Source organism: Campylobacter sp. RM16189 (assembly GCF_012978815.1).
Lineage (GTDB): Bacteria > Campylobacterota > Campylobacteria > Campylobacterales > Campylobacteraceae > Campylobacter_A.
This window is the reverse complement of sequence record NZ_LIWR01000008.1, coordinates 1-57,671: the sequence shown is the minus strand read 5'-3', so window position 1 is coordinate 57,671 and position 57,671 is coordinate 1. Positions and strand designations below refer to the sequence as shown.

General features: G+C 33.7%; 52 protein-coding genes (1 of these 52 running past the window's edge). 23 read left to right on the top strand and 29 right to left on the bottom strand.

Annotated features, from left to right (window positions below; translation table 11 throughout):
- The 17 genes from tupC to CDOM16189_RS06945 all read left to right on the top strand — a co-directional run.
- Nucleotides 1–455 carry the final stretch of a tungstate ABC transporter ATP-binding protein TupC gene (gene tupC, locus CDOM16189_RS07025; protein ID WP_169973199.1) on the top strand. 511 nt of this gene lie to the left of the window's left edge, so only the last 455 of its 966 coding nucleotides appear in the window; its start codon lies beyond the left edge, outside the window; the stop codon is at nucleotides 453–455.
- Between the two features lie 66 nt (nucleotides 456–521).
- Nucleotides 522–2,102, top strand: coding sequence for a cyclic peptide export ABC transporter (locus tag CDOM16189_RS07020; protein ID WP_169973197.1), 1,581 nt, complete (start codon nucleotides 522–524; stop codon nucleotides 2,100–2,102).
- Nucleotides 2,103–2,175: 73 nt separating this feature from the next.
- Nucleotides 2,176–2,949: a HugZ family heme oxygenase gene (locus tag CDOM16189_RS07015; protein ID WP_169973195.1), complete on the top strand. Its 774-nt coding sequence runs from the start codon at nucleotides 2,176–2,178 to the stop codon at nucleotides 2,947–2,949.
- A gap of 249 nt (nucleotides 2,950–3,198) precedes the next feature.
- Nucleotides 3,199–5,220: a TonB-dependent receptor gene (locus CDOM16189_RS07010; protein WP_169973193.1), complete on the top strand. Its 2,022-nt coding sequence runs from the start codon at nucleotides 3,199–3,201 to the stop codon at nucleotides 5,218–5,220.
- Between the two features lie 237 nt (nucleotides 5,221–5,457).
- Nucleotides 5,458–7,425 (top strand): TonB-dependent receptor, encoded by a 1,968-nt coding sequence (locus CDOM16189_RS10025; protein ID WP_349304341.1) that lies wholly within the window; start codon nucleotides 5,458–5,460, stop codon nucleotides 7,423–7,425.
- A gap of 136 nt (nucleotides 7,426–7,561) precedes the next feature.
- Nucleotides 7,562–8,194 (top strand): MotA/TolQ/ExbB proton channel family protein, encoded by a 633-nt coding sequence (locus CDOM16189_RS07000; protein WP_169973191.1) that lies wholly within the window; start codon nucleotides 7,562–7,564, stop codon nucleotides 8,192–8,194.
- Nucleotides 8,175–8,588, top strand: a complete 414-nt coding sequence (locus CDOM16189_RS06995) for an ExbD/TolR family protein (protein ID WP_169973189.1) — start codon at nucleotides 8,175–8,177, stop codon at nucleotides 8,586–8,588. The genes CDOM16189_RS07000 and CDOM16189_RS06995 overlap by 20 nt, the downstream gene beginning before the upstream one ends.
- Nucleotides 8,589–8,616: 28 nt before the next feature.
- Complete coding sequence (locus CDOM16189_RS06990; RefSeq protein ID WP_169973187.1) at nucleotides 8,617–10,602, top strand: TonB-dependent receptor; 1,986 nt, start codon at nucleotides 8,617–8,619, stop codon at nucleotides 10,600–10,602.
- On the top strand, nucleotides 10,592–11,575 hold the full coding sequence (locus tag CDOM16189_RS06985; RefSeq protein WP_169973185.1) for a FecCD family ABC transporter permease: 984 nt from the start codon (nucleotides 10,592–10,594) through the stop codon (nucleotides 11,573–11,575). The genes CDOM16189_RS06990 and CDOM16189_RS06985 overlap by 11 nt, the downstream gene beginning before the upstream one ends.
- A complete protein-coding gene (locus tag CDOM16189_RS06980; protein ID WP_169973183.1) occupies nucleotides 11,575–12,348 on the top strand; it encodes an ABC transporter ATP-binding protein in 774 nt (257 codons plus the stop codon). The genes CDOM16189_RS06985 and CDOM16189_RS06980 overlap by 1 nt, the downstream gene beginning before the upstream one ends.
- A 1-nt stretch (nucleotide 12,349) precedes the next feature.
- The gene (locus tag CDOM16189_RS06975) at nucleotides 12,350–13,150 is read left to right on the top strand and encodes an ABC transporter substrate-binding protein (protein WP_169973181.1); all 801 of its coding nucleotides are present in this window, start codon (nucleotides 12,350–12,352) and stop codon (nucleotides 13,148–13,150) included.
- Between the two features lie 19 nt (nucleotides 13,151–13,169).
- Entirely contained in the window at nucleotides 13,170–13,868 is a 699-nt protein-coding gene (locus CDOM16189_RS06970; RefSeq protein WP_169973179.1) for an energy transducer TonB, read from the top strand.
- Between the two features lie 2 nt (nucleotides 13,869–13,870).
- A complete protein-coding gene (locus tag CDOM16189_RS06965) occupies nucleotides 13,871–15,091 on the top strand; it encodes a radical SAM protein (protein WP_169973177.1) in 1,221 nt (406 codons plus the stop codon).
- Nucleotides 15,088–15,600 (top strand): flavodoxin family protein, encoded by a 513-nt coding sequence (locus tag CDOM16189_RS06960; protein ID WP_169973175.1) that lies wholly within the window; start codon nucleotides 15,088–15,090, stop codon nucleotides 15,598–15,600. The genes CDOM16189_RS06965 and CDOM16189_RS06960 overlap by 4 nt, the downstream gene beginning before the upstream one ends.
- A 114-nt stretch (nucleotides 15,601–15,714) precedes the next feature.
- Nucleotides 15,715–16,548, top strand: coding sequence for a UTP--glucose-1-phosphate uridylyltransferase GalU (gene galU, locus CDOM16189_RS06955; protein ID WP_170000886.1), 834 nt, complete (start codon nucleotides 15,715–15,717; stop codon nucleotides 16,546–16,548).
- Nucleotides 16,535–17,758, top strand: coding sequence for a glucose-6-phosphate isomerase (locus CDOM16189_RS06950; protein ID WP_170000885.1), 1,224 nt, complete (start codon nucleotides 16,535–16,537; stop codon nucleotides 17,756–17,758). Before galU ends, CDOM16189_RS06950 begins: the two co-directional genes overlap by 14 nt.
- A 182-nt stretch (nucleotides 17,759–17,940) precedes the next feature.
- Nucleotides 17,941–18,372, top strand: a complete 432-nt coding sequence (locus CDOM16189_RS06945; protein WP_170000884.1) for a Dps family protein — start codon at nucleotides 17,941–17,943, stop codon at nucleotides 18,370–18,372.
- Between the two features lie 134 nt (nucleotides 18,373–18,506).
- On the opposite strand, the gene CDOM16189_RS06940 is transcribed toward CDOM16189_RS06945, so the two are convergent.
- The 18 genes from CDOM16189_RS06940 to CDOM16189_RS06855 form a co-directional block, all read right to left on the bottom strand.
- Nucleotides 18,507–19,664, bottom strand: a complete 1,158-nt coding sequence (locus tag CDOM16189_RS06940) for a major outer membrane protein (RefSeq protein WP_170000883.1) — start codon at nucleotides 19,662–19,664, stop codon at nucleotides 18,507–18,509.
- Nucleotides 19,665–19,856: 192 nt separating this feature from the next.
- A complete protein-coding gene (locus CDOM16189_RS06935; RefSeq protein ID WP_249321612.1) occupies nucleotides 19,857–20,420 on the bottom strand; it encodes a cytochrome c4 in 564 nt (187 codons plus the stop codon).
- Between the two features lie 85 nt (nucleotides 20,421–20,505).
- On the bottom strand, nucleotides 20,506–21,693 hold the full coding sequence (locus CDOM16189_RS06930) for a major outer membrane protein (RefSeq protein ID WP_170000882.1): 1,188 nt from the start codon (nucleotides 21,691–21,693) through the stop codon (nucleotides 20,506–20,508).
- A gap of 403 nt (nucleotides 21,694–22,096) precedes the next feature.
- Nucleotides 22,097–22,555: a hypothetical protein gene (locus tag CDOM16189_RS06925; protein ID WP_170000881.1), complete on the bottom strand. Its 459-nt coding sequence runs from the start codon at nucleotides 22,553–22,555 to the stop codon at nucleotides 22,097–22,099.
- Nucleotides 22,542–23,117, bottom strand: coding sequence for a hydrogenase-4 component G (locus CDOM16189_RS06920; protein WP_170000880.1), 576 nt, complete (start codon nucleotides 23,115–23,117; stop codon nucleotides 22,542–22,544). Before CDOM16189_RS06920 ends, CDOM16189_RS06925 begins: the two co-directional genes overlap by 14 nt.
- Nucleotides 23,118–23,166: 49 nt before the next feature.
- Nucleotides 23,167–24,405, bottom strand: a complete 1,239-nt coding sequence (locus CDOM16189_RS06915) for a Zn-dependent hydrolase (protein ID WP_170000879.1) — start codon at nucleotides 24,403–24,405, stop codon at nucleotides 23,167–23,169.
- 111 nt (nucleotides 24,406–24,516) lie between these two features.
- Nucleotides 24,517–24,864: a chaperone NapD gene (locus CDOM16189_RS06910; protein WP_169973156.1), complete on the bottom strand. Its 348-nt coding sequence runs from the start codon at nucleotides 24,862–24,864 to the stop codon at nucleotides 24,517–24,519.
- On the bottom strand, nucleotides 24,861–25,811 hold the full coding sequence (locus tag CDOM16189_RS06905) for a WD40 repeat domain-containing protein (protein ID WP_170000878.1): 951 nt from the start codon (nucleotides 25,809–25,811) through the stop codon (nucleotides 24,861–24,863). Before CDOM16189_RS06905 ends, CDOM16189_RS06910 begins: the two co-directional genes overlap by 4 nt.
- Nucleotides 25,808–26,293: a 4Fe-4S dicluster domain-containing protein gene (locus tag CDOM16189_RS06900; RefSeq protein ID WP_169973152.1), complete on the bottom strand. Its 486-nt coding sequence runs from the start codon at nucleotides 26,291–26,293 to the stop codon at nucleotides 25,808–25,810. Before CDOM16189_RS06900 ends, CDOM16189_RS06905 begins: the two co-directional genes overlap by 4 nt.
- Nucleotides 26,294–26,295: 2 nt before the next feature.
- Nucleotides 26,296–26,829: a nitrate reductase cytochrome c-type subunit gene (locus tag CDOM16189_RS06895; protein ID WP_169973150.1), complete on the bottom strand. Its 534-nt coding sequence runs from the start codon at nucleotides 26,827–26,829 to the stop codon at nucleotides 26,296–26,298.
- On the bottom strand, nucleotides 26,830–27,621 hold the full coding sequence (gene napH / locus CDOM16189_RS06890; RefSeq protein ID WP_169973281.1) for a quinol dehydrogenase ferredoxin subunit NapH: 792 nt from the start codon (nucleotides 27,619–27,621) through the stop codon (nucleotides 26,830–26,832).
- On the bottom strand, nucleotides 27,621–28,376 hold the full coding sequence (napG, locus tag CDOM16189_RS06885) for a ferredoxin-type protein NapG (RefSeq protein ID WP_169973148.1): 756 nt from the start codon (nucleotides 28,374–28,376) through the stop codon (nucleotides 27,621–27,623). Before napG ends, napH begins: the two co-directional genes overlap by 1 nt.
- 2 nt (nucleotides 28,377–28,378) lie before the next feature.
- The gene (napA, locus tag CDOM16189_RS06880) at nucleotides 28,379–31,159 is read right to left on the bottom strand and encodes a nitrate reductase catalytic subunit NapA (RefSeq protein ID WP_169973146.1); all 2,781 of its coding nucleotides are present in this window, start codon (nucleotides 31,157–31,159) and stop codon (nucleotides 28,379–28,381) included.
- Between the two features lie 469 nt (nucleotides 31,160–31,628).
- Nucleotides 31,629–32,825: an LPP20 family lipoprotein gene (locus CDOM16189_RS06875; protein WP_249321610.1), complete on the bottom strand. Its 1,197-nt coding sequence runs from the start codon at nucleotides 32,823–32,825 to the stop codon at nucleotides 31,629–31,631.
- A gap of 9 nt (nucleotides 32,826–32,834) precedes the next feature.
- Nucleotides 32,835–34,166, bottom strand: a complete 1,332-nt coding sequence (locus tag CDOM16189_RS06870) for a DUF6844 domain-containing protein (RefSeq protein ID WP_169973144.1) — start codon at nucleotides 34,164–34,166, stop codon at nucleotides 32,835–32,837.
- 47 nt (nucleotides 34,167–34,213) lie between these two features.
- Nucleotides 34,214–34,840 (bottom strand): penicillin-binding protein activator LpoB, encoded by a 627-nt coding sequence (gene lpoB / locus CDOM16189_RS06865; RefSeq protein ID WP_170000877.1) that lies wholly within the window; start codon nucleotides 34,838–34,840, stop codon nucleotides 34,214–34,216.
- The gene (locus CDOM16189_RS06860; RefSeq protein ID WP_169973139.1) at nucleotides 34,837–35,226 is read right to left on the bottom strand and encodes a DUF1425 domain-containing protein; all 390 of its coding nucleotides are present in this window, start codon (nucleotides 35,224–35,226) and stop codon (nucleotides 34,837–34,839) included. Before CDOM16189_RS06860 ends, lpoB begins: the two co-directional genes overlap by 4 nt.
- 6 nt (nucleotides 35,227–35,232) lie before the next feature.
- Nucleotides 35,233–36,594 (bottom strand): COG3014 family protein, encoded by a 1,362-nt coding sequence (locus CDOM16189_RS06855; protein WP_169973136.1) that lies wholly within the window; start codon nucleotides 36,592–36,594, stop codon nucleotides 35,233–35,235.
- A gap of 1,001 nt (nucleotides 36,595–37,595) precedes the next feature.
- Here CDOM16189_RS06855 and CDOM16189_RS06850 point away from each other — a divergent pair.
- The gene (locus tag CDOM16189_RS06850; RefSeq protein WP_169973134.1) at nucleotides 37,596–38,312 is read left to right on the top strand and encodes a hypothetical protein; all 717 of its coding nucleotides are present in this window, start codon (nucleotides 37,596–37,598) and stop codon (nucleotides 38,310–38,312) included.
- Between the two features lie 387 nt (nucleotides 38,313–38,699).
- Nucleotides 38,700–39,797, top strand: a complete 1,098-nt coding sequence (locus CDOM16189_RS06845; protein ID WP_169973132.1) for an HP0729 family protein — start codon at nucleotides 38,700–38,702, stop codon at nucleotides 39,795–39,797.
- 49 nt (nucleotides 39,798–39,846) lie between these two features.
- Here the strand turns inward: CDOM16189_RS06845 and CDOM16189_RS06840 are convergent, their stop codons facing one another.
- The 5 genes from CDOM16189_RS06840 to CDOM16189_RS06820 all read right to left on the bottom strand — a co-directional run bounded on the left by CDOM16189_RS06840 (nucleotide 39,847) and on the right by CDOM16189_RS06820 (nucleotide 44,887).
- A complete protein-coding gene (locus CDOM16189_RS06840) occupies nucleotides 39,847–41,205 on the bottom strand; it encodes a vWA domain-containing protein (protein WP_169973130.1) in 1,359 nt (452 codons plus the stop codon).
- A complete protein-coding gene (locus tag CDOM16189_RS06835; protein WP_169973128.1) occupies nucleotides 41,195–42,697 on the bottom strand; it encodes an AAA family ATPase in 1,503 nt (500 codons plus the stop codon). Before CDOM16189_RS06835 ends, CDOM16189_RS06840 begins: the two co-directional genes overlap by 11 nt.
- Before the next feature lie 69 nt (nucleotides 42,698–42,766).
- The gene (locus CDOM16189_RS06830; RefSeq protein WP_169973126.1) at nucleotides 42,767–43,450 is read right to left on the bottom strand and encodes a sce7726 family protein; all 684 of its coding nucleotides are present in this window, start codon (nucleotides 43,448–43,450) and stop codon (nucleotides 42,767–42,769) included.
- A 317-nt stretch (nucleotides 43,451–43,767) separates the two neighbouring features.
- The gene (locus CDOM16189_RS06825) at nucleotides 43,768–44,172 is read right to left on the bottom strand and encodes a hypothetical protein (protein ID WP_169973124.1); all 405 of its coding nucleotides are present in this window, start codon (nucleotides 44,170–44,172) and stop codon (nucleotides 43,768–43,770) included.
- A gap of 73 nt (nucleotides 44,173–44,245) precedes the next feature.
- Nucleotides 44,246–44,887 carry a hypothetical protein gene (locus CDOM16189_RS06820; RefSeq protein ID WP_170000876.1) on the bottom strand — a complete coding sequence of 214 codons (642 nt, stop codon included), beginning with the start codon at nucleotides 44,885–44,887 and terminating at the stop codon, nucleotides 44,246–44,248.
- Between the two features lie 108 nt (nucleotides 44,888–44,995).
- Here CDOM16189_RS06820 and CDOM16189_RS06815 point away from each other — a divergent pair, with 108 nt between their 5' ends.
- The 4 genes from CDOM16189_RS06815 (at nucleotide 44,996) to CDOM16189_RS06800 (ending at nucleotide 46,825) form a co-directional block, all read left to right on the top strand.
- Complete coding sequence (locus CDOM16189_RS06815) at nucleotides 44,996–45,865, top strand: helix-turn-helix transcriptional regulator (protein WP_249321608.1); 870 nt, start codon at nucleotides 44,996–44,998, stop codon at nucleotides 45,863–45,865.
- Between the two features lie 60 nt (nucleotides 45,866–45,925).
- Entirely contained in the window at nucleotides 45,926–46,093 is a 168-nt protein-coding gene (locus CDOM16189_RS06810; RefSeq protein WP_169973120.1) for a hypothetical protein, read from the top strand.
- Nucleotides 46,093–46,548: a hypothetical protein gene (locus CDOM16189_RS06805; RefSeq protein WP_169973118.1), complete on the top strand. Its 456-nt coding sequence runs from the start codon at nucleotides 46,093–46,095 to the stop codon at nucleotides 46,546–46,548. Before CDOM16189_RS06810 ends, CDOM16189_RS06805 begins: the two co-directional genes overlap by 1 nt.
- A 76-nt stretch (nucleotides 46,549–46,624) precedes the next feature.
- Nucleotides 46,625–46,825 (top strand): hypothetical protein, encoded by a 201-nt coding sequence (locus tag CDOM16189_RS06800; RefSeq protein WP_169973116.1) that lies wholly within the window; start codon nucleotides 46,625–46,627, stop codon nucleotides 46,823–46,825.
- A gap of 269 nt (nucleotides 46,826–47,094) precedes the next feature.
- Here CDOM16189_RS06800 and CDOM16189_RS06795 read toward each other — a convergent pair whose 3' ends face one another.
- From CDOM16189_RS06795 to CDOM16189_RS06770, 6 genes are read right to left on the bottom strand one after another with little or no spacing between them, the layout of a single operon-like run.
- Complete coding sequence (locus CDOM16189_RS06795) at nucleotides 47,095–47,532, bottom strand: hypothetical protein (RefSeq protein WP_169973114.1); 438 nt, start codon at nucleotides 47,530–47,532, stop codon at nucleotides 47,095–47,097.
- Complete coding sequence (locus CDOM16189_RS06790; protein WP_170000875.1) at nucleotides 47,532–48,191, bottom strand: hypothetical protein; 660 nt, start codon at nucleotides 48,189–48,191, stop codon at nucleotides 47,532–47,534. Before CDOM16189_RS06790 ends, CDOM16189_RS06795 begins: the two co-directional genes overlap by 1 nt.
- A gap of 17 nt (nucleotides 48,192–48,208) precedes the next feature.
- On the bottom strand, nucleotides 48,209–51,142 hold the full coding sequence (locus CDOM16189_RS06785; RefSeq protein ID WP_169973110.1) for an ATP-binding protein: 2,934 nt from the start codon (nucleotides 51,140–51,142) through the stop codon (nucleotides 48,209–48,211).
- Entirely contained in the window at nucleotides 51,142–53,871 is a 2,730-nt protein-coding gene (locus CDOM16189_RS09880; RefSeq protein WP_249321606.1) for an acetate and sugar kinases/Hsc70/actin family protein, read from the bottom strand. Before CDOM16189_RS09880 ends, CDOM16189_RS06785 begins: the two co-directional genes overlap by 1 nt.
- The gene (locus CDOM16189_RS06775; protein WP_249321603.1) at nucleotides 53,868–56,480 is read right to left on the bottom strand and encodes an acetate and sugar kinases/Hsc70/actin family protein; all 2,613 of its coding nucleotides are present in this window, start codon (nucleotides 56,478–56,480) and stop codon (nucleotides 53,868–53,870) included. The genes CDOM16189_RS09880 and CDOM16189_RS06775 overlap by 4 nt, the downstream gene beginning before the upstream one ends.
- 3 nt (nucleotides 56,481–56,483) lie before the next feature.
- Complete coding sequence (locus CDOM16189_RS06770; RefSeq protein ID WP_169973108.1) at nucleotides 56,484–57,347, bottom strand: hypothetical protein; 864 nt, start codon at nucleotides 57,345–57,347, stop codon at nucleotides 56,484–56,486.
- Between the last annotated feature and the right edge of the window lie 324 nt (nucleotides 57,348–57,671).

Genomic DNA, 57,671 nt, shown 5'->3' with positions numbered 1-57,671 from the left:
CGGTAGAGTATCAACGCGAGCAGTATAAAAGCGGCTTTATAATCGCAAGCCACGACGAAAAATGGCTAAGCGCAATCGCGCAAGATAGTGTGTTTTTGCATAGAGGTAAGGTGAGTGAATTTGAGATAAAAAATATATTTGAAAATCAAAACGGCTTTTTAAATTTTGGCTCCGAAGTTAAATTTGCATTGCCGCAAGCTCTAAAAAACGCAAACAAAATCGCAATCAATCCAAACAAGATAATATTAAGCAAAGAGCCTTTTATCGGTAGTTTTAGCGGACTTTTGCACTCCGTTTCCATTATCTACGGCACATCTCTTTTGGTTAAAGTTAAAATCGGAGATTTCCTTATAAAAGCTGTCGTTAGTAGCCAAAATTTTATAGGAAATAAACTAACAACAGGCGAAAATGTATATTTTGGCTTTAGCGATGAGGCATTTTTGGATATAGAATAAATTAAAAATTTATAAATTTCTTGATATGATAATGATTTTTAAATCAAAAAAGGTTAAAAATCGAAAATGAATCCAAAAATTTCCCTTAGTTTTGCTATGAAAATAATCGCAATGATAGTTTTAGGTGCCATATCAAGCGGCTCAAGTATGCTCATACTATTTTTTATAAACAAATACCTTCTTACTCTAACGGAAAAAAACTCTCTTGTTTTAGTCGCTTTCTTCGGGCTGTTAATAGCATTTTTGGCCTCATCTATACTATCTAGAATAGCGCTTTCCACAATAGGCAATAACTTTGTTTTTGATATGCGAATGAAAATAGTAAAGCGCATCCTAGACACTCCAAATCAAAAAATAGCCGCCATAGGCAAGTCGAATTTATTAGCCTCTCTATCAAGCGATATCACAAGCCTTACAAACGGTTTTACAAGGATTCCTGATATCATCCAAGGCTGTCTTGTGATTTTTTTTGCAAGTTTTTATATAGCCTATCTGTCGTATGAAATTTTTATATTTTTACTTATCTGGATGAGCGTTACTATCTTTATCAGCAATACCTCTATGAAAAACATCTACAAATACTACGGGCTTCATAGGCAAAACGAAGATACGCTATACAAGGATTATCAAACCAGTATCGAAGGTCATAGAGAGCTAAGTTTAAATTTAGAGCGTTCAAAAAAGCTTTATAACGATAGATTTATACCAAACGCAAAAAATCTTCGTTCAAATATCATAAAAACCGAAATTTTTTCATCGTTTGCCAGCAATTGGATTAGCTCTATGATGCTTGGCGCTATCGGTGTAATTATATATGTCTGCCTTGCTTATGGAGTTACAACCCTGCAAGATGCTATCACTATAGCCATAACAATACTCTTTTTAAGAGCTCCGATTATGATGGTTGTTTCAAGTATTCCTAGTATATTTAAGTCAAAAATAGCCTACGAGAAGCTAAAAAAGCTTGATCTGAGCGAGTATGAAGCCGAATTTAACATGAGTGAAAATTTCCCGCAAAGCTGGGATAGGCTAACTTTAAAAAATATAAATTTTAGATATAGCCCAGATGATGGATTTGGACTTAGCGATATAAATTTTGAGATAAATAGAGGCGAAGTTGTATTTCTAGTGGGTAAAAACGGAAGCGGTAAATCGACTCTTTTTATGATACTAGCAGGACTGCTTGAGCCAAATGGCGGCGAGATGTATGTGGATGACGTTCGTATCACAAAAGAGAATTTAAGAGCTTATGCGAACACTATAAGCGCCGTATTTAGCGACTTTTATCTATTTGACGAAGTCTTAAGCGATGATGATAAATTTATAGACGAGCTGCTTAAAAAGATGTTTTTAGATAAAAAAGTAAGCGTAAAAGATGATAAATTTAGTACCCTAAACCTCTCTCAAGGGCAAAGAAAACGCCTTGCCATGGTTGCAGCACTACTTGAAAAACGCAAATTTATCATACTTGACGAGTGGGCTGCCGATCAAGATCCGCAGTTTAGAAAGATGTTTTACAAAGAAATTTTAAACGAACTAAAACAAGACGGTTACACTGTTTTTGCCATCAGTCATGACGATGCTTATTTTGAATGTGCGGACAAAATTTACAGCATAGAAAACGGAAATTTAAGTCAAATAAAATAATTTTTGATTTTAATTATTAATTAAAATCTATTTTGTTACTATTGAGTAATTTTTTAAATTTTAAGGAGTGTTAATGAAAGAAAGAGCGATCGAGCATATGAACTCAGATCACATGGAAACCGTTATTGCGTTTTGTAAGAAATTTGGTTCTTTTAAAGATGTAAGCAACGTAAAACTAACTGATATGAACGAAGACGGACTTATCATCACATGTGATCAGGGCGAGGTTTTTGCACCGTTTTTAAACAAGGTAGTTAACGGCAACTACAAAGATGAGATAATGGCTCTATATAGAAGCATCGACGTAGGCAATGGACTTGAAAAGATCGAAAAAGGCGTTATCGAACTTATCGATTCTCTAAAAACGGTTATCATTTCAAGCGTGCATAGCAACATGCAATGTGTCGGCTCATATACACCGTTTGTAAGAATTAATGAAGATATATACATCTGCCTAAGCTCGGTTGCCGAGCACTACCACTCGATAAAGGCAAACCCTGATAAAATTTCTTTGCTTTTCATAGAAGATGAAAGTGCTACTAAGACTATATTTGCAAGAAACCGTTTAAGCATAAAAGGTGAAGCTAAATTTGTAGAAGACGAGGCACTTAGAAACGAAATTTTTGATAAACTTGCAGAGAAAAATCCAAAAGAATCAGCTATAAAACAGCTTAGAAATATGTCTGACTTTTATATAATTAAACTTGAGTTAAAAGACGGCAGATATGTAAAAGGGTTTGGTGCGGCATACAACTCAAAAGGACTTAAACTAAGCCAAGCTGCAGGAGAGAGCAACCCTCACAGAAAAAATCCTCACGGACATAACCCTCACCAAAAACAACACTAAAATATTTTTTAACAAGATAATAAAGTCGTCAAATTTTGACGACTTATTCAACATTAAATTCCATATAAAAATTAAATTTTAAAAACTATACAGCCCAAAAAACAATCTATTTTTATTTATATAATATTGATTTTAATTATCGATTAAGTAATAAAGTTATATTATTTTACTCAATAAACCAACAGAAATATAAAATTTGTATCAAAAAATCAAAATATATAAATCTAAATTACAATAAAGGAGTTAGAAATGACCAAGGGTTCAAAGGTTGGCAAAATAGCCATAATCGTATCTTTAGCTGCAGCTATGAATTTATACGCTACAGAAGATAAAACTGCAAAGCTTGAAAAAACAATAGTAACATCAACAGGCTTTGAAACACAATTAAAAGACGAGGTAAAAAACGCTTACATCATAACTTCAGAAGAGATTAAAGATAGAGGCTATAAAAGCGTCTCCGAGGTGCTTGAAAAGGCTCCGGGAGTTTATATATCAAACGCTGGTGTGTTTGGCGATGAAGAGATAGATATGAGAGGTCAAGGCGCATATGCTAGAACTAACGTTAAAACTTTAATCAATGGTGTAAGTCTAAACGTACTAAAAGCGGGACATGGAACGATAGCTACACCATTAAATTTAATAGCAGTTGAAGACATAGAAAAGATTGAAATCATACCAGGAGGCGGAGCGGTATTATACGGAGGTGGAACTGCAGGTGGTGTTATAAATATAATCACAAAGAAAAAGCCTAGAGATTTTTATGCGAATTTATCATCTAAAATCGCTTCATATAACTATAAAGATGCAGTTATCGGCATAGGCGGACTAGCAAATGAGGATTTGTTTTTAAAATTTAGCGCAAAAGGATTTGATTCAAAAGGCTATAAAAGAGGCGAAGAGACAAGTGGATACTATTTAAACGGTAGCATAAACTATCAGATAAGCGATAAGCAAAGTATCGCCATAGCTCCTAGCTTTTACTCTCAAAAATACAAAAATCAAAGTAATGCTCTTACAAAAAAACAAGTTGACCAAGATAGGCGCCAGTCAAATAAACCCGAAGATCCTCAAATATATAAAAAATTTGACATAACGCTTGATTACTCTTTAAAGCTTAGCGATAATTATGAAATCAACTTTATGCCTTACTATCTATATACAAAATTTAAGCAAGAAAGTAAAGCAGAGAAAGTATTTTCGGACAAAAAAATCGGTGCAAATTTAAAAAATAGATTTACTTATGATAATGGAGAGTTAATATTCGGATATAATTATGAAGATATCTACGATAAATTATCACAAAAAGATGAGCTGGGTAAGGAAATTCACTCTGTATATTTCTTTGAAAAGCATAATTTTACAGATCTGCTATCTTTTAACTTTGGAGGAAGATACGAAAGAGCCTCTTATGATGTAAAAAGACCTGCTAGTCCAATACATAAGAGACCTGCATTTAATAGCAGCAAAAATACAAACTCTCACGCATTTGAGATAACTCCGAATTTTAAATACTCGGACACCGGCAATATATATTTGAAATTTGAAAAAGGCTTTGTGTCTCCATCCCCTCAAGAGCTAGTTGACAACATTAAGGTTGGTCCAAAGCAGTATGAGTATTTCTTTAACGATTTAAATCCGGAAACATTTTATGCCTATGAAATCGGTTTTAAGGATATGATTTTTGATCAATTCTTGAGTGCTGCCATATTTTATACCGATACCAAAGATATGATATTTGCAAAGTGGACTGAGCCTCACGGCAATCCTATGAATCCAAACGTCAACTGGGAGAGAAAATACATAAATCTTGACAAAGCAAAAAGATATGGATTTGAAATTTATGCAGAACAATATCTTTTAGATAACAAGTTAAAACTCACCGAGTCATTTAGTCATGTAAATGCAAAAGCTACATTTGAGAGAGAAGATACCAAAACCAAGAAGACGAAAACGGTAAAAATGGAGCTTCCTCATGTTGCGAAACAAAAATTTATATTAGGAGTTGATTATTCACCTATTAAAAATCTCAATTTATACGCTGACTTAAAATATTATTCAAAAATTTTAAATAGCGAAAACGAAAAAATGGACTCAAAAACTCTAGTCGATATTTCTGCTAAATATAATTTTACAAAGAATCTTTCAGTTGTTGGCGGTATAAAAAACTTATTTGATAAAAAATATTTCTCATACTATTCAAGCTCGGGGAAAGGAACTTACTACCCTGCTCCGGAGCGAAATTACTACGTAGAGTTTAAATACAACTACTAATAAATTTAGGCGAGTAAACCGGCTCGCCTAAACTCTCTTTATAAAATAATTAAAATATTGATTTTAATTATCTATTAATAAATTTGATGATACAATTTTTTCCGTAAATTTCATAAAAAACAATTTAAGACAACAAAACCGCAACTATAAAGCGTGTATTTAACATATCTTGCGCGGTATTAAATATATAAAAATAAGAGCAGATAAAACCAGTTCAAAATAGACAAGGAGAGAAAGGTGTTTAAAAAAATCACAACCATTAGTATTATCGCGGTAGCCGCTCTTTACGGCTCTGATGCAAATACAAGACTTGATAAGACGGTTATCACGGCTACTGGCTTTGAGAGTCCTTTAAAGGATGAGGTAAGAAACGTATCGATAATAACCTCCCAAGAGATAGAAAACAGAGGCTATAAAAATTTAAAAGAAATTTTAGAAAAAGCTCCCGGAGTTAGCTTCAACGGCAAAACTGTAGATCTTAGAGGTCAAGGAAGCAAAGCAAACACATCTGTTAAGGTGCTTTTAAACGGTGTTGCGATGAATATGATAGATACTACCCCTACGACTATACCTATAGATCTCGTTCCGATAGAAGATATCGAACAAATCGAAATCGTACCGGGCGGTGGAGCCGTGCTATACGGAAGCGGAACCAGCGGAGGAGTTATCAATATCATAACAAAACAAAAAGCCGTAAAACCATACGCAAACATATCTACCAAAATAGCCTCATACTCATACAAAGATCTAAATTTAGGCGTTGGCGGGAACGTAACGCAAGATCTATTTTTAAAAGCTACCGCCAAGGCGTTTGATGAAAAGGGCTATAGATACGACGAGAAAAACAAAGGTCACTACGCCTCTTTTGGATTAAATTACAAAATTGCAGATAATCAAAGCATAGTTTTTAACCCAAGCTATTTTAAGGCCAAAACTTACGGAGTGCCGACTTTATCCGCAGAAGAGATGGCTATAAACAGGCGACAAGCGGGCGGAGAACCAACCCTAACCACAAGCAAAAGACTAAATTTTGACGCAGACTATGCGATTAGATTTAATGATAAATTCGATATGCACATCATGCCTTATTATCAAGACGTGAAAATTCTTCAAGACGGTTTTCATATGAAAGATAAAAAAACCGGAGCAAACGTAAAAACAAGATATAACTACAGTAGCGGCGAACTTATAACAGGTTATGATTACTTAAACAACGAAGGCTACAGGATGATAAACGTCAATGTTAAAACGCCTATGTTTTCAAGAAATCAACTTACCGTATTTGATATGCAAAAGCAAACCCACTCTTTATATCTGCTTGAGAAACATAACTTCACCGACATCTTTTCTCTAAGCGCAGGAGCGAGGTTTGAAAGAGCGGATTATGATGTAATAAGAGATGTTAGTGTAGCTATGAGTAGGGGCGGTAGAACTATAAATACAAAAGACTACTTAAAAGTAGGAGACGATAAAAACAACTACGCCTATGAGATAACGCCGAATTTTAAATATTCAGATAGCGGAAGTATTTATTTTAAATTTGAGCGCGGATATATATCTCCGGGACCAAATCAACTTATAGATAAGCTTGGTCCAAACGGACCTTATGTCTTAAACAATCTTAAATCAGAAACATATCATGGGTATGAGCTTGGACTTAAAGATCTTGTATTTGGAAATTTCTTTAGCGCGACTCTTTTTTTAACCGATACTAAAGATGAAATTTTAACAGTTTCTCTTGGAAGAAACGTTAGCGACGGATGGAATTTTAAAAATATAGACAAGACCAGAAGATATGGAACCGAAATTTATTCAGAGCAAGAATTTGGAAAATTTAAGCTAAAAGAGAGCTTTTCGTATGTAAATGCAAAGATTAAAACAGGCAAAAATTCAGGACGCAAAGTTCCTTTAGTGGAAAGAAGCAAATTTGTAATAGGGGCTGAGTATGAGCCTATTAAAAACTTAAATTTTTCAACCGACTTTAAATATCTATCAAGCTCCCTTGATGCAAACTATGACAAGATAGACAGTAGAAAAATTGTTGACGTGGGTTTAAGCTATAAATTTACAAAGGGAATTTTAGTGTCTGCGGGTATAAAAAATTTATTTAATGAAAAATATAATTATACTCAAAGCAAACAAAACAACTCTTACGACCCTGCTCCGGAGCGAAATTACTACGTAGAATTTAAATACAACTACTAACGAATTAAGCGAGCAAGGCAAGCTCGCTTAAATTTTACTATATATCTATAACATATTGATTTTAATTATCGCTTAATTAAAATAATGCTACAATCATCACTTGGATTTAATAAGCACATAATAAAAGAGGAAACGCATGTATGAATATTTACAAACAGGCGGCATATTTATGTGGCCTATATTTTTCTTATGTATTTTAGCCGTTGCGGTATTACTTGAAAAGGCTTTTTATTTTACATTTATTGAAATAGACGCTACAAGCTCATTTAAAATGAAGCTTGGCAACCTCATACTAGAAGGTGATACGGATAAAATAAGAGAATTTTGTAAAAAATACAAGAACTCTCTAGCAAAAACAACTATTTTTGTTCTTGACAATACAGAGAATTTAAACTCCATAAACAAAACACAAATTGAATATACTATAGAAGAAGCTATTACTGTAGAGCTTGCAAATTTAGAAAGAAGAAGCTGGATATTAGGACTTTGTGCAAGCGCAAGCCCTCAGCTTGGACTACTAGGAACGGTTGTAGGTATGATAAAGGCCTTTGAAGGACTTAGCTCAAGCGTAAATGCTCCACTTGTAGCCATAGGCATATCAGAAGCGCTTTATACGACTGCGGCGGGACTTATAGTAGGAATTCCTTCGCTAATCTTTCATCTAATGATAAATAAAAAGATTGATTTTATACTAAATGATTTAAACAGGCTCATAAGCTTATTTGGTAGATGCTGCGAGAGGAGATGTTGTGAAGTTTGTCCGTCGTAGCAGGCACAAAAGCGCCAGCATTTCGATGCTAAATTTGATTGACGTCATATTTGTCTTGCTTTTGTTTTTTATGGTAACGACTACTTTTAACAAATTTGCACATATAGATATAGCGCTTCCTGAAACTAAATCGAATTTAGAAGACAATGAAAACGATGTAGTCCAATTATTTTATCTAATAGACGGAGGCTTAATACTAAAGATAAACGAGACTGAAAAAATATTAAATAGCGAAATTTTAAAAGATGAAATTTCAAATTTAAGCCCTGCTCATAAAAAAAATATCACTCTAAATGCAGATGAGGCCATAAACTACGGAAAAGTAGTTGATGTGATATCGGTTTTAAAAGATGCAAATGTGCAAAACGTTGAATTAAACATCAAGAAAAAATAACACAACTAAAAAAAGGAGAAAATAAAAAATGTTTAGAAAGATAGCGTGTATTAGCATTGCTGCAGCATTAGGTCTATTTGCAGCAGAGGCTCCAACAAAGCTTGACAAGACAGTCATCACAGCCACAGGATTTGAAAGTCCTCTAAAAGATGAAGTTAAAAATGTCTATATCATCACATCAGAAGAGATAGAAAGTCGCGGATATAAAGATGTAGAAGAGATATTAGAAAAAGCTCCTGGAGTAAATTTTATAAACTCTGGCTTTGGAAAAACGATTGATTTAAGAGGCCAAGGAAATAAGGCAAATACATCGGTTAAAGTTTTACTAAACGGCATGGCTTTAAACATGCTTGATAGCTCGCACGCTTTCGTTCCTATAAATTTCTTAGCTATTGAAGATATCGAACAAATCGAGATCATACCTGGCGGCGGTGCTGTTTTATACGGTAACGGAACAAGCGGTGGCGTAGTAAACATAATAACAAAACAAAAACCTAGAGATTTTTATGCAAACGTCTCAACCAAGCTAGCTTCATACTCTTATAAAGACCTGAATTTAGGCTTAGGCGGAATGGCTAACGAAAATTTATTCCTAAAAGGAAATTTTAAAGCACTTGATGAAAAAGGCTATAGAGATGGCGACAAACAAAGAGGATTTTACGCAAGTCTTGGTATAAATTACCAAATTTCAGACAATCAAACACTAGCGATTAATCCGAGTTATTATAAAACTAAAGTAGATACTACAGAATCTATTACTAAAGATAAACTGGAAAAAAACAGAAGACAAGCTGGCACACCTGCAGAGCAATTAACTCATAAAAAAATAGATATTAGCGCTGAGTATGCCATAGCGCTTAGCGATAAATTTAAGTTAAATTTAATGCCTTACTATCAAGAGATAAGCATGCGAGGAGCTACGAGCGATTTTACAGATAAAAAAACAGGAGTAAATTTAAAAAGTAGATATGATTACGGAAGCGGTGAATTTATAGCAGGCTACGACTATCTTCAAAACAAAGGCATAAGAGAGCGTGATAGAAAATTTATGGGTGGACACAGCTACACTCTTGTAGATCTTAAAAAGCAAACACATACGCTTTATGCATTCGAAAAGCACAACTTTACAGACGCTTTTTCACTAACAGGCGGATATAGATTTGAAAAGGCAATCTATGATATCAACAGATACGCAAAAACAACAATGCCTGCAATGCCTCCTAGATTTCCTATGCCTATGACAATAATTGATAGTATAGATACTGATAAAAATATGAACAACCACGCATTTGAGATAACTCCTAGTTTTAAATACTCAGATACAGGTAATGTCTACCTTAAATTTGAACGCGGATATATCTCACCATCGCCTACTCAACTAACAGATAAAGTAAGTGTTGGGGGAACACCGGAATACAAACTAAATGATCTAAAATCTGAAATTTTCCATACTTACGAGCTTGGATTAAGAGATCTTATCTTAGGTCAATACTTTAGTGCCACAGCTTTTGTCACAACCACAAAAGACGAGATCGTAAACGAGATGTTAGGAGGACACTCGACATCTTGGAGATTTTATAATATAGATGAGACAAGACGCTCAGGATTTGAACTTTACTCAGAACAAAATCTATTTGACAGTCTAAAGCTAAGCCAAACATTTTCATACATAGATGCCAAAATCAAAAAAGGTAAAAAAGCCGGCAAAAGAGTTCCTTACGTATCAAAAAGCAAATTTGTATTTGGCATAAACTATGAACCAATTAAAAATTTCAACATCTTAACAGATCTTAAATACTACTCAAGCCAATTTAATAGTGCTTACGAGACAATAGATGCTAAAACAGTAGTTGATTTTGGATTAAAATATAAATTCAAAAACGGCTTTTCGGTTGCAGGCGGAGTCAAAAATCTATTTAATGAAAAATACAATGACTTCCAAAGCGAAGCGGCCAACGCATACGTTCCAGCAGCAGAAAGAAACTACTACGTAGAGTTTAAGTATGCTTACTAAAAACAAGATGAGTATCCTTTTTGGGATACTCACTATTATTCTTTGCATCATATCGCTAAGCATAGGCGGAGCTGATATAAGCTACAATGATATTACAAATTTAATCCTTGGTAAAGAGATAGATGAAATCAAGCAAGCTATCTTGTTAGAGCTTAGGCTTCCTCGACTTGTTATGGCGATTTTAATAGGTATGTTACTAGCAAGCTCGGGTGTCGTGGTTCAAAGCGTGTTTTTAAACCCGCTTGCAGATCCGTATATCATAGGAATAGCCGCAAGTGCGACATTTGGAGCTGTTATAGCATATCTTTTAAAACTACCAGACATATACTATGGAGTATTTGCATTTTTTAGCTCAGCTGTGCTATCTTTGGTAATATTTAAGCTCTCAAAAAGAGGTAAATCAATAGCAACCCTTCTTATAATAGGTATTGCCTTTTCATCATTTTTAGGCGCTTTTACATCATTTGCTACATATTTAATAGGCGAAGATAGCTTTAGAATCGTAGCTTGGATGATGGGGCATCTTAGCGGAGCGACATGGGAAAGAATTGCATATATAGTAGCTCCTCTTGCTCTTTCAATGACATATTTTTACATGAAAAGATTTGAGCTAAATGTCATTTTAAGTGGAGATGAAGAGGCTCAAAGCCTTGGCGTGGACGTAGAAAAAACTAAAAAATACTTGCTTATCGTCTCATCCTTAGCCGTTGGTTTTTCAGTCGCATTTACAGGGATGATAGGTTTTGTGGGGCTAATCATACCGCACACTCTAAGGATGATATTAAGAACTTCAAGCAACGTAGTATTAATCCCTGTTTCAGCATTTGCAGGCGGATTTTTCCTGCTAGCCTGCGATACTATAGGTAAAAGCGTGCTAAATCCGGTTGAAATTCCGATCGGAGTTGTAACTGCGTTTTTTGGAGCGCCTTTCTTTCTGTTTTTAGCTATTAAATCAAGGCAGGGCATAGTCTGATGAGCGTAATTGTTGAAAATCTAAATTTTACTTACGGAGCCAAAGAGATATTAAAAGACATAAGCCTAAATGCAAAAAATGGCGAATTTATAGGCATTTTAGGGCCAAACGGATGTGGTAAATCAACTCTTTTAAAAAACATCCTAAGAGTGCTTGCTCCAAAAAGCGGAATAGTAAAAATAATCGACAAACCGCTTAAAGACTACTCTTTAAAAGAGCTTGCTAAAACACTTGGCTTTGTGCCTCAAAAATCGGTTCTGTCTATGCCTCTTTTGGTTGAAGACATCTTACTTATGGGAAGATTTTCTCACCTTAAAAGCCAATTTTCAGGATACAGCAAGGAAGATAGACAAAAGGTCAATCAGATTATGGAGTTGCTTGACATATCTCATTTTGCAAAGCGTATCGCACACTCTCTTAGTGGAGGAGAATTTCAGCGTGTTTTACTTGCACGTGCACTTGTAAGCGAACCAAAAATTTTGCTTTTAGATGAGCCTACATCTGCGCTTGATCTAAACTACGCCATAGAAATTATGAAAATCTGCACCAAGCTTACTAAGGAGCTAAATTTACTATCTATAATGGTTTTACACGATCTAAATTTGGCATCTTTGTTTTGTAACGAAGTTTTGATGCTAAAAGATGGTAAAGTGAAATATAAAGGTAGTCCAAAAGAGCTTTATACAAAGGAAATTTTAAAAGAAATTTATGGACTAAACTGCGATGTTATCGAATATAAGGACAATCCGTTTGTGATTGCATTAAAGGATTAATATGAAAAAACTGTTTTTAATTTTAGCGATATTGGCAAGTTTTTTAAATGCCAAAAAGTTGGTCGTTCTTGACCCTGCAGTAGTTGAGATCATATATATGCTTGAGGCAGAAGATCAAATAGCGGCTATTTCAACTCTTTCTATGTCAAAAATTTGGCCTGAAGAAAAGACTTCAAAGCTAAAAAGCGTAGGCACGTACACAAAGCCAAATTTAGAAAAGATAGTCGAACTAAAACCTGATCTTGTAATAGTTAGCTTTCACTCGGTAGATGTGCAAGATAGTCTTAAAAAATTTAATCTTCCTACGCTTACTCTAAAAGCCGATAGCGTCGATGGAATCTATAGTAATATTGAAGAGATAGGCAAAATAACCGGCAAAGAGGAAAAAGCGAAAGAGGTAATAAACAATATAAAAGCTAAATTTAAAAGCTTTGAAGATCCAAGATTAAAAGGCAAAAAAGTCGTATCATTTTTCTCTTCAACCCCTATTACCACTTTTAGCTCATCGACCCTACCAGGAGATATGCTAAAAAAACTAGGATTAGTAAATATAGCTGACGGATTAGAGGGCGCAACACCTGTGGTTTCGCCTGAGTTTATACTATCTTCAAATCCTGATTTTATAATCATTATAGGCGGAATGGGAAATGGAAACGATATCTTAAAGACGAGTCCTGCGCTCTCAAAGACAAACGCAGCCAAAAATAATAAGATCATAACAGTTCCATCATCACTTCTACTTCGCGGAACTCCTCGTATAGGAGATGGAGTGGAACATCTTTATAATTTATTGATAAAGTAAAATAAAGGGGTTAAAATCTATGCGCTACTTTATTCTCTCTTTGATTATAAATATAGCAATACTATTTATACCGCTTCAGTCAGATGAAATTCTTTCAAAAAAGATAGAGGAGCAGGTTCAAACAAAGGTTGTATTAAATTTTGTCAAAGAGGTAAAAGAGGAGCCAAAAGAGCCCACTCCGCCTATTGTGCCTGAACCCATTATAGAAGAACCTATAAAGGAGCCTGAGGTAGAAGAGGTAAAGATAGAGCCTGAAATCGTAAAAGTAGAAAAGCCAAAAGAGATTAAAAAACCTAAACCAAAAAAAGTCGTGAAAACCCCTAAGAAAATTCCTGTGCAAGAGCCTGTAGTAGAGGTGCCAAAAGTGGAACCCGTAGAGGTTGCTCCTGTAAAAGAAGTCGCAGCTCCTACGATAGAGAAAAAAGAGGTTATCAACAAGGAGGGGTTTTGCAAGGAAAATGTAGGTTTCAAAGTTTTAAAAGAGCCTAGAGCGGATTATCCCAAAAAGGCTTTAATGCTTAGACTTAAAGAGACATTCTACGTGGAAGTTGATTTTAAGATAATAAATGATGAGATAAAAGTTGTCGCCGTTAGAGGAAAAAATAAAATTTTTAACGATGAGGCGGAAAGACTTACAAAAGATATGCAGATAAAGGTTCTAAAAGAACTTAGCCACTGCGTGATAACAAAACCTTATGAGTTTAAGATAAAGGATTAAAAATGTTTAAGGAACGTATAAAGGGACATCATACTGGAGGAGGCGGAAGCAAGCCTGTTCCGGCAACAGAGGAAGAGCTTTTTGAATTTTTACAAGGCACTCCTGAGCGTAAAGACGGTATTATATATTTTCATATACCGTTTTGCGATAATATCTGTTCGTTTTGCTCGATGAATAGAAGCAAACTTGAAGGAGAGCTTGATACTTATACTGAATTTTTACTAAGCGAAATTGAAAAATTCGGCAAATTTCCATATATGAAAGCCAAAAATATAGAATCTGTATATTTTGGCGGCGGAACTCCTACGGTGCTAAAGGAGAAGCATTTAGATCCGATAATAAACGCAATACATAAGAATTTTAAAATTTCTCCTACTTGCGAATTTAGCCTTGAAAGCACGTTGCACAACCTAAGTCCAAAGAAGCTCAAACTGCTTGATAAGCTCGGGGTAAATCGCTTTAGTATTGGAGTTCAAACCTTTTCAGATGATGGCAGAAAGCTTCTAAATAGGGTATTTGATAAAGAAGAAGCACTTAAGAGATTAAAGCAAATAAGAGATAATTTTGATAAATTTGTTTGTATCGATATCATATATAATTATCCTGGCGAAACGATAGAAGAGGTGCTTGAAGACGCAAGAATAGTAAAAGAGCTCAAAATAGACAGCGTTAGTTTTTACTCATTGATGTTTAGTCAAGGATCTGTTCTATCTAAAGAAATTTCGCCTGACTACTACAGCCTTGAAACCGACAAAAAGCTTCATCACGCTTTTGCAAATTCTCTTCTTGATAGCGGAGATTACGAAGTTTTAGAACACACAAAGATAAATAGAAAAAATAGAGATAAGTATAAATATATCCGTCTTGGACATAAAGGGGAAGATACTCTTCCTATAGGATTTGGAGCAGGCGGCAGGCTTGGCAATTACTCGATGTTTGCGATGAATAAAGAGCGTAGAATGATCACAAAGACAAATGAAACGCAAAGAAATTTCGGAAAATTTATGAGTCTTTTCCAATATCCAAATGTAAAATTTAGCGATATGAGTCAATATATAAAGCCTACTACTCTTGAAGAGATCAAAGATTTTCTAAAACTTTGCGAAAAACACGACTATATGAAAGTTAACGATCATGGTGCAACCTTAAATATTGAAGGAGTATTTTGGGGAAATACTATGGCGGCTGAAATATCAAAAATAGCAAGAAAGGATTTTGAATGAAAAAAGTTGTAGTTTATAGCTCACTAACTGGAAATACGCGCAAAGTGGGCGAAGCCATAGCAGAAGAGATCGGATGTAAGGCGGTTAGCTTTGAAGATGAGTGCGTTAAGGATTTGGGCGAATTTGACTTCGTAGCGGTTGGCTTTTATGTAGATAAGGGCGGTCCTGACGCCCATTTTAAACGCTACATAAAAGAAAAGATTAAAAATAAAAATGTAGGTCTTTTTATAACTCTTGGAGCCGAGCCTGAAGGCGAGCACGGAGTAAAGATGCTTGAAGTCGGTAGAGAAATTTTAGAGCAAAACGGCAATAAAATTTTGCGCGAATTTATCTGCCAAGGTGCGATCGATCCAAAACTTATCGAGCAGATGCGCGAAATGGCTGCAAAAGCAGGAGATAAAGCGCTTCATCCTATCACGCCTGAGCGCGAAGCAAGATGGGCTGCTGCTGCAAGCCATCCGGATGAAACCGATATAGCTAACGCAAAAGCTGCATTTAAGGGGGTTTAATCCCTCTCCCTCACCTTCTTTGTTTGTAAAATTTAGCAAACTACACTCAAATTTAGCTATCTTAATTTCGCATTTAGTAAGCCTTGGTTAAAATATCTTTAAAAAAGGAAATTTATGATACAAACTTGCCTTTTCCCGGCTGCGGGATACGGTACTAGATTTTTACCTGCGACCAAATCCTTGCCAAAAGAGATGCTTCCGATACTTACAAAACCGCTTATTCACTATGGAGTGGACGAGGCGCTAGAAGCAGGTATGAAAAATATGGCGTTTATCACAGGTCGTGGCAAGCGAGCGCTGGAGGATTATTTTGACATCAGCTACGAGCTTGAACACCAAATTTCAGGCACAAATAAAGAGTATTTGCTAACCGAAATTCGCGATCTGATGGCAAAATGCACATTTTCATTTACTCGCCAAGAGAGCATGCGAGGGCTTGGAAATGCGATACATACAGGCAAAACTCTTATCAGAGACGAGCCTTTCGGCGTTGTTTTAGCTGATGATCTTTGTATCAACGAGCAAGGTGTAGGAGTTCTTACTCAGATGGTAAGGATATATGAGAAGTATCGCTGCTCTATCGTAGCCGTCATGGAAATACCAAGAGATAAAGTAAGCAACTACGGTATCGTAAGCGGCAGATACATAGAAGATGACCTTATAATGGTTGATGACATGGTGGAAAAACCAAGCGTCGAAGAGGCACCTACAAATTTAGCCATCATCGGAAGATATATACTGACGCCTGATATATTTTCAATTTTGGAGCAAACAAAGCCCGGCAAAAACGGAGAAGTTCAAATAACTGATGCGCTAAAAGAGCAGGCTAAAAACGGCATGGTGCTGGCATATAAATTTAAAGGCAGACGCTTTGACTGCGGAAGTGTTGCAGGATTTGTAGAGGCCACAAATTTCTTTTACGAGCTTCATAAAGATGGTAAAAAATAATCTTTTCTTTGAAAAAACACCTATATCGGCTATAAAATCGTATGCGAAACGTATGAATGAGGAGTTTGAAAGTGGCGATATAGGGTATTATCATCTTCCTGAACTAGGAGGCGATATATTGACCTCTATAAACAAGCTTGAAAATAAATTTAAAGATATAAAAAATATAGTTTTAGTAGGCATAGGAGGGAGCTCTCTTGGAGTTAAGGCTCTAAAATGCCTTCTCAAGTCAAGAAAAAAGCCCGATAGCAAAGAGCTATATTTTTTAGATAACGTTGATCCATTTAGCTTTGAAAAGCTACTTGATAAACTAAAATTTAACGATACTCTATTTATCATAAGCTCAAAATCAGGCACCACAATAGAGACTATCACGCTTTTTAAATGTATTTTGGACAAATTTAAGCCTTCAAATTTAAGCCAAAATTTTCTTATCATCACAGATCCAAATTCACCGCTTGAAATTTATGCCAAAGAAAACGACATAGTTTATTTTAACATCCCTAAAAATGTCGGCGGGCGTTTTAGCGTACTAAGTGCGATAGGACTAGTACCTCTAAGCCTATGCGGATACGATATAAAGGCTCTACTTGAAGGTGCAAGCGAGTGCAAAAAACAGTTTTTAAATGATAAAGATGATACTTTAATGCACAAGGCGTATCATTATGCAACACATAAAAATGCAAAAATAAACGTTATTTTTAGCTATTCAGATAGATTTTTAGCCTTTAACGACTGGTATGTCCAGCTCTGGGCGGAAAGTTTGGGTAAGAAAAAAGGCTTTAAGAGATACGGACTAACACCTGTGGGGCTAATTGGCTCTCGCGATCAACACTCGTTTTTACAGCTGATCATGGATGGCGTGAAAGACAAAACTGTAACTTTTATAAAAATTTTAGATCATGACTCGACAATTACTACACCAAATATAAATTTAAACAACCTTGAAGCCTGTAATTTTGCAAATGGCCTTAGCCTATCAGACCTAATAAATGCACAATGCGATGCTACTACGCACGCTCTCATTCAAGAGGGAGTAAGCGTAGATCTAATAAGCATAGATAGGCTTGATGAGTGGCATGCAGGCTATCTCATATATTATTACGAGCTTTTAACATCTGCTACAGGGATAATGCTAGGAATTAACACATACGATCAACCCGGAGTAGAAGCAGGAAAAAGAATTTTAAAAACTATGCTTCAAAAATAATTTTTAAAATTTCATACTAAACTTTCTTAACAAATATTATATTAAATGTCTATTGATTAACAAATAAGCTGTATAATTTAATTAACTAGATATCAAATAATAATTTTTATTATTTAGAAATAATTTTTATTTAAGATTTCTTTGCTATAATTTCACTATAAAAATTAAATAAAGGAGACAATATGTCAAAAGTAATTCAACAACTAAACCAAATTCAGGCTGACGCTCATGCGTTATTTATCAAATTTCATGACTATCACTGGAATGTTAAAGGTATTCAATTTTTTAGCATTCACGAATACACAGAAAAAGCTTATAACGAATTAGCGGAACTTTTCGATGAAGTAGCAGAAAGAGCTATCCAACTAGGCGGAAAAGCTATAACAAAACCTGAAGAGTTAAACAAACTATCTCATATCAAGCCTGCAGGCAAAGACAGCTATACTCCGATAGAAGTTCTAAAGGGAATTTTAGCAGAGTATGAGCACCTTCTGGCTGAATTAAAAAAGCTTGCAGAAGTTGCAGAAGACGATAGCACTACTGTAGCTATAGCTGAAGACAATATAGCAAAATACGAAAAAGCCATATGGATGCTTAACGCAACACTTGCGTAATTTTCCTCCGATAGGGCGGAAGCTTTCGCTCTATCATTTTTAATCTTACTACTACTTGTTTAAAATTTTTATATTTTATTTGTGTGTATTAGAAATTTATTCTGAGCGAAAAATCGCCCAGAATATTAGAATCATTAGAATGAGTATTTAGCCTCAAATCTAAAGGCATCACTTTTTGTTTTACTTGAATCAACTTTAGCTTTTGCATGTGAATACCAGCTCTCAAATACTAGCTTAGAACTATAGTCATATGAGAATCTTCCCACATACTCTTCCATTTTTGTTTTTTTATCGGCATCGTCTTTTATGTCACCTTTGATATACTCAGCAGCTATACCAAAATCACCAAATCCATAGCCGGCAGTAGCAAACCAGAAATTACCTCTTCCTTCAAGATCGGTATAATCAAAAGTCTGCTCTCCGTAACTTATAAATGAACCTTGATCTTCAAGTGTTGAGAAACCTTTTGCTTTATCTTTAACTTTCCAGCCTATATATCCCAATGAAAGATCTACGCCAAAAATACTTGCAGCTGCCTCTGTCGCATAAAAGTTTGTATCTTTATACAAGGCTGATACTTTATCATCTACATCAACATTTCCATATTGAGCTTGAAGACCCAAATTGACATCATCGCTAATATCAAAGCCAAATGAAACATCGGCAGCTATAGCATTCGCAACATCAACAAGCATTGCATACCATAGTTGGAAATTTACAGGATCGTAAGAACCTATAGCAGCTACACCATAAAGGTTGTTGCTAAAAGCAACTTGTGGTATAGCAGAGTCTGTTTCACCGCTATATTCAAGTGCATCGAATGCTATAGCCGCAAGTGTTAGACCTTTAATGTCTGTGTTTATGACTTTAATACCGGTTCCAGCCTCGTCATCTGTAAAGTATGAACCGATTATCTGCTTACCAAGAGTTACTGTTGTGTTATCTCTTTTATAGCCAAGGTAGAATTCATTAACTCTAAAAGTATCGGTTGTGTCTGTCCTGTCTCCGTTTGTTGATCCAGAACCATCAGTAGTGCTATATCTCAAACCCAAAACGCCAAAGAGGTTATCATCAAGTGCTGCCTTGAAAGTTGTAAGCATTTTAAATTGATGTCCGGCATCAGTCTCTTTATCTCCTACTGCAGGAGTAGTTTTTTCATTAGTGTATCTATATCTTGCAAATCCCGAAAGATCTACATTTTTAATAGCATCTTCAAGCGGAGTTGCACTTGCAACGCTTGAGAAAGCACCTAAAGCAACCAAAGCTGCCAAGCTAATCTTTGTTAATTTCATTTAAACTCCTTTAAAATTTAAAATATGACACATATTATCATAAAAATTCATTTTAATAACTTAAATTTGATAAAAAAATTTAAAAAAATTACCAATCATTTACTAAAAACAGGTATTTTAAAATAACATTTATTTTATATGGTATTAATACCATATAAAATATTAACATTAAATGTATAATTTTAAAAGAATTTATCTTAAATAGCTACCTTGGTTAGGAGTAGTTGCGACATCTGTATTTTCATCTTGGCTATGCTTATATTTTAAAGCATCAACACCTTTTAAAAATACAATAATATCTCCAAGTTCATTATATGTAGTTGTTGCGGCAATAGACTTCATTATATCCCTAGTGCTACCACCGTAAGAAGGATCGTTTAGATAACCAGAAAACGCAACTTCTATATCATCAGCAGATAGTTTTGTAAGTTTTTCAGATCCGTAAGAGGCTCTTTTTTCTCCGTTCTCTCCGTGACATCTAGCACAATTTTTAGTATATAATTCCTTTCCCTTTTCTAGACTATATTTTTTATTGCTATCGATACCTATATTTAAAAACCTACCGCTCCTATCTTGCTCTTTAGATTTTTCATAAACATTTATACTTATATTTTCATCTTTGGAATATTTTTCAACAAGAGCTTTTAGCTCTTTCGCAAATTCGCCTTTAGCTTCAAATATATAGCTTGGCTCATCTGCATTCAGGCCAAAAATAGAAATAAAACATGCCAAAAATGAAATTTTATACCAATTCATTAAAACCCTTTGTTTTAAATTTAAAAATCCCAAGCAAGAAATTCTTACTTGGGATTATATCATATTTTAAAATATAGACTCTAAATTAGAAATTCCATCTAGTTTCAAATCTAATTCTATCTCTCTTGCTTGTTAGGTTATTTTTTTCTTCTTTAGCTGCCGCATAGAATCCTGAGAATACAAGTTTTTTGCTATATCTGTAAGCACCGCCGGCATTCCACTCTTTTCTGTCAGCATCTTTACCAAATCCTTTGGCGTGACTAAAGCCTTCGCCATCAATATAGTTCGCATACAAAGAAACTTTATCCATCTTATATCCTAGTCCTAAGAACCAATATTTGTTTTCATCTTGGATATTGTTGTAGTATTGCTTACCACTGTTCATTACAGAATTTAGAAGTTTTGCAGGATTGATTAATTTGCCATTATCCTCTATTGTTACGAAAGATACTTTATTGGCATCATCTGATTCAAAGTTTATATAACCTAAATTTACATTAAATCCAAAAAAGTCAGCATCGCCTTTTAATGCATAGAATTTACCATCAGAATATGTGTTGTCTTTTGCAGAATTTTGTACATATTGTCCTTGGAATCCTAGTTTTGCAGCCCCTAAATCAAATTTTAGACCAGCATCTGCAGCGTATAGATTAGCTATATTTTCAAGACTGGCATACCATAGTTTAAAACTAAATGGATCATAGTTGCCCATTGCTGCTAAACCATAAACATTTGGAACTTCAGGAAGTGTATTTTTTAAGTTACCATCAAAGTCTCCACCTGTCTCAATCGCATCAAATGCAACAGCAGCAAGTGTTAAACCTTGTATATCAGAGTTCATAATTTTTATACCTGTGCCAGCCAAATCGTCTGTAAAGTATGTTCCCATTACTTGCTTACCAGCTGCCACAGTAGTATTGCCAACTTTGTATCCAAGATAGAATTCCTGAACTCCAAAAGTGCTTTCTGTGTCTGTTATATCGGCAGTATTAGCATATCCTGAACTACTATCATTAGAAGCATATCTTAGGCTTAAAACACCAAAGAAATTATCGTCAAGTGCGGCTTTAAAAGAGAATATAGATTTAAACTGATGTCTTCCGTTATCATCTTTTTTGCCGTTATTGTCTGTTAAATCGTTTGTATATCTATATCTTGCATATCCTGAAAGATCTACATTTTTAATAGCATCTTCAAGTGGAGTTGCACTTGCAACGCTTGAGAAAGCACCTAAAGCAACCAAAGCCGCTAAACTAATTTTAGTCAATTTCATTTAAACCCCTTTGAATTAAAATTGTTTATAGTGGCAATATTAACATAAATGAAATGCAAAATAACTTAAACTATTTTATAAAAAAGTTGTTAATTAAGTTTTGTATTATAATGTGTATTTAATCCCTAAAATAGGCTTATGTAAAGCATTTTATTACAAAATAAAATATTAATTTTTGATAATTAATTTTATAATAATGAGTTTTGAAGACTTTTTTCTTAAAAAAACAACCTAAAAAATGGTCTAAATTTACAAAAAAATTTAAAATTTTAAAAAATAAAAACAAAAAAATTACAAAAAGTAACTGAGAATAATAAAAAAGGGAGCTTTGTCTCGCCCCCTTAAAAGGAGTTCTAACTTTGATTGCTTGAAAGAATTATAAATTACTTCGGTAAATCAATGGCTAATCAAATCTGATTTGCTCTGATTTAGGCACTTCGGTTATCTTTTTCTTGTTATAACGCTTTAGTATAGGTTTTTTCAACCCTATAGAATCCAATTTTTTATATTTAGTTTCTGCTTTTACATACTCTTTTTGTAGAAGAAACATCTTTTTTATCCTATTATCTATAATAATTGTATAAACAAGATCTCCGTAAGAGAACTCATGACTATCGCCACAAAATACACCGCTTTCAAGCTTATTATTTGAGGTATCAATACTATTTATAGTATAGCACCAGCCTGATTCGGAATATACGAGATCGCTTATGAAGCCCTTTATCATCCGCTCTTTGGTCAAAATAGGATTTTGCTTTTCTGCTTGTTTTGGCGGAATAGTTTTTGTAAAAGAAAAAAACTGTGTGCATCCTCCAAAAAATACAGGTAAAATCAGAATCGATACAAGGCTAAGCCTGGACATTAAGTACATTGCCGCCCAATTTGGCAATCTGCTGATCTATAGCAGCCAAAGTTTTTTGGATGGTTTGCTGAGAAATTTCAGGAAGTTTATCTCCCCACATACGCTCAGCTTCTTTAAAACCATTCAATACGCCTTCTTTCCCGATTTGAAGCTTTTCAAGATCTCCTCCGGAGCCATTTATCACAAAATCAGCTATTCTGTTTGCTGTATTTGTGATACCAAAAAATCCATTCTCACTCACAAGATCGCTAGCTTCATTTTGCGATAAAGAAGATATATCCTTACCAAAATAACCGATAGACTTATAGTCGATATTTTTTAAGATATTCTCTAGTCTTTGAGGGCTTTTTGCTACTTCATTGAAAAAGCCAAAATCCACTGCTGACTGTATACTGAAATTTAAGCCACTCTGTTCAAAAGCCTTGTTCTGAAAATCAGAAAAATAGCCATTTGTAATCTGTATAGCACTTAAATTTGAAACCGAATCCCTAAATTTAGATGTATTTTCGTTTTGATTAAAGCCATAAAAACTGAAATTATTTGATACGGAATTTATTTGCATAACTTCTCCTTATTCTATGTTTTATTACTATTTTAATATATTTTTTAATTTATTCAGCCTCTTTTAAGATCACGCTTTTTAAAAGATTTAGCCCGTTTTCTATATCGTCCCATTTTGAAAATTCTGCAGGATTATGGCTGATTCCGTCTTTTGAAGGGATAAATATCATCGCAGTAGGACAAATTTCAGCCATATGCATAGCGTCATGTCCTGCTCCGCTTGGCATTATCTCATAGCTTAAATTTAGCCCCTTAGCTTCCGAAGCTATCAAATTTATAAGCCTCTCGTCAAGCTTGCATGGAGTATCAAAGCCAAGTTGCTTTATCTCGCATTTTACGCCTCGTTTCTCTTCTATTTTGTTTATATGCGAGATTATCTGAGCGTAGGCATCTTCACGGGTTTGCAAATTTATACCCCTTAGATCAATAAGCAGCGTCGTTTCTCCCGGCACTACGTTCATCACGCCCGGTTTTACGGAGCAATTACCCGTAGTTGCCACTACGCTATTTTGAGAATTATCTTTTGCTATCTTTTCAACTGCTAGTATTATCTCAGCCGCCGCGCAAAGTGCGTCATTTCGGTATTTCATAGCAGTAGTTCCTGAGTGCTGAGGCTGCCCGATAACTCGCACGCTAAATCTATGAGGCGCAGCGATTGCGCTTACTACACCGATTTGAATTTTTTCATTATCAAGAAGCGGTCCTTGCTCAATATGAATTTCAAAAAAACCTTTGTAGTTAGGTTCTAAATTTTTAGCCTCTTCGATCCTTTTTATATCTATTCCAAATTCGCTAAAAATTTCGCCTATTTCACGTCCCGTAAAGTCTTTAACATCCTTTAGCTTCTCATATCCTAGCTTACCGCACATTACCTTGCTGCCAAGAGTCGCGATATTAAACCTGCTTGACTCCTCACACTCAAACACGATTAGCTCAAGAGGGTGTTTTGTTTTGATATTTTCATCATTTAGCGAGCGGATTACTTCAAGTCCACCAAGCACGCCTAAAATTCCGTCAAACTGTCCGCCGTTTATAACCGTATCAAGGTGGGACCCAAAGGCAATTGCGGGTAAATTCGGCTCGCTTCCTTCGCGCCTTGCAAAGATATTGCCTATCGCATCCACTCTTACGCTAAGCCCCGCTTCCTGACAGCGCTTTATAAACAGTTCGCGCGCGGTTTTGTCCTGAGAAGTGTAAGCAAGTCGGCTCATTCCGTCGCCGAAACTATAATCGTTTATAGAATTAATCTCTATAAAAAGATCTTTTAATCTACTCAAATTCACGCCCATTATAAGCTCCTAAAATTTTATTTTCTAATATTTTATATAGTTTGCGTTGAATTTGAGGTTAGATTTTTTGATTTTAGTATAGATTTGAATAAAAAGAAGGTTAAATTTAAGCTATTTAACCTTATGGTGAACGCTACCGCTATAAACTATATCACGAGCTTGCATATCATCGTTTGTAAGCACTTCGCTGAGTTTGCCGCTCTCTTTTAGCCTCTGTAAATCGCCCTCTAAATCCTCTTGATAGCTATACACCATCGCAACGCCTGCAACGCCATTTATACGCTCCATAACCTTAAAAGTCTCAAGCTCGTCTTCAAAATTATCTACGCTTATAAGTGCTACTATCTTTGCGTTTTCATAAGCAATAACTTCGCACTGGCTCATTTTACGAAGCGAATTTAAGATCTCGTCTATCAAATTTTCATCTTTTACATGCACTATCACACTTGAAATATTCATCTAAATCTCCAAAATTTTACTTTTTTCTCGTAAGCAACACTTATAAGAGAACTATCATCTAAAAAATGTATGCCGTTTATGGTGCTTTGCATAGTTTTTAGCCTTGCTAAAATTCTCTTGCTGTTTACTTCAAATACGTCTATATCGCTTAGATCATCACTCATAAATGCTCCAAGTTTGCCGTCATCGCTAAGACCTACCGCATAGACTAAAAAATTTGACCTCATCATGCCGATACTGCCACCACTATAAACTCCTGCATGTCTATCCACTCCGCCTGTAACGATAGCGCCGTTTTTATACTCTATATCATACATATTATCTTTATGAAAGCCAAGCTCGTTTAGCACTTTGCGCTCTTTAGCGTCAAATATATAAACTATCCCGCTCTCACATCCCACGGCGATCTTGCTTCTATCTTCGCTAAGCTCAAAGTCAGATAGCGACGCTATAGAAAATTTTTTGCTAAAGTCTATGTTGCCCGTTTCTAAATTTAAAAAATAAATTTCATTACTAAGCGAACCGATGACAGCTGTCTTTGGATCTAAAAATAGAGCCTTTTTGATTGATTCGTTATTTAAATTTATAGTTTTAGTCTCTACTCTTTTACCGTCAATCATCTCATAAACGTGCAAAAGTCTTTTGCCGTAACTCGTCTCGCTTAGCACCATCAGCACGCCGTTAAGCTCATCTATGCTAAATACTTTTGCAAACTCGTCATCCGTAAAATGCGTCTTTATCTTTGGTAAAACTATAGGCTCTAAAAACTCCTCGCTCTTCATATCATAAATATTTACCTGACCGCTGTCGGTACCAAGATAAAGTTTGTCGTTTAAAAGCGAGGAACTTATCACGTTAGAGTGCGCTTCTATGATCTTGTAAGGCTCTTTTATATCAAGAGAAAAAGCCAAATTTAAAAGCGCTAAAAAAGCGAGTAGAATTTTCATAAAGCCTCCATTTTGATAGAATTTTTAAAACACACCTCAAGACACTGCGCACATCCCGTGCAGCGTTCGTTTATAACAGGGCGAAAAACGCCAAAAAAGTCAATCGCTTTAAATTTGCATACATCTTGGCAATTATAACAAATCGTATTATTCCACGCTAAACAAGAAGATACGTCTATGCTAACCTTTGCCTCTATTTTGGCTGGGAATTTTAGACTTAAAACCTCTTTGCCCACCTCTTCGCAGGCTATGGCGCAATCCTTGCAGAAATTGCAACCTAAATTTTTAAACTCAAAAACAACTCTTTCATTCTCAAACCTCAAAAGCTCTCGCCCGCAAGCCTTCACGCAAGGAGCGTGACAACCTACGCAGTCAAATTCTCCGCAAAAATATGGAGGATTTATAAATTTGGGCGCCTCTTCTTTAGCACCCAAAATTTTTGTAAAAAGTCTTCGTCTTGAGAGATTATTCGCCTCTTGCAATCTTACCTCACACCGTCATTTAGTATGTCAAGCAAATTTGATCTTTGAGCGCCGTCCTCGGTTCTAAACTCAGGTTTAAAGTTATTTTTAAACGGCGCTGTCAAATTTGTTTGAGGAGCGTGGCACTGAGTACAGTTATACCTATCATCGCTTAGCTTATCTGCTAAGTCTTTGTTGTTTCTGATACTATAAAAGTGCGATTTAGGCAGAGGCGTAGCTCCGGCGTCTTTGGCTACATCAGGCATATGGCAGGTTACGCACATATTCATATCTTTGGTGATAGGAATAAGCCCTTCTAGATCGTGAGGGATCATCGGAGGAGCGTTTTCAAATGCGCGCTCTATGTTTTTAGCAGTTCCTGCAGGATCAGTTGAGTATTGATACTCCAGTAGCTTGACTGAATTTTCATCCATCACATCAGAACTTCTTAATCCGCCCAAATCCTTTGGCTTGTTGTCCGCGACTGACGGCGCATTGCACCCTGCAAGGATGATTGCCGCAGCCATTGCACCAAGTGCAAACCTAAAAGTTTTCATTCATTTTCTCCTTAAATTTCTTATACTAAATTTTAGTGCATCATCGCCGCACACGTCTATACAGCGTCCGCAGCTGATACATTCGCTAGAGGTTATCAAACCGCTTTGCTTTCCGATTATTCCCAGCACTTGGCTTTCAGGACATATCACTTTGCACTTCATGCATTTTGTGCAGTTTTGGCTATCGTGCTCTACGCGGATAAACGCAAATTTGCCAATCGTCGCATAAAAAGCGCCAAGAGGACAAAGCTTTGAGCATATCAGCCTATCGCCCACAAAAGCGTCTATCGCAAATACGCCAAAAGCCACAAATATCCAAAGCGTGCCGCCGTATATGATACCGCGCTGAATTATGCCGATAAAGCTTACGCCCTCAAATGCGGGCGTTTGCATAACAACGGACATAAAAAGCACAAAGGCAAGTATGTAGTAGCGAAAGCTTTTAGAAAACACGACTACTTTTTTATCTTTGTCGTAGCCAAATTTGACTCTAACAAATCTTGCAAAATCTGTTATTATATTTACAGGACATACCCAAGCGCAAAATGCACGAGGCGCGATAAGAGCGTATATCAACACAACTATCAAAGCCCCGAGCGCAGCAGAGCCGGCAAGTGTAAAACTAGCTAAAAACAGCTGCAACACTGCAAACGGATCGCTAAGCGGGATAGTGCCAAAGATCATAGACGAGCTTAAATTTCCTTGCAGAATTTTAAGTCCGTAAAGATTGCTAATCAAAAACAGAGCCAAAATCGAAATTTGAGTTATTCTTCTAAGCAGTAGGTATTTCATCATATCTCTCCGCTGTTAAGGTAGTCTTTGACTTTGTTTTGATCAAGCTTGATCTTAGTGTCTATATCTTTTAATCTCGTATCATCGCCCTCAACCCAGCCTTTTACGTAGTTATCATTAACTTCGCCAAGCCCAATCTCTCTTGGAAGCACGAAAATCGCCGCTTTTTTCGTTACGCAGGCGTTTTCGCATTTTCCGCAACCCGTGCAGTAGTTTGCATCCACCACAGGAAGTAAAAATGCGTGCTTTTCGGTTCGTTCGTTTCTTTTATACTCAAGCACAAGAGCCTTATCTATAAGCGGACAAGCCCTATAACAGGCATCGCACTGAATTCCTGCAAAGGCTATACAGCTATAAGGATCAAGCACGGCTATGCCCATGCGAGATTTGTTGATATCAAGCTTATCGTCAGTGCTAACGAGTTTCACATCAAGAGCGTCCGTCGGACAGGCTACCGTACAAGGAATATCGGTACACATGTAGCAAGGCACCTCTCTTGGCGTAAAATAAGGCGTTCCAAAGCTTATATTATCGCCAAGCTTTGCTAGACTTAGCGTATCAAAAGGACATGCCTCCACGCAAAGCCCGCATCTTATACAACTAGCCATAAAGCCCTTCTCATCCCTTGCCCCTGGCGGGCGAAGGATGAGAGTTTGAGCCTTAAGATTTGTCTGCGTGCTCCAAGTAAAGCCTCCTGCGATTACTAAGCTAATCGCCTTTAAGCCAAATTTGAGTACCTCGCGCCTATCTTTCATATCTATGCCTTATAAATTTTAACTGCGCATTTTTTGAAATCGGTCTCTTTTGATATCGGGCAAGTTGCGTCTAAGCAGACCTTGTTAATAAATACGTTCTCATCAAAGAACGGTACGTATACAAGCCCTACAGGCGGCTTGTTGCGTCCTCTTAGATCCACTCTTGCTTTGATCTTGCCGCGGCGAGACTCGATCCAGACGATCTCGTTTTGCATTACACCAAATTTCTCGGCATCTTGTTCGTGCATGTAGCAAAGCGCCTCAGGTACAGCGCGGTATAGTTCAGGAACACGCATTGTCATAGTTCCCGTATGCCAGTGCTCAAGAACACGACCCGTACATAGCCAAAGCGGATATGTGTTATCAGGCATTTCGCAAGGATCCATATAAGGGCGGAAGAAAATTTTAGCCTTGTTATGGAGTGAAAATTTCTCATCTCCGCTTGTAACTTTTAGCAGATCTCCTCTTGGAAGTTTTGCGTCTTTGTTTCCGTAGAATGCAAATTTCGCTGTCGGATCGGCTTTTTTTGCATAAGGGTCAAATTTAGTATTAAATCTCCACTGAGTCTCTTTACCGTCAACTACAGGCCATCTTAGTCCGCGAACTCTATGATATGTATCAAAATCGGCCAAATCGTGTCCGTGCCCTAGACCAAATTTGCGGTAGTCTTCCCAGAGGTATTTTTGGATGAAGAAGCCGTATCCTTCAAACACTTTGCCATCGCTTCCCACTACCTTTCTGCTATCGCCAAATACTTCTGTGTTGTCATAATCTTCCATGATAGGATCTTTTGCGCTGTAGCTTCTTGCCTCTTTGTTAGCAAATAATACGTCAAATAGCGTATCTTCTTCGCTATAACCCATCGCCTTAGCCTCTTCAAGCACGCTTGGCAAGGTCAGTTTATCATCTATCTTTTGCTCTTTCCAGACCTCTTTTAGCTTAAAGCGTTTTGAAAATTCAAGCATCTGCCATGTGTCAGTCATCGCTTCGCCCACAGGAAGAACTTGCTGTCTCCAGTGCTGAGTTCTACGCTCTGCGTTACCGTATGCACCCCATTTTTCATATATCATCGCCGTTGGAAGGATGAGGTCTGCAACCTTAGCAGAAATTCCCGGATAAGGATCTGAAACAACGATGAAGTTATCCATCTCGCGAGCCGCTTTTATCCAGTGGTTTGCGTTTGCGGTATTGTGCCATGGGTTATTTACGTGAACCCAAGCCCACTTGATCTTACCGTCTTCTAAATCACGCATGATTTGCATATAGTGAGGACCCGGCTTAGGATTTAGTGTGCCTTTTGGAAGCTTCCAAATTTTTTCTGAAATTTCGCGGTGTTTAGGATTTGCCACAACCATGTCAGCAGGCAAGCGGTGAGCGAACGTTCCAACCTCTCTTGCAGTTCCGCAAGCTGAAGGCTGACCTGTTAGCGAGAATGCTCCGGAACCCGGAAGTGCTTGCTTACCAAGCAAGAAGTGGATCATATAAGCTTGTTCGTTTACCCATGTGCCTCTTTGGTGTTGGTTCATACCCATAGTCCAGAAGCTTACGACTTTTCTTTGTTTTTCTATATATAGCTCGGCTAGAGTTTTTAGTTTTGCTTTAAACTCTTCTAGGTCTTCGTTCGGATCGCCCTTTGCAAGTTTAGCAACAAAGTCAAGCGTGTAAGGAGCAAGGGCTTTCTTAAACTCTTCAAAGTTTATCTCCCAGTGAGCTCCTGCCTTTGCGTTGTTTTTATTTTCCATAATATCGCCGGCTTTTAGCCCTAGATAAGATAGGGTTACACCCTCATTTTCGCTTATCTTCTTTCTAAGCTCGGTCTCTAGGATATCTTTTTCGTTTGGATATTTTGGATGGTTAGGGTTGTTTCTCAAGCCATATCCTATATCTGCAGGTCCTGTTGTGAATATACAGTGTTTTTTAACAAATTCTTCATCTATCATATCAGGATGGTTATAAACTATCTCGCGAGCTATATAGTTAAATATCGCAAGATCGGTTGAAGGTGTAAAGATAATCTCAATATCGGCTAGATTTGAAGTTCTGGTAGAATATGTACTTAAATTTACTACTTTTACTCTTTCAGGATCGGCTAGCTTTCTATCACTAACTCTCGCCCAAAGCACAGGGTGCATCTCAGCCATATTTGCTCCCCAGCAAACTACCGTATCGGTTAGCTCGATATCGTCAAAACAACCTGACGGCTCATCTATACCAAATGTCTGCATAAACGCAACAACCGCAGATGCCATACAGTGGCGAGCGTTTGGATCTATCGCGTTACTTCTAAAGCCCGCTTTTATAAGCTTAACAGCAGCAACACCCTCCATAACAGTATATTGACCCGAGCCAAATACGCCTATACCGTGAGGTCCAAGCTCGTTGTAAGCCTTTTTAAACTGCTCGGTCATTACGTCAAACGCTTTTTGCCAGCTTACTTGCTTAAATTTGCCCTTTTTATCAAATTCGCCTTTTTCATTTACGCGAAGAAGCGGATGTGTGATACGATCCTCTCCATACATGATCTTAGCGTTAAAATAGCCTTTAATACAGTTTAAGCCTCTGTTTACAGGAGCTGCCGGATCTCCCTTAACGGCTACTATTTTGCCGTCCTTGGTTGCAACCATAATACCGCATCCAGTTCCACAAAAGCGACATGCAGCCTTATCCCAGCGCCAACCTTTTTCGGCATTTGAATTCGCCATCAGATTAGCAGGCATCGCTATACCGGCACTAGCACAAGCGGCACTTGCAGCGGCACTCTTAATAAAATCTCGTCGATCCATCTTTTCTCCTTAAATTTTTTAAGTTTTTTCTTAAAATTTTATTTTATATTTTAGATATTAGCTTACAAAAGCTGAGTTTAAATTGATTAAAATCAATTAATTTATTATTTATGTTTACTTAATTAGTCTAGATAGTGAGTTGTATTATTATTTACAGTTTTTAAATAGCTCCTAAAACCTGCAATATATAATTTTTTATATTGATATTTTAATACTTATTCTAATTTTAAAAGGTAAGATATTAATTTTTCATAGCTTTATAATCAGTGTATTTTGGTAACACTTTGGTTTTAAAGCTAATATTTTTCTTAGAAAATTATTAATAATTAAAAATAAATTTAGAAATAAAACTTCATTAATTTAATTTTTTTATTCTTAAATATAAAAATTAAATTATAATAAATTTAGATGAATAATATTAAAAAGTAGCTCACAAAATAAAATTTAGCGTGATTTCTCACGCTAAATTTTAAAAACCAAGTTTAACTCCTCCGCCTTGATTAAGCTCATAGTTACTTTCTCTTCCTTGATCAAGCCCGATGCTGTCATTTGAAAAAGGTCTACAAATATCTCCTATAGAAATTTTTCCATCTTTTATCGTAGCATAAGAGATTTTTGGCGTCACTCTGGATACCTCAACGCTACCCACACGTTTCTCAACCCTGCCCGTAGTCTCTTTGGTATAGGCATCTTTTAATGCTTTACCAAGAGAGAAACACTCATAAACTTCACCTACAGATAGCTTTTGTGTAAAAACAACTTCAGATGCGCTTGCATCCGCAACTTTTAATGGATATATAGCGTTTACTATATCTTTTGCAATATTTGTCGCTATCTCATCTATGACAGCATTTTCAGCTATCAAACCCTTTTCTTTTTGGCTAGTTTTAAAACCGAGAGTGTTTGAAAATTTGATTTGGCGTGTAGCAAATAACAGCACCTCATAATCAATCACAGTCTCTATAGCATTGCTAACCTTGCCTGTTAGATTGCTAGTTTTTGTCGTAGCGTCCATACCTCTTATTTCAAAGAGCAAGATATAATCTGTCGCAAGGGCTCGTCCTAGTTTATACTTCTCATCTTTGTGTGCATCTCCATCTCTTATGAAACTCTTTTCCAGCTCATAATAACCCTCATTTTGCCTATCAAGCAAATTAAATTTACGACTTTCCAGCAATTTAGCGGTTATTCTTTTATGGATTAAATTTCCAATGCTTTCATATTCTATGGAAGATTTATCAAAAACGACCACACTTCTACGACTATCAGCGCTTAGCCCGGGAACCTTATATTTTTTTGTAGTTGTAGTTTTTTTAATTTCTACGGTTGCAAAATATCTGTCTTGCATATCTTGATCAACACTTAAAACTTCATAAGAATCGGCTCTACCCTTGGTGGCTTTGTTTATTTGTTCGCTGTATGAGTCTGTTATTTTACTGCCGCTATTATCGCTTATAGCGAATGTTTGAGAATTTTTTATAGAGTTTATACTAACTCCATTCATTTTGCCTATAGCCTCAATAATGGCGTTATTTATAGCTTCTTCGCGAGTTATTCCGGAGCCTTCTCCAATCTCCGTTTTAGTAACTGTTTTACTTACAATTTCCGCCTGCACATTTAACACAAGACCAAAAAGAGTCAAAATCATAAAGATTTTATTCAACATATTTTATCCTTAAAAATCGTCAATACTATTGACCGTCTTAGATTCTCTAGTTTCTTTTTTTGAACTGCTTGATTTTTTAGAATTTTGACCAATAGGAGCTATTGACTTAGTGGCATTCTCATAGTTAGAATAAGAATAAACTCTCACAACACCAACTCTTTGAATCCCATTTTCATCCTTATAAGACCATCTCTTAAGAGTTCTAATTCCTCTAAGATTACCGCTTGCCTTAGATTTTATAGATTGCATTACCTTATCAACTATCTCTTTAGGACTTGATTCCACCTCTTGCGTTTGCCCGGAATATAGATCTATAGTTTGTTTTATAGCTCTTTCGACTTCCTCCCCTGTCTCTTGCTCACGGTTAAAAGATATAATTGTATTTATAAACTCGATAATAGCCGCATCAGCCTTTTGGGATGCTGCATCTTGTGCCATTTGATGCATTCTATCAAGCATATAAGAATCATTAGAAGTTGGTAAAAAGCCCCAGTTGCCGTAGCTTAATATTACAGGCTCTCCTTTTTCGTTATAAACTAAGCGCATTCCATATTCGTTTAAGTAGCCCTTATCATTATCTGGTAATAGCTCTTTGATATTTTTACCATTTCCTTTTATATTAGGTTTTCTCCTAAACTGCATATCTCTAGCAATTTGTCTAGTTTTATCACTAACTACACCTATTACGCCCACTTCATAATTTCCACTACCGGTTCTTGAAACAAATGTTTTAACGGGGACAAGTCCGGACATTCTTCCCAAGGCTGTAGTTATCTGCTTTGACACAAATTTCTCTTTGAATAAAACTTTCTTTTTCTCTTCCGTTAAGCCTTCAGGATTTATACCCAAATCCATTAATGCTTTGTCTAATGAGGCGCCGGCTAATTGTCCTATTTTATCAAAAATTTGAGATATGATACCGCCTTTTTGTGTAGGCTCAAAAACTTGAGCGTTTGTTGAATTATCTTGATTATACGAATTTATCTTTTCTACACTAATTCTTCCATATACATCTTTTACAAACTCGCCTTGAAGATTTAATATTGCCTTTTCATAAGCATTTTGCAAGGCTTTTGCAAAATCAGCATCTGTCTCTTTCGCTATAGCGGCAGCTTTGCTGATGTAAAAAGTTCTACCGTTTAATGTTTCACCATAATTTATATTGTTTTCATTAGCAAATTCATCAAAAAAATCTTCAACAGTTTTAAAGTCTTTTTGCCCTGTATATTGTGATATATTATTTTGACTATCCACATCAGCCTGAGATATATCTTGCTCTGCTTCATTAGCATACATAGTGCTGATTAAAGCCAAAGCGCATAAAAACAACTTTTTATTCATTCTAATTCTCCAAAATTTAAAAGGTAAAATAAAATTTGAACTTCAAATTACCATGTAACAGACTTACTAGAGCCTGTTTTGTCTATTGTTTTTTCATCTTCCCAGTGAACAAGACCTGAGTTAAGATCTGTAAGCCTTAACAAAAAGAAATACTCAACCTGTGTTTTTCCATTGCTAAGCTTTACATTATCTTGACGAATTTTACCTGCCAAAGAGAAATCAGGAGCCACTAAAGCGCCTTTTTTGGCAATAGTTTTTTGATTAAATTCATCATCTTTTCTCAACTCTCTAACATCATGACTCATAGAATCAAGTGCGCCGCCAGCCGCAACTGCTGATGTAAGTACAAATTTACCGCTTCTGCGCATTGCTTGAGTTATCTTGGCTGTTAATTTTTCAGTATCTATTCTAAGTGCTGTATCATTTACGACTCTACCCATGGCCACCACTTTTCTAACACCAGGCTGCAAATTTACAAATGCAGGATCACCAAGCAGGCTTTGTATCATAGTTTCGGCAGCCACTTCAAAGTCCTCTCTATCTAGTCCTAATGTAAGCGCATCACCTTTTTTAACCTGAGTAGCCTTACCGTCAGTATAAACTGGCTGATTAGTAGCACAACCCGTTATTAAAAATGCAGCCAAAACTGCTGTTGTTAAAATTTTACTTTTCATTTTGTCCCCTTATTGGTAATATAAATTTTAAAAGTTTTTGCATCTTTATTTGAAGCAAGATATTTGACGATAATCTCTCTATTTTTATTTAAATAAAGAGTTTTATAATCATCCGTCAAAGAATCTCTTAATACAAAGCCATTCTGATCAAACCAAGTGAGTTTATAAAAAATATTTTGCGATTTGGGGCTAAAAAACACTATTTCCGCTTCTAACAATCCATTGTTATTAACCCTATTTCTTACGTTTCTTATAACATTTTCCGAGATACCATCCGCTTGGATCAAGCTTGTTCCGCCATATGATTGTAAAAATATATTTTGAGTTTTCGATCCGCAGCCTAAAAAGACAAACATCACGATTAAAAGTATTGAAATTTTCTTCATTTTGTCCTACCTTTGAATAATTTTAATTTGTGGTGCACTTTGTGCATTAAAAGATCTTACAAAAACAATAGCATCTCTGTTTTTGTCTATCTCGCCGCTTTTAAGTATTGCATTATCAGGAGTCCTCAACTCAAATTTACCATCATTTTTCAGAACCGCTACCTGAGCTGTCTTAGGAAGACCTGTCCAAGATCTGATATCTGACTTTGTAACATAAGCAGTTACCAATGATACGCCTATGCTTAAGAATCCACCGGTAGGATCATTTTTTGCTACGGCAGCATTAATAACTGTTTTTACTATACCTTGGGCTATAGTTTGAGCAATTATACCAGGAAGTTCTGTCTTAAACTCAGTTGCTATAATGTTATCAAAATTTGCAATTTCATAAGTTTGCACTCCGTTTACGTTAAGCATACCATAACTTGGCAAACGCTTTTTAAGAGTCGGAAAAGATATGCTAGTTGAGGCAAATTGATTTCTTTGAAAATCTATTAAAAATGGAATAGTTAAATTAAAAGAGTCTTTTTCTACACCCATACCATCCTCATATATCAAGAATATGTAGTTTTCATCATTATTTTTTACAGAATTTGCTCTACTTTTAAAAATTTTATCAATAGCTTCAAAATTTTTATCATCAGGGTGGGTTATAACAATCTCTCTAAATTTATCAGCTGCATTTACATAGTCTTTGTCCATAAAGAAAAATACTGAAGCAAGATAGGTTGCATAAGGATTTGTGAAAACTTCAGAAGCACTAAATTCTTTGAATAATGTATCGTAATAAGCATTAGCCTGCTCCGCATTTTTCATATTTTGTTGATAGTTAGGATCTTTTTTTGCTTTTTCAATCTCATCCCTACTCTTTTCTATTTGAGCTGCAAAATAATCTTTTGCTTTATCTTGTCTTAAAAGAGCTCTATTAAACTCAACTCTGGCATTTTCAAAATCGTTTAAGCTCATAAAATTTAGACCCTTGTAGACATTGACCATAATTCTCTCGTATAAGCTCCCATCATAGTCAAATAGTGTGTCACTCAAAACTGTTCCTGCAACAGTTTTACTGACCTTTGATCCAGTATCCTCTAAATCAACATCAACCTTATAAGACTCTTCGACAGCATCAAAAAAGTAGTTGCTTGAATTATAATCCCCGCAGTTTCTAGTCATAAGACCTGCATTTAATCCTGTATAAATAACATCATCTTTTTTTTCTACTAAAGCCTTTTTTTCATTTATAATATTTTGATCGCAGACCCCTATTTCGATTGCTTTTTCATAATTCAAATTTGCAGATTTTTGACTCACACAACCACTAAAGACCAGGGCCAACAATAAACCAGATAACAAATGTTTATGATACATTTAATATTCCTTTATATTTTAAATAAATAATAAATGTATTATATCCAAAATGAGTATTAAAATATAATATAAAATTAGGATTAGTTATGTAAAATACTGATATATGTTTTAATTAATTCTAAAATTTTTATAGATATATATGGTAAATAATTATTTAAAAACTAATGATTTTTGACAATAGCTTACTATAATTATTATATTTTATTAGTATTTTTAAGTATTACATATTGTTTTGAATGCACTATATCCACAATCTTTTATTTTTGAAAATTGTATTTTTACGTTGGATACAATTTGACAAAAGTCTATTGATTTATTCCTAAATTAATCAGAAAAAATATTGTAACAATAGTAATTAAAAACAATAATTTTTTAAAATCAAAACTCGATAAAATCTAATAGTAAAATATTAGCCAGAAAAAGAAGATGATTAAATACAAAGAAAAATTTAAATGGTGGAGCGAGGCCACCCGAATATGCTATTTAAATGACGGTTAAATAGATATTTAAAACTTTAAGTTTCAAAAAGTCCCTCAATTAGTCCCTTATTTACTTTTTATTTTAAAACCATGAGTCTTATTGCAAGTTTTTATTTTAACATACTTTTACAAAAATCAACAATAGCTTACAATTAAAACAGATAAAAAAGTTAGAAATAGAAAAGTAATAAATTAAAGAGCTCCTCATTAACACGTATGTTATTATGAAGATGAGTGTAGTTTAAAAGTTATAGTTAAAAAATATCAAAAAATCAAGGAAGCTGAAAAACTCTTTTTCGATTTTCAACAAGAGTTATACAAACTGAACAAAGCCACAAAAAAAGAATCAATAAAAGTATGCTTATTATACAAAATGTTTAAAATTGAGCAACATCTAATTATAAAAATAGCCTCTAAAATTCATAGTATATAGTATAATGATATATAAGGTGAATTCATGCCACAACCTGTCATATTAATATGTTAAATTTCCATTATAAGTTATATAAAGAAAGGAAAATAATGTATATTTATGTTTTATATGGAGTTATAATTTTAGCAATCGGATATATTCTTATGATGTATTTTAGTAAAAATAGATTGTTTCAAACAGCACAGCTAGAGAACTATATAAATAGTAGCTCCTTTGCTTCTATTGAAAAAATACTCCAAGATGATAATGCAAAGAATAATTTAGCTCAAATAAAAAATAAAATTATTGCTTTCTATATGATTAGAGACGAGCTCTATGATGAATTAAAAACATTGCAAAAAAGACTTTTAAAGATATGCAATCTTTTGAATAATAACTCTAATGATAACTTGATAAAAAGAAATAGGCTTTTAAAATTTAGATATTTTGAGAGTAAAAGCTTTCAAATATTTGACAACTATTCTAGTTTAAGTGAAGAAATACTAAAGAATAATGATGTGTTAAAATATTTTAAAGATCTTGATGACTTAACGATTATGCTAAGATATATAAAAGAAATTATGGTAGAGAACAATATAAAAGTCTTAGATGAAATAACAAAAGACTTTATTGTGGATAGCAAAGCAATAAATAATGAACACAGAAGACTAATATTTAAGCTATTTGAAATAAATAATGAATGTGTAAAATCATTAAGAACTCTAAATAATGTTGCAAGTATGCAAGGAACCATAGCGGCTTTTGCCAATACATTTAATGTATATAAAATGTATTATAATAAAAGAGCTTTTAGGGAAGTGGCATAATAAGATTAGCTTAATACTAAGTTCTTATCTCGCCACAACAAAATAAAATAGTAGCTAATATGAAACGATGTTGTTAGTATATATGTCAAATAAGGAGCTAAAATGCCAGTCAAGCCACAGACTTTTAAAATCTGCTGTTTAAAATGTGGATTTTATAAGATTATTCAATTTTAAAGCGATTGTCTAAGACTTTCAGATATGAAACAAATTCCAGAATACTGCCCCAAGTGCGGGAGCAAGGAATTGGAGAATAGAAAACTTACTAAAATGGATAAAATCATATTAAAAATTAAATATAATTTTACCAATAATCCTGAATATTTATTGAAAGATTATTGAATATAGTTTTATCAATAACTAAAAACATTAAATTTACAAAGGAACTTCATGAAAAACATCCTTATACTCTATAATCCATATTATCAAATTGACGTTATAGAGCAGCACCTAAAAGTCCTTATTGACAAAGAAGAAGTTGCCTTTGGTAAAATAAGAGTCAAATTTAGAGATATGGAGCATAACTTTAAAAATAAGCTTGAAGAAATTTACGAATCCACAGATAAAAATAACTTCTTACAACTCTTTTTAACAGATTACTCAAGCCTATTTGTAGCAAAAGTTATAAAAGTCACAAATGATGACATGAGCGGTATTGCTCCAAGCTATTATAAAGAAAAAGGTCTTGATGTAGAAAAATGGTTTATTATAAGCGATATAAGAGAGCTTGTCAGAAATGATTTTGAAATCATAAGGGATAACTATTTAGCAAATTTTACAACTCCAAACTTCAATAATCATACTTATGCCATTTATGGAAATGCCTATGTATATCCTTTAATAGTAGATATGAAACAAGAGATTAACTATTTTTATAACGATACAAGATTTTATACTAACGTTTATAAGTCACAAGAGTTTTTATCTATAAAAGACAATTTTATAAACTATAGCTTTGGAAGCAAACTTGTTAATCTAATGCATCCTGACTCCATAGAAAATATAATCTCCGCCGAACTTGAATATCAAGCCAATAAGCAAAATCCTCTATATGATTTTAGCTCGGTAGTTGTCAAATACTCAAAGACTATGGAGCAAGAAATTTACATGTTTGCAAAGGCTCTTTTTAAAGAACTGGCACATAAAAATTCTAAAATTTTAGATATATCATACTCGGTTCAAGGCATAAACTATACTCTAAGTGATATTTTTACCAATAAACCAAATTTGGGTACATATAAATTTTTATTTAAAAACTATCTAGTACAAAAAGCTCTAACTGGCAGCAAACTAGAAAGCTATATAACTAAAACCTTTCCTAAGGTAATCAGTGAGCTTCAAGATATTAGAAACGAAACTGTTCACGCCAAAGCTCCCAAAATAACAGATGTAATAAATCTGAGAGCTAAAATTATTGGAGTCGGTCAAGATAGTATATTAAGCAAACTTTTAAAAGCGGTAGCGGAAGTTAAGAAGGGGATTAGTTAAGTTTAATAATTAAAGTTTATATTATTATTTTTATATCTATATAGCCAAATTAAATTAAAGCTGATTTACGATTCTTATTTGTAATCTTTTTTATGCTCTTTTGATTACAATCGTATTGATATAATTCATCAAAAAACGGATCTAAATTTAAATTACTCCCATAGCAATCTACAACTAATCCATAAAATTTGATACCTTTTGGCTTTATTTGATTAATCTCTTCAAACTGCATATCGCTAATTGCAAGAACATCTGAATTTTTAAATTTTGGATTAGACTTTATAATCTCACAAGCTATTTTTATAGCAGGATTTATGTCTGTTCCTCCACCAAACCTATTGCTCAAAAAATTAGTTAATGTTATTAAATTTGCAGGCAAACTAAAATCTAATAACTCGGTATTAATACCAAAATTGATTAAAAAAACATCCCTTTTATTTTTAGTAGCAAGTTTTGAAATAAAAAGTGCTAAGACCTTTGAAATATTTTCAGGTTCACCAAGCATGCTTCCACTTGTATCAATACAAAGTATAATGGGGCCACTTTTCCCGTAATTATTGGATTCAAAACCAACACTATCCTTATGGACAAATCCTTGTTTTTCAAAGCAAAATAGTCTATTCTCAACAAATTTTATATCAAATAAAATTCCAAAATCAGGATCATCAATCAAAGCAAGTTCGCTTGGTAAAGCATTCTCAAAATCATGCCCAAGAGTGACACCGCTAATCTGCTCTTTTACAAATTTATTCAGATTACCCTTATTGGAATAATTTAGCTTTGTTTTTCCATTGCCTGTTTTAAAATTTTTACCAAGCATATCACATAGTGTTTTTATCTCGTTTTGTTTTAACATTTTTATATATTTATCAAGAACTAATTTTTGCTTTTTGCTAAGCGTTTTATTGTTTCCTGCGCCATGCATTTTACTATTTTCTTCTTGTTGTATCTCAAATAATTCAGACGCCAAAGAGCTCAAAGCGGATATATCAGTTTGAACGCATAGCTTCTTAACCTTATTTATATGATTTTGTTTTATGTTTATAAATTCCTTTTCTATGAGCTCGGAATACAACTCTAGTAAGTAGTTTTTATGACTAATCAACCTATCTTTACTTAAGTTATCTGCCACATATAGACTTGAATTAAAATCACTAATGTTATCCTGCATATCTTCAAGCAAAGAATATAGATCTTCATCGCTAAAATCTTCATCGCTTATACTCTGGTATCTTTGCAAATTTTGTTCTAAATGTTTTTCTTCTTTTTGTTTTGATTCTATAATATAATTTACGCAAAACGAATAGTCTTGTAAAATACAATAAATCAACCATTCATCTTTAATAAAATTTAGATTTATATCAAGATCAAATTCTTTATGTTTTTTTATAAAACTCTTACTCAACATAGCTTTTTTCCATCTCTTTTTTTAAATTTATAGTCTGTATTTTTAGACTTTCTAACTCATCTACTAGAGATGATATATTTTGTATAGCAATTAAATTTTCTTTTTTTGATATAAAAATATTAGAGTTTGTAGCAAAGAAATTTTCAACTTCGCTTTTATATCTATTGAGGTTATTGTCAATATTGTTTTTAAGTTCATCTAGTGCATAGATAATATCTCCTAATTCTTCTTTTTTTGGTGGTCTTGGATTTAATGCATAATTTATTCTTGTTGGTATTGTGGAGCTCGAATAATTATAAACTGTAATTTCTTGACTATTTTCATTTTTTATAAATTTATACTTAATGCTTTGGCTTGGAACCAAAACTCCATCTTTCAGCATTAAAGCCGGATTTAGATTTCCACTGTTTAATCCATCCAAATTAGCATAAAATTCACCGTTAATGTTTAGTTTTAAATACGCTTCTTTATCTATTGTTTTAACTCCATCATAGTACTCTTGTCTTTTAAAAACCTCAGCAACACTATCTAAAGTATTTTTATAGCCATCAAAATTTGTAACTTGTGCTATTTTTTTACTAATCGCTTCATCAATAATTTGAGATATAGCTTGTATCTGTGATTCATCTTCCCATAAAGTATGCTTTAGCAATAAAACATCCGATAGTTCAATATTTTGCCTATCATTTGCTACCGCACTTACACGAAGCAACCCCATAATATTTATCCATCGCCTTTCACTTATATCTATTATCTTAATATCATCACTCAATTCAATTTCTGTCTCATCTTGCTTTTGTATATTATTGTTATACTTGGTTATTTTATTTTTTATATTGACTATCACGTCTAAAATTGCAGACCCTATTTTTATGCTTTTAGAATCTTTAATGATTTTGCTTAAAAGTTCTTCGCTAATTTTCAATTCATCAGAAATTTCAATATTCTCATTTGCTCCAAGCGAGGATAACAGTAGCTTAAAATTTGATTTTTTCTCAATCCTTGGTACTACAAGTCGCAAGACAAATCTATCGTAAAGCGCCTCTAATCCCTGACCCTCTTGGGGAAATTCATTACTAGCTGCAACTAGACCTTTTAATGGAACTTTAATCACATCACTGCCATTTGTAAAACGCTTTTCATTGATTATAGTCAAAAGAGAATTAAGGATTGCCGGGCTACTTTTCCAAATTTCATCCAAAAATGCAAAATCAGCATCCGGCAAAAATCCCTTTATTTGACGCTCCAACCTATCTTTTCTAAGCTCACTTAGTTTAAGTGGTCCAAAAATTTCTTCTGGTGTACTAAATCTATTCATTAAATAATCAAAAAACTTATCGCTTGCAAAAGCTTTAGAAACTCTACGGGCTACAAGGCTTTTAGCAGTGCCAGGTGGTCCAAACAAAAAGATACTTTTGCCGGCAATCAAGCTTAAAAGTGTTAGTGAAATCGCCTGCTCTTTTTCAATTAGTCCTTCGTTTAAAATCTCCAAAAGTTTAGAAAATCTCTCTTTGTTTGTCATATTTGGCTCCTTGTTATATTTGTTGCTACTCTTTTATCATCAAATTTTAGTTAAAAACTCTATTTTTCCTTTGCTCATTCTAACCATAGGTTCTATTTTCATTTCTTTTGGGTTTAAATCTCTGTGAGGAAAAAGTTTATAGTATCTTTTTTCTAAAATCAGCTTTCTAATAAGATCACTCTCATCCTTGTAGCGTTGTTTCAGTCTTGCTATTGTCAAATCGGCAATTTGTTGATTAGAAAAGTAGTGAAGTGCAGTCTCTTTGGATTTACTTAAATTTGCAAAACTTCCGGTTTTAAAGCCACGAAAGGCTTTTCTACGCTCAATACTCCACCAATGCTTTAGATAAAACTCAACTTCCATTTGAGAGCTCGTTGCAGGTCTTTGCTCAATAATTTTATTGTCACTAACAACCAAAATACCTACTTGATCCGGAATTTGAAGCTTATTTATAAATTTCTCATCAACTACAACAAAAACCCTATTTGCATATTTTAAATAGTGACTTATTTGATGTTTGAGACGAGCCAAGCTGTCTCTAGCAGACTTTATTTCATATATTGTAATTTCGTTATTTAGTTCAACAATATCAGCCATTGCATTGATTTGCATAAACTCATCTCCGCCAAGACCTATTTCAGGAACTATAACCGAGTTCGGATTTTTACTATATAGGTATTTTATAAGTTTAATTTTTATACCTTTTTCTAATAAAACTTTCAATTGCCAACCTTTTTTATTTTTTTGTTATTTTAATGTGTTAATTTGACAGGCTATGTCATCAAGTAAGATATTTTCGGGATTTATAAAATAAAATTTAGTGTATTGAAAAATATAATGTTTTAAAGTCACACATACTCAAAAGTATAAATAAGATTATGCATTATATGACAATTTAATTGAATAAATTTATTGAATACCGCTTAAAGATATAAAGATTTTATAATTACTGTCTTATTGAGTTAATAAAATAATATAGAGTAGAAACTATATCTTATCCATACTCTATATTATTTGTTTTTAAAAGATATTAAAGTTTTTTATTCTTTAATAATCTTTAATCCATCCAAGAGCATTTTGTTTAAAACATACTCTCTAACATCCTGAAAACCAAGCTGATAGTTTTTATGTCTAGCCTCCATATCTGCAATTTTTGCATCAAGCTCATCAGGACTAAGACTTCTATATTCATGTAGAAGATCACCAACTTTTGCCTTTATATCTTGGCTATCTATAGCTTTTTTTATCTCTTTCAATCTATCAATTATCATAAAAGTTAAAAATTTTTCACTAGGACTAACTGAGCCACTAAAATCACTTACTTTTTTATCAAGAGCCTTTATTTCTTTATTTATATGCTCTATATCAAACTCTTTGTAGTTATTCATTATTTCACAAAGTTTTTTACTTGCTTCTTCGATACTTTCGGTTTCAAATCTTAACATCGCCATACTACCTTTCTATTAAATATTAATTTATGTTCGATATCCAAAAAATATATTCAATCACAATATTGCTTTAGCCAATTATCTCTTTTACTCCCAAAACCTTAAGTCTATAACTATCCGCACTAGCTAAAAGCTTTTTGTGTATATCTTTTAGATCTTTAAACTTGTTATTTATGCCGGTTAAATAGCTTTTATTATTTAGACTTACTGAAAAATTATGAGTTGATATTAATGACTGAATCTTTAAAACACTCCATGCAATCTCTCTTGATATTTTAAGTAGATTACTTTTATCAAAATTTGCATCTATTTCGTCGATTTGGTTTTTAATATTTTGATAATTAGATCCATCACCTCCACTATCTTTTAAAAATTTATTGTAAATTTTATTAAGCCTATTTGGTAGATATAATGCATCTACGGCTTCTGAAAAATCATTTATATGATCTATTATATCCTCATCTATATCCTCATACTCATCAAACCCCATAAGGCTTTTAACCTTATATAGAGTTTTGCAGGCAACATCTCCAAAAACTCCAAATTTATCTTTATACATCATCTCATCAATCTCTAGCTCATCTTCACTAGGCTCTACCTTCGTAAGAGATAGATCATTTAGTCTCTGTGTATATTTTCTTACAAACTCACCCATATCCTCTTGCTTGGCTATATAAATAGCCTTGTTAAGCTCGGCTACTAATGCTTTCATGTCCATGTTAATCTCCTTAAATATTTTATGAAATTATGCACTAGCTTATTGACAGGGCGTGTCATAAATTTTTAAAATTTGATAAAATTACAAAAAAAGGAGAATATCTTGAAAAACCAATACGACAAACTCCAAGTAAGACTAGCTCATATAATAATGAAACTCAACAATTCCGACACTTTTACACTTAAAGATCTAATGGATGAGTTTGGCATATCTGAAAGAACAGCAAGAAGAGACATGGAAAGACTTAGTCTTTTGCCCATAGAAAAAGAAAACGGATCATATTTTATAGACCCTTGCGTACTTGGCAACTTAAGCTTTAAAGATATACAAAAGTTTGCTACTCTTTGTGGCATCAAATCCATGTTTCCATCCCTTGAAAATAGTTTTATAGCGGAGCTGTTAAATGAAAAAATAAATCAAGCCTACTTAATAAAACATCAAGGCTTTCAAAATTCTCAAAACGATAAAAAGAAATTTGAAGAACTGAGCGCTATGATAGTAGCCAATAAACAGATAAAGTGTAAATATAATGATAAGGATAGGGTTTTAAATCCCTATAAGCTTATTAATAATAACGGCATATGGTATTTACTGGCTGATGATAACGGTAAGCTTAAAAATTTTACACTTGAAAAGATTAGCAATTTAAAGATAACCGACAATAGCTTTGAGCCAAATTGTGAATTTGTAGAAAAAATCAAAGCAAATAATACAAATTGGTTCTCCAATGAGTCTATCGAAGTTACCTTAGAGATTAAGCCTGAAGCTGCCAAATACTTCTTACGCAAAGAGATACTTCCAAACAAAAACATCATCTCTCAAACACAAAACAGTTTGATAATATCAACAAATGTGTCTTATGATGATGAGATTTTAAGAGTAGTTAAGTATTGGATACCATTTATAAAGATAGTGTCTCCTGTATATTTACATGAAAAACTAGTAAAAATTTTAAAAGATTATATATCCTGACACAACCTGTCAGAAGGAGATGTTAAATTTTCATCTAAAATTACATTTGAAAGGATGAAAATGCTTGGACGTATATTTACAGGAGCTCTGCTTATAGCTGTAGGCTATGGAATAGGAAGATATGTTGCAGAAGGTGAGTTTGAGGACTTTGATATCTTTGGTGATGAAGATAAAGGATCAAAGGTGTCTATACTAGAGGAAGATGACGAAATCATAGAGAACTCATAATGCTTAGATATGCTATTGGTGCTATCTCTATTATTGCTACAGGATATGGACTTAAAAAGTATCTTGAAAATAATAGCAAAATAGATTTAGATATCAATAATATGGATAATACTCTAAAAAATAGTAATAATATCAGTGATGATGCGAAGTATCAATTCGCATCATCACTAAAAGACTTAGAAGAAGCACTTGATGAGATATACAACCTTCCTGCAAAGATTTATACTATACCACAAAAAGAAGAGCTAATAAATATAATAGACTCGAAACTAAAAACTATAGAGTGCAAAGATTTGATGTTTGAATTAAAACTATTAAAAGAAAATTTAGATCTAATGCTCAACAAGCTTGATGAGATAATTGTAAAATCAAACAACTACTGCTCTTATAGCATAGAAGAGCAAGCTTTCGTTTTAGATTTAATATTTTTTAAAAATAGTTGGGTAAAAGCCTAAATACGATAAATAACTACTGGATTTTATTGATTAATATCTACAAATAACTATATAATTGTAAACCAAAGGAGCTACAATGATAAGACCAAAACCGTTTAAAAAGGTATGCGAACGATGCGGATGGAGCAAGGTTTATTATCCTAAAAGTGATGTGGTTGATGTAAGCTGGGGACTGGAGTCAAAATGCCCAAAGTGTGGCAGTGATAAGTTAAGTAAAACAAATGATATAGTCGGCGTTCAATCAATAATATCAAGTATAAAAGGTGTGTTTAGGTAAAAAAAAAGGGGGGGTGCGATGAAGTCGAAGGTTTAAGCACTAGCCTAAACCTTATTCAGCTTTATATTGGCTTAACAAAAGCCAAACTTGCGCTTTATGATGTTAAAAATATCATCAAATCAAAGCTAAGTAAATTGTCAAACGGCAATAGTTTTTTAGATCTTCACATAGATGAAAATTTAAGGAAGATATTAAATGAATTTTGAAAAATTGAAAAGTATTTAATAAAAGAAAATAATATTTGAGAGAATTTCCTCTCAAATATTATCTTATCTTGACTCATATTCTTTGGTTTTTATTTTAAAATAGCTTACTAAATCGTCACACTCTTTATCCGATAAAACCTCAATATCCTGTTTTTTGGGTTCATAAATATTATCGCTAAACCCATCCGGGTATGAAATTAACTTTAACTTTTCAGGCACACCGCCTTTAAAAAAGTCTTTGACATTTTCATTGGTTAACTCAAAACTATCCTTTATATTTATATCTTCAGGGATTAAAAAATCACTCTTATCAGTTAAAATAACAAAGGCGCAATGATTATTCTCTTTAATTTCGGTCTTTTTCCTAAACCAAACCCAAAAACTTTCATCATCAAATTTTTGCCAAAATTCACCGTTATTCTTTAGTTTTTCAAATTTACCTTTTTTAAACTCACAAACAGAAATTTTATCCTTTTCTAGAGTTATTATAAACTCATACATTAATTACTCCCCTCCATATTAATAACTTTCTGGCAAATTTCCTTTTCACTCATTTCAGGATTTAGCTCTTTATATATATCATTCAATCTATCTGATATAAAAATTTTATCTTTTGCACTTTCTAAATTTCCGTCAATGTATCCGGCAAGCCTATCGGTATCGGAACTACTTTTAAAAACTTCTAAGTGTTTATCCAAAGCTAAATTTTGACTCTCCAGACTTCCTCCAAATTTAGATACACTTACCATTATATGCGGATCAATACTCTCAACACCTTTATTTTCAGCTATCCCTTTTAGTGCGACCGCAGAACCGATTGAAAGATAAGCCAATTTTTCCGCATCGTTTGCATTTTCTAGCTTTTCTTTATCAACCTCTATGCTTTGTATATGCTTCATATAGTCTTTATAGCTTTGAAAATCCTCAGGACTTTTATCTGAATGCGTTGCCTGATAGCCTAGCTCCTTAGGATCCGTTTCGTTTCCTATAATTCCTAAAGCCTTTGCTATATCTACAATAGTAGAAACAACTTCCAATGCCTTTGATATATACGGCGCAAGAGTAGTAGCGGCAGTTGCTATTGCCCCGCCTATAGTACTCGCACAACTACTTATAAAACTACAAGCAGCACTTACGGCTGTAGTTAAAAGACCAAACATATTTTATCCTTTCAAATTTAATTAATTGACATATAAAAAGGTTGTTTATTTTCAAATTCAACCATTTCATCGTCTCCATTATAGACCTTATCTAAAATAAGATCAACGCACTCTCTTACCTCTTTTGAAAATTCTGAGTTTTTGTAGAATTTCCTGATAATATATTGGCTCAGATACTCCATATTACTTGGTACATGATTAGCTTTTATAAATTTTCTTAATTCAATAAGCTTAATGTGATCTTTTTTTAAAGCATCCCTCCATTTGATTTCAAATTCATAAAAATTATATCTCAAAGCCTCCTTAATCATTTTATCATCAAGATCGTTTTCAAACTCCAATGACGGCAAAACTCCGCTCTTGGATATAGTTTTATAAAACTCCCTTGCTCTTTTTATAATAATCTCTTCGTCTACGCCACTCCCGCTAGTGTTTGTTTGAGGTTTTATTTGAACCTGAATAGGTCTTATAAAATCCGGATTTGAAACAATGGCGCGTCCTGTTTCCAAATTAGATAAGAAATTTTTTTGCTCATCCTCCAAAGCCATAGTATTTCCTATGGCTTCCTTATCATCTTGTGCAAAAATTCTATGCACTATCTTTGTATTTGTATTTTTTAACACTTCAGGCGTTAGTGTATTTGGAATTTGATCAACTATCACTAAAGACTCTCCGTATTTTCTAACTTCTGCAAGCATATCGGAAAAACTTTGAACTCCTAATTTTTTATTCGGACTATCTCCCGGAGTAAATTTACTAAGTAGCCTATGTGCCTCTTCTATTAGAGTAATATGCCTAAATTGCTTACCTTTGTCTTTGTATTCTTTGTGCTTAATTTTTAAGGCTTCATTTATATTAATCAAAATAAAGCCCATAATTAACGATTTTTCATTGCCGTTTTTAATGTCCTCAAGCTCCAAAACGACATTCTTATCAAGAAGATCCACAAAATTTATTCCTCTTTCATTATTTAGAGTATAAGATTTTGCACCGACTAAGAGTCCTTGAAGTCTTGCATTTATTGAGCCTATATAATCTCTTTTTAGTCTTTCATCAAATCCTTGTTTATCAACAACACTTTTGGTCTTTGCATACAAATCACTTAAAGTTGGAAAAGCAAAAACTCCATCGGCAAACGGATTTTCAAATTTGCTATTTGTGCTGCTTGTAATATCCCATCCGTAATCCTTATAGCATTCATACAAGGCTGTTTCTATTATTTGAGGAATGGCTGCTTCCATATCAAAAGAAGCCTCTATATTTGCCCTTATCATATCTACTCTTGAAGAAATGCTCTCATGCGGAAAAAACTCAAACGGATTCATTTTAAAAGGAGCTACTTTATTATTGCCTAGAGTAAAAATAATCAAATTCTTGCTAAATTCGCTATCTTCAAGCATCGCTCTATACTCTGTCTTGGCAGGTTCTATAACTAAAAATGGTAAATTTGCCGATTTTAATATACTTTGGCAAGTTGTAGTTTTACCACTGCCTGTAACTCCGGCTATAAAAATATGTTTATCTAGCCAAGCCTTATCAATACAAACTTTTTTATTCTCTAGCTCGTTTCCGCTTTGTATCATATTACCAAGCTCAAATTTCTCATAACTTGAGTTTTTTATATCTTTAAAATTTAAACCAAATTCAACCTCTTCTCTTAAAGACAGTCCAACAACCTCTTTTTTAGGCAAAGTGGCTATAACGCTCAGTTCGCTTGTAGAAAGCCAATTAGACTGAGTTTTTAAGTCCATAGATGATATGATTCTTGCAGGATAGTTTGTCTTAACTTTTGGAATTTGAAAATTTTTAATCGCCTCTATCTCATTGCTTTTCTCATCTAAAAACTTAAAATCAAGAGGAGCTTTATTGTTTTCATCTCCCGAAAAAATAGATTTTATAGCACGACCAAGTTTGGTTAAGTTTCCGGAGTTTTCATTTGACATTAGATATATGCAAGATTTAAAAAGTCCTCTGTTTTTACCGTAATTTAGCCTTTTAATTAATACTTCATCAAGATATTTTAGCCACTCGCTAGCAAATTTATTTGTAGTTTCAAAACTTAAATTTTTACCCGAATTTTTAGATTGTGAATCTCCTTTAGTATCTGACTGATTTGTTGTTTTACTATTTGAAGTACCTGTTGTTGTTGTATTGCTTTTATTCTGGTTTGTGCTTCCTGACTCCGATGCTTCACCGTCACCGCTACTCCATCCTGAACTAGAACCTTTTGAGCTAACCTTTGCCTCTGAATAACTGCTTCCTTCTGTAAAAGAGCTTCCTTGAGTATGAGATGATGTTCTAGTGTCTGTTTCGCCTTCTGTGTGCTGAATTGATTGTTTTGCGATTGGAGATAGAACATTATGCAAATTGAAAATATCCATTTCTATTTGACTTATCTCATCTTTTGATATCGGTTTTGAAAGTATCATAAGACCAAATTCATCACCATTCATAATATCAATCAGCCTATCAATTCCTTGAAAATTTTCTTTATCCTTATGAACGCTAGGCACTCCGGTTACCTTGCCAAATACACTCATATTTCTGACTTTTGAAACAAGCTCGTCTTTATTTTCTACTTTAAAAACCTTACTTCCTCTAAAATTTCCTTCAATACTAGGCTTTAAAACTCTGTCGGCGATATCGTCTATATCAAGCTCAAGCTCTCCATCGTAGCTTGTATCTTTTGCAATACCGGAATAAAACGAAACTCCATCTTTATCTCCGATTATAAGATAAACAAAGATAATACCTTGTATGCCTATGGTGCTAATAACATTTTCAAAAGCCTCTCTTCTTGGACTATCATCTTCAAAAGTAAGCTCTTTGATATGATAAAAGTTAATACCTCTTAAATCTAAATAATCGGCTTCTTGCAAAGGTAAAATTTGCTCGCCGACACCGCTATAACCCTTTACCAAACTTACATACAAATTATCTTTTTGTAGCATTAGATACTTCCTTTTTTTATCTCTGTTTTATAAACTTCATTTTTTATACCGTCATCATCAGATACCACATACTCAAATTCACTAGGGCTAATTAATCTTATATAAACATTACATCCATCATCTTTAAATCCGGTTTCAAGAGCTAGTTTTTTTATAGATCCGCTATTTTCATCTATATTCATCTTGTTTGTGGTTGCGGATGCTAAAGTTGTGTAAAATATCTCAAATTTACTCTCGCCCGCATTTATAAATTTCACCCACTCATTATATTTTTGATTTCTATATATAACTGTTTGAAAGCATCTTTTCCTAATTCTTCCCAAATAGTATTTGAAATTTATATCTACATCGTCTACATTGCGATCAATTACTTGAATCCTACCTCCCTTTCTTGACCTAATAAGCCCAAAAGCTACTCCGGTTTTACCGTTTGGACTCTCTATATCATCATTGTTTTCTCCAAGAGGTCTAAAAAGCTTAAATTCACATATCATAGAAACCTTTTCTAGCATATCTTGCTTCTCTTTCTCTATTCTTTCGTTAAAAAGTTTTGTTACAAATGCCGACTTGCTAGAATTCCCTGCTAAAAATATATTAAACTCATTTATTTTTAGTATCTCTTTGCTATTTGCTTCATAATTTACGATAGCTTTTCTTAACTCGTTAAAAAAACTATCAACACCTAACTTAATTCTGTTTTCTAGCGTTGATAAAATTTCATTTTTGTCAATATTGAGCTCAAAGCCAGGTATATTTTCTCCTCTTGAGTTAAATAGATTTATTGACAAAACTCCGCTATCATAGCTTTCATCATCCATGCCTTCCCAGAGAGGTCGCAATTTTTCCATTAGCTCTTTTGTATTTCTTTTTGCTTCTTGTGAATTTTGAAGTAGTATCTCACTTCCGGGAAATTTTTCACATTCATCAGGCTTTATAAAAGGTATTTTCGCTTCAAGCAGCTTATCTTTATTTGATTTAAACACTTCAAAGCTAATTAACTCCAGTAAATTCTCTCCTCCCAAATACATATCACCACCTGCACCAAAGTGCTCTATGCAGTAGTCATATCTATCGGTATCAAGCTCCTTATAAACACCAAAGTCAAAATCTGTCGTTCCTCCGCCAAAATCAAATACACCGTAATAAACCCTCTCGTCACCAACAGGATCGAACCCATATTCTTCCAAAGCCATAACGGCATAAGCCGCCGGTTCGCTAGCACCCTCTATAACATTTAGCCTGTCTAAAATTTCTGCTCGCTGAAGCGAATTTGGTAAAGACTTTATAATACCTTTTTTAAAACTAGATAAAATAATCTGCCTTACCTTTACTTCATAAGTAACAGGAAAAGATAGTATATAGTCTAAAAATATTCCATTATGTTGATTATTTATATAAAGCCCCAGATAATAAGCGTAAATTTCAATAGGATTTATATCATTATCGCCCAATTCCAGGCTTCCTTTTATTTCAAATTCAGCCCTCTTTTTATCAAAAATTTTAAGCTTTCTATCCTTTGCCCCCGCCCACTGTTTTAGCTCCATTAAATAAGAGTTAAAGTCGCTAGAAGCGGCATTTTTTAGAGAATTTTCAGCCGTGTGTGAGATATTTACATCTCTCCATTTTGTATATGGTCTTCCTTGTTTGGCTCTGTAATCCTTAATAAAATTACCAAAATTTTCAAAGCTGATTATGGTAGGATTTTCAAAATGGCTCTTTTCTACTTTTTTGCTCAGATCTCCTACGCCGATCCTCATTGGATTTATTTTTACAGTATCTTCTTGATATACCACAACCGTACTTTTTGTGCCAAAATCTATACCTATAACCCCATTTTTAATGCTACTCTCAGGATTTCTAGCAGTCAAAGAGCTTTCAAATGGTATAAAAATCATATTTTTATCGCTATCTTGATCAATCTCCCAAAGCTCCCAAAGCCCTCTATTGACATCGCTTAACACCTTTTCATCATACTCTTTTATATCGGCTCTTATTTTATCTTCGTTCAAAAGATAGCTTAGATAATCTTTACCGATTTCTAGCTTCGTTTCATCGGATATGATAAATTTATTATCTTTGAATTTAAACCCTTGCAAAATTTTATAATCAGGCTCGTTAGCCAGCTCTTTTATCTCTAAATTTGATTTAAAACAGAGACTAAAAATGTCTTTCGGAGAAAATTTTTCAGCAGGAATTATCTCCATATCCCAACAACGGCAATTGTCTGAAGAGCTGATATATTCAAAATTTACAAACGATCCATACTTGTAATAACCACGGGCACTATTATGCCTCGATACAATTAATTGCCTTGCTATTTTTTTGTTATCATTTCTTAAAACCGGCAAATTATCATATATAGCCTTGATGCATTTTTCTAAAACTTCGTATTCAAATTCTATATCAAAATACTCATCGCCTATATAATCTCTAACAACATTATAAATTTCATCATACTCTTCGCCTTCCCTTTTATGTATAAAAATAAAAATATTATCTTCAGGCATAAAAAACGATCTATTTCCTATGCTGATAAGACTATCGGAACTTACAAGTTCATTAAATTTATTATACAAATTCTCTATATTTTTTAGAAACATATAATTTAAATTATTAGAAGATTCTTTATTGTCAGTATTTATAAACTTTTGCCAACTCAAATTAATATCAGCCTCCAGCATTTCTCTTGAGACTTTTAGTCCTTTGATTTGCTTTGTAACCTCACTCATAAAACCACCTTTGTTATTTCTGTTTTATAAATTTCATCTTTGATACTATCATCATCCGATACCACAAATTCAAACTCATTAGGGCTAGCTAATCTTAGATATATAAAACTATCTTTATCGGCTAAGCCTGAGTTTAATATCTTTTTACTTATACCGCTATCATCGATACTAACATTATTTGTGCTAACAGATCCTTGGGTAGTATAATAAACCTCAAATTCACTCTCGCAAGCATCTATAAATTTAATCCACTCTCCGTAATTTTGCTTTCTATCTATAACCGTTAAAAATTTTCTTTTCTTCATTCTGCCTATGTAATATTTAAAATTAATATCCTGACTTATATTTCTATCAATTACATGAATATTTCCTCCCTTGCGCGAGCGTATAAGTCCAAAAGCAACTCCGGTTTTGCCGTTTGGCTTTTCTAGGTCATTGCTATTTTCGCCTATAGGTCGATATAGTTTGAGTTCAAATTTAAAGTTTTTTTCCATCATGGCTTCTGTTTCTTGTTTTATTCTTTCTTTAAATAGCTCATCTACAAACGCCGATTTACTTGAATTTCCTGCCAAAAATATATGAAATTCATTTATTTGTCTGCTATCTTGAGGGTCTAAATTCTTAGCCGTAGCGAGTCTAAATTCCTCAAAGAAATTATCGACCCCTTTTTTGATTCTATCTTTGATGAGTTGTAAAATCTCTTTTTTATCTATTGCTAGAGAAATTCCTGGTATATCTTCCCCGTTAGAACTAAATAAATTTAAAGATATACTTCCATCCTCTGCAAATTCATTATCCTTTGCCTCCCAGAGCGGTCTGAGTTTTTCCATTAAAGTTTTTGTATTTATTCTTGCCTCTTGTGAATCGCTAATCAAAATTTCGCTTCCTGGAAATTTTTGTGCCTCTTGGTATAAAGTAAATGGGATTTTATTTTCAAGCATTAAATTTATGTTTTTCTTAAAAACCTCAAAACTTGCCAGTTCCAGTAAATTTTCTCCCCCCAAATACCTATCTCCGCCGGCTCCAAAGTGTTCTAAAATATAATCATATCTAGTATTAGCATCAGCCTCTTTATAAATACCAAAGTCAAAATCTGTCGTTCCTCCGCCAAAATCAAACACACCGTAATAAACTCTCTCATCATTAACAGGATCAAATCCATACTCTTCTAAGGCCATAATAGCATAAGCCGCCGGTTCACTAGCACCGGCTCTAACGTTTAGCCTATCTAAAATTTCGGCTCGTTGAAGCGAATTTGGCAAAGACTTTATAATACCTTTTTTAAAACTTGACAAAATCATATCTCTTACATCAAGCTCATAAGTAACCGGAAAAGACAAGGAGTAATTTAGAAAAATTCCGTTATGTTGATTATTTATATAAAGCCCTAAATAGTATGCGTAAATTTCGATAGGATTTATATCATTTTCTTTTATATTTACGCTATTTGGGATTTCAAACTGCACGCCTTTTTTATCAAAAATTTTTATTTGTTTATTGCGTTTTCCCGCCCATTGTTTAAGATCGGATAGATAAGAGTTGTATTCGCTTGACGCACTTGCAAGAAGTGAGCTATAAGCCGTATGAGAGATATTAACATCACTCCATTTTGTAGGAGGCTTGCCCTCTTTAGACCTATAATCCTTGATAAATTGACTCAAATCGTTAAAATTGATTATGGTCGGATTTTCATAGTGTAATTTTTCTACTTTTTTACCCAAGTCACCTATACCAACTCGCATAGGATGTATTTTAGCACTCTCGCCCTGATATACGACTACCGTGCTTTTGGTTCCAAAGTCGATACCTACAATACCGTTTTTTATGTTACTCTCAGGATTTCTTGCTATCAAAGGATTCTTTAATTTTATAAAAAGCGTATTTTTATCGCTCTCATCATCAATATCCCAAAGCTCCCAAAGCCCACGGTTTATGTCTGTTAATATCTTTTCATCATACTCTTTTATATCTGCCCTTACTTTATCCTCATATAAAAATTGTCTTACATATCGGCTATCGTAATACAATTCTGGATTTTTTGATAATACAAATTTTTTATTTTCAAATTTAAAACTTTTCAACATCTTGTATTCGGTGCTGTCTTTAAAGTCATCTATATTTAAATTTAATTGAAAAAAACTAGCAAAAACTTTGTAAAATTCCTCATTTATTGTTACATAAATTCCTCTATAGGGGTGATTCGAGTTTTTTCTATAAACTCTTTCCACTTGTGTAATATTAAAATACTCTTTGAGCAATTCAAGGAAATACATATTTGTAAAAGTCATATTTTTGGTTATACCATATGCAACTCTATCTATTTTTCCATCAATTAGATATCCTATATGCTCGATCTCTTTATTTGAAGAACAAACGAAACAAAATTTTTTTTCTGTTGGAAAACACAAGATATCTGGCGCAATCAAAAAATTATTTTTAGATTTAAACTTAATGTATAAATTAAAAATATGCTTAGTAAAAATATTATTTGAATTTTTAAAATTAGAATTATCGTTTTTTAAAAATTCTTTCCAACTACTATTTATATCACTTTCCAACTTATCTTTTGAAATTTTAATTTGATGAATTTGTTTTGTATCTAAACTCATTTTTTATCCTAACTTTACTATTGATTGTCTTTTAGTATCTTTTGTGTTGATATTTACTATTCCGCGCAAAATAATACTTGTAATTTTACCGCTATGATCTATACTTGAATTATGCCTCATATACTTTGTGGCATCAAATTCATCTCCTACTTCTACGCTGTCAAGCTCATAAATTCTACCGCTTGCTTCTTTGTAATACTCAAAAAGAGAGTAAAAAATCTCTATAAGCTTCTTTGTTTCGTCGTCTTGCCCTTCTCTCAAGCTACTACTAAGATAATCCCATAGATTTTCTATATTTTTTGGTTGAACCCCCACGGCTATAAAAGTAGCTATACTATCGCCTCTTAAAATATTTTTTAGTTTTTCTCTCTTTTGTTCCGATAAACTTAAAAATTTATCATAAGCACTAAAGTCGCTCTTAAATTTATCAAGTTCTTTCTGGCTTTCGCGTGATTTTTCCTCTAAATTTTTATTTTTAGTATTGCTTTGTTCCAGTTTGTTTTTAAGAATTTCTTTTTCTTTGTTGCTTTCTTGTAAGTCAATTTCAAGCTTATCGTTTTTCTTTATATTTTGATCCAATTTTGATTTTAAGTCAGAATTTTGATCCCTAACTTTATCTAGCTGACTCTTATATTCTCTCTCCTGCTCTGCAAGTCTCAAATTTTCTGCTGATAGTTTTTCTTTCTTTCCCTCAATATCTTTCAACTTTTTTAAAAGTGTATTTTCATCAAAATTTTCATCTGCAAGACCAAAAATCTTTTTAAGCAAATGTTTAATTCTCTCTATAAAATTACTCTCTATTTTCTCTCTCACTTCTTTATCCTCCAACAAATTTATTAGTTTTTCTTTAAATTCTTTATCATTCATTAAAAGCTCCTTGTTGCATTGTAATTAATTTTTTATTAAATGATTGTATCTTTTTTAAAATATATATGACTTTAAAAATATTAAAATTTACTATGCTTTATGAGCAAAAGTATCAAAACTTAATATTATTCTTATAAAAAGCCTGCATTGGCAATAAAAATAATAAAACTCATTAAAATCTCAGTAGAAAATTATAATTAGCCACTATTTACAAAATCGCCAATCGACCTACAAGTATTTTAATATAGATTTTAGACAGGTTGTGTCATTTTTAGTTAAGTCATCGTAAATTTCTAATTATGCTTGCAAACCTTAAAATATTTT

Excerpts from the sequence above, each read along its gene's own strand:
- CDOM16189_RS07020 (WP_169973197.1), top strand. The coding sequence starts at position 522 with ATGAATCCAAAAATTTCCCTTAGTTTTGCTATGAAAATAATCGCAATG.
- CDOM16189_RS07015 (WP_169973195.1), top strand. The coding sequence starts at position 2,176 with ATGAAAGAAAGAGCGATCGAGCATATGAACTCAGATCACATGGAAACC.
- CDOM16189_RS07010 (WP_169973193.1), top strand. The coding sequence starts at position 3,199 with ATGACCAAGGGTTCAAAGGTTGGCAAAATAGCCATAATCGTATCTTTA.
- CDOM16189_RS07000 (WP_169973191.1), top strand. The coding sequence starts at position 7,562 with ATGTATGAATATTTACAAACAGGCGGCATATTTATGTGGCCTATATTT.
- CDOM16189_RS06990 (WP_169973187.1), top strand. The coding sequence starts at position 8,617 with ATGTTTAGAAAGATAGCGTGTATTAGCATTGCTGCAGCATTAGGTCTA.
- CDOM16189_RS06985 (WP_169973185.1), top strand. The coding sequence starts at position 10,592 with ATGCTTACTAAAAACAAGATGAGTATCCTTTTTGGGATACTCACTATT.
- CDOM16189_RS06980 (WP_169973183.1), top strand. The coding sequence starts at position 11,575 with ATGAGCGTAATTGTTGAAAATCTAAATTTTACTTACGGAGCCAAAGAG.
- CDOM16189_RS06975 (WP_169973181.1), top strand. The coding sequence starts at position 12,350 with ATGAAAAAACTGTTTTTAATTTTAGCGATATTGGCAAGTTTTTTAAAT.
- CDOM16189_RS06970 (WP_169973179.1), top strand. The coding sequence starts at position 13,170 with ATGCGCTACTTTATTCTCTCTTTGATTATAAATATAGCAATACTATTT.
- CDOM16189_RS06965 (WP_169973177.1), top strand. The coding sequence starts at position 13,871 with ATGTTTAAGGAACGTATAAAGGGACATCATACTGGAGGAGGCGGAAGC.
- CDOM16189_RS06960 (WP_169973175.1), top strand. The coding sequence starts at position 15,088 with ATGAAAAAAGTTGTAGTTTATAGCTCACTAACTGGAAATACGCGCAAA.
- galU (WP_170000886.1), top strand. The coding sequence starts at position 15,715 with ATGATACAAACTTGCCTTTTCCCGGCTGCGGGATACGGTACTAGATTT.
- CDOM16189_RS06950 (WP_170000885.1), top strand. The coding sequence starts at position 16,535 with ATGGTAAAAAATAATCTTTTCTTTGAAAAAACACCTATATCGGCTATA.
- CDOM16189_RS06945 (WP_170000884.1), top strand. The coding sequence starts at position 17,941 with ATGTCAAAAGTAATTCAACAACTAAACCAAATTCAGGCTGACGCTCAT.
- CDOM16189_RS06940 (WP_170000883.1), bottom strand. The coding sequence starts at position 19,664 with ATGAAATTAACAAAGATTAGCTTGGCAGCTTTGGTTGCTTTAGGTGCT.
- CDOM16189_RS06935 (WP_249321612.1), bottom strand. The coding sequence starts at position 20,420 with ATGAATTGGTATAAAATTTCATTTTTGGCATGTTTTATTTCTATTTTT.
- CDOM16189_RS06930 (WP_170000882.1), bottom strand. The coding sequence starts at position 21,693 with ATGAAATTGACTAAAATTAGTTTAGCGGCTTTGGTTGCTTTAGGTGCT.
- CDOM16189_RS06925 (WP_170000881.1), bottom strand. The coding sequence starts at position 22,555 with ATGTCCAGGCTTAGCCTTGTATCGATTCTGATTTTACCTGTATTTTTT.
- CDOM16189_RS06920 (WP_170000880.1), bottom strand. The coding sequence starts at position 23,117 with ATGCAAATAAATTCCGTATCAAATAATTTCAGTTTTTATGGCTTTAAT.
- CDOM16189_RS06915 (WP_170000879.1), bottom strand. The coding sequence starts at position 24,405 with ATGGGCGTGAATTTGAGTAGATTAAAAGATCTTTTTATAGAGATTAAT.
- CDOM16189_RS06910 (WP_169973156.1), bottom strand. The coding sequence starts at position 24,864 with ATGAATATTTCAAGTGTGATAGTGCATGTAAAAGATGAAAATTTGATA.
- CDOM16189_RS06905 (WP_170000878.1), bottom strand. The coding sequence starts at position 25,811 with ATGAAAATTCTACTCGCTTTTTTAGCGCTTTTAAATTTGGCTTTTTCT.
- CDOM16189_RS06895 (WP_169973150.1), bottom strand. The coding sequence starts at position 26,829 with ATGAAAACTTTTAGGTTTGCACTTGGTGCAATGGCTGCGGCAATCATC.
- napH (WP_169973281.1), bottom strand. The coding sequence starts at position 27,621 with ATGAAATACCTACTGCTTAGAAGAATAACTCAAATTTCGATTTTGGCT.
- napG (WP_169973148.1), bottom strand. The coding sequence starts at position 28,376 with ATGAAAGATAGGCGCGAGGTACTCAAATTTGGCTTAAAGGCGATTAGC.
- napA (WP_169973146.1), bottom strand. The coding sequence starts at position 31,159 with ATGGATCGACGAGATTTTATTAAGAGTGCCGCTGCAAGTGCCGCTTGT.
- CDOM16189_RS06875 (WP_249321610.1), bottom strand. The coding sequence starts at position 32,825 with ATGTTGAATAAAATCTTTATGATTTTGACTCTTTTTGGTCTTGTGTTA.
- CDOM16189_RS06870 (WP_169973144.1), bottom strand. The coding sequence starts at position 34,166 with ATGAATAAAAAGTTGTTTTTATGCGCTTTGGCTTTAATCAGCACTATG.
- lpoB (WP_170000877.1), bottom strand. The coding sequence starts at position 34,840 with ATGAAAAGTAAAATTTTAACAACAGCAGTTTTGGCTGCATTTTTAATA.
- CDOM16189_RS06860 (WP_169973139.1), bottom strand. The coding sequence starts at position 35,226 with ATGAAGAAAATTTCAATACTTTTAATCGTGATGTTTGTCTTTTTAGGC.
- CDOM16189_RS06855 (WP_169973136.1), bottom strand. The coding sequence starts at position 36,594 with ATGTATCATAAACATTTGTTATCTGGTTTATTGTTGGCCCTGGTCTTT.
- CDOM16189_RS06850 (WP_169973134.1), top strand. The coding sequence starts at position 37,596 with ATGTATATTTATGTTTTATATGGAGTTATAATTTTAGCAATCGGATAT.
- CDOM16189_RS06845 (WP_169973132.1), top strand. The coding sequence starts at position 38,700 with ATGAAAAACATCCTTATACTCTATAATCCATATTATCAAATTGACGTT.
- CDOM16189_RS06840 (WP_169973130.1), bottom strand. The coding sequence starts at position 41,205 with ATGTTGAGTAAGAGTTTTATAAAAAAACATAAAGAATTTGATCTTGAT.
- CDOM16189_RS06825 (WP_169973124.1), bottom strand. The coding sequence starts at position 44,172 with ATGTTAAGATTTGAAACCGAAAGTATCGAAGAAGCAAGTAAAAAACTT.
- CDOM16189_RS06820 (WP_170000876.1), bottom strand. The coding sequence starts at position 44,887 with ATGAAAGCATTAGTAGCCGAGCTTAACAAGGCTATTTATATAGCCAAG.
- CDOM16189_RS06810 (WP_169973120.1), top strand. The coding sequence starts at position 45,926 with ATGCTTGGACGTATATTTACAGGAGCTCTGCTTATAGCTGTAGGCTAT.
- CDOM16189_RS06805 (WP_169973118.1), top strand. The coding sequence starts at position 46,093 with ATGCTTAGATATGCTATTGGTGCTATCTCTATTATTGCTACAGGATAT.
- CDOM16189_RS06800 (WP_169973116.1), top strand. The coding sequence starts at position 46,625 with ATGATAAGACCAAAACCGTTTAAAAAGGTATGCGAACGATGCGGATGG.
- CDOM16189_RS06795 (WP_169973114.1), bottom strand. The coding sequence starts at position 47,532 with ATGTATGAGTTTATAATAACTCTAGAAAAGGATAAAATTTCTGTTTGT.
- CDOM16189_RS06790 (WP_170000875.1), bottom strand. The coding sequence starts at position 48,191 with ATGTTTGGTCTTTTAACTACAGCCGTAAGTGCTGCTTGTAGTTTTATA.
- CDOM16189_RS06785 (WP_169973110.1), bottom strand. The coding sequence starts at position 51,142 with ATGCTACAAAAAGATAATTTGTATGTAAGTTTGGTAAAGGGTTATAGC.
- CDOM16189_RS09880 (WP_249321606.1), bottom strand. The coding sequence starts at position 53,871 with ATGAGTGAGGTTACAAAGCAAATCAAAGGACTAAAAGTCTCAAGAGAA.
- CDOM16189_RS06775 (WP_249321603.1), bottom strand. The coding sequence starts at position 56,480 with ATGAGTTTAGATACAAAACAAATTCATCAAATTAAAATTTCAAAAGAT.
- CDOM16189_RS06770 (WP_169973108.1), bottom strand. The coding sequence starts at position 57,347 with ATGAATGATAAAGAATTTAAAGAAAAACTAATAAATTTGTTGGAGGAT.